Annotated in this window: 63 protein-coding genes and 1 pseudogene (2 of these 64 cut by a window edge); 17 read left to right on the top strand and 47 right to left on the bottom strand. The window is 42.7% G+C overall.

Annotation, left to right across the window (positions count from 1 at the left end; translation table 11 throughout):
* The 7 genes from MKX71_RS08200 to MKX71_RS08170 form a co-directional block, all read right to left on the bottom strand.
* A protein-coding gene (locus MKX71_RS08200; protein ID WP_339231945.1) for a stage V sporulation protein D crosses the window boundary here: on the bottom strand, positions 1–308 show its 5' end (the start). Its footprint begins 1,633 nt before the window's first position; 308 of the gene's 1,941 nt are visible here — the first part of the coding sequence; it begins with the start codon at positions 306–308; the stop codon falls past the left edge of the window.
* A 116-nt stretch (positions 309–424) separates the two neighbouring features.
* Complete coding sequence (pbpB, locus tag MKX71_RS08195; RefSeq protein WP_144482473.1) at positions 425–2,578, bottom strand: penicillin-binding protein 2B; 2,154 nt, start codon at positions 2,576–2,578, stop codon at positions 425–427.
* Positions 2,575–2,928, bottom strand: a complete 354-nt coding sequence (ftsL, locus tag MKX71_RS08190; RefSeq protein ID WP_003232200.1) for a cell division protein FtsL — start codon at positions 2,926–2,928, stop codon at positions 2,575–2,577. Before ftsL ends, pbpB begins: the two co-directional genes overlap by 4 nt.
* Positions 2,929–2,967: 39 nt before the next feature.
* On the bottom strand, positions 2,968–3,903 hold the full coding sequence (gene rsmH / locus MKX71_RS08185; protein WP_015715844.1) for a 16S rRNA (cytosine(1402)-N(4))-methyltransferase RsmH: 936 nt from the start codon (positions 3,901–3,903) through the stop codon (positions 2,968–2,970).
* Positions 3,904–3,972: 69 nt separating this feature from the next.
* A complete protein-coding gene (mraZ, locus tag MKX71_RS08180; RefSeq protein ID WP_003221402.1) occupies positions 3,973–4,404 on the bottom strand; it encodes a division/cell wall cluster transcriptional repressor MraZ in 432 nt (143 codons plus the stop codon).
* A 125-nt stretch (positions 4,405–4,529) separates the two neighbouring features.
* On the bottom strand, positions 4,530–6,149 hold the full coding sequence (gene bshC, locus MKX71_RS08175; protein WP_339231944.1) for a bacillithiol biosynthesis cysteine-adding enzyme BshC: 1,620 nt from the start codon (positions 6,147–6,149) through the stop codon (positions 4,530–4,532).
* A gap of 70 nt (positions 6,150–6,219) precedes the next feature.
* Positions 6,220–7,116 carry a 2-dehydropantoate 2-reductase gene (locus MKX71_RS08170; RefSeq protein WP_339231943.1) on the bottom strand — a complete coding sequence of 299 codons (897 nt, stop codon included), beginning with the start codon at positions 7,114–7,116 and terminating at the stop codon, positions 6,220–6,222.
* A gap of 159 nt (positions 7,117–7,275) precedes the next feature.
* On the opposite strand from MKX71_RS08170, the gene MKX71_RS08165 reads away from it, so the two are divergent.
* On the top strand, positions 7,276–7,758 hold the full coding sequence (locus tag MKX71_RS08165; protein WP_014476736.1) for an N-acetyltransferase: 483 nt from the start codon (positions 7,276–7,278) through the stop codon (positions 7,756–7,758).
* Between the two features lie 56 nt (positions 7,759–7,814).
* Here MKX71_RS08165 and gerR read toward each other — a convergent pair whose 3' ends face one another.
* From gerR to MKX71_RS08150, 3 genes are all read right to left on the bottom strand, one after another.
* Positions 7,815–8,396, bottom strand: coding sequence for a sporulation specific transcriptional regulator GerR (gene gerR, locus MKX71_RS08160; protein ID WP_339231942.1), 582 nt, complete (start codon positions 8,394–8,396; stop codon positions 7,815–7,817).
* Positions 8,397–8,541: 145 nt separating this feature from the next.
* Positions 8,542–8,721 carry a 50S ribosomal protein L32 gene (gene rpmF, locus MKX71_RS08155; protein ID WP_003154457.1) on the bottom strand — a complete coding sequence of 60 codons (180 nt, stop codon included), beginning with the start codon at positions 8,719–8,721 and terminating at the stop codon, positions 8,542–8,544.
* Between the two features lie 21 nt (positions 8,722–8,742).
* Positions 8,743–9,261 (bottom strand): DUF177 domain-containing protein, encoded by a 519-nt coding sequence (locus tag MKX71_RS08150; RefSeq protein WP_014479718.1) that lies wholly within the window; start codon positions 9,259–9,261, stop codon positions 8,743–8,745.
* 27 nt (positions 9,262–9,288) lie between these two features.
* Between MKX71_RS08150 and MKX71_RS08145 the strand changes: the two genes are divergently transcribed.
* The gene (locus MKX71_RS08145) at positions 9,289–9,474 is read left to right on the top strand and encodes a hypothetical protein (RefSeq protein WP_003232215.1); all 186 of its coding nucleotides are present in this window, start codon (positions 9,289–9,291) and stop codon (positions 9,472–9,474) included.
* Positions 9,471–10,718 carry a nucleotidyltransferase gene (locus MKX71_RS08140; RefSeq protein WP_339231941.1) on the top strand — a complete coding sequence of 416 codons (1,248 nt, stop codon included), beginning with the start codon at positions 9,471–9,473 and terminating at the stop codon, positions 10,716–10,718. The genes MKX71_RS08145 and MKX71_RS08140 overlap by 4 nt, the downstream gene beginning before the upstream one ends.
* Positions 10,719–10,734: 16 nt before the next feature.
* Here MKX71_RS08140 and ddcP read toward each other — a convergent pair whose 3' ends face one another.
* Positions 10,735–11,760 (bottom strand): protease DdcP, encoded by a 1,026-nt coding sequence (gene ddcP / locus MKX71_RS08135; RefSeq protein ID WP_003245451.1) that lies wholly within the window; start codon positions 11,758–11,760, stop codon positions 10,735–10,737.
* Between the two features lies 1 nt (position 11,761).
* Positions 11,762–12,544 (bottom strand): patatin family protein, encoded by a 783-nt coding sequence (locus MKX71_RS08130; protein ID WP_021479345.1) that lies wholly within the window; start codon positions 12,542–12,544, stop codon positions 11,762–11,764.
* Positions 12,545–12,724: 180 nt separating this feature from the next.
* On the opposite strand from MKX71_RS08130, the gene spoVV reads away from it, so the two are divergent.
* Positions 12,725–13,951 (top strand): dipicolinic acid transporter SpoVV, encoded by a 1,227-nt coding sequence (spoVV, locus tag MKX71_RS08125; RefSeq protein WP_029726517.1) that lies wholly within the window; start codon positions 12,725–12,727, stop codon positions 13,949–13,951.
* A 10-nt stretch (positions 13,952–13,961) separates the two neighbouring features.
* On the opposite strand, the gene coaD is transcribed toward spoVV, so the two are convergent.
* The 8 genes from coaD to MKX71_RS08085 form a co-directional block, all read right to left on the bottom strand.
* Positions 13,962–14,447: a pantetheine-phosphate adenylyltransferase gene (gene coaD / locus MKX71_RS08120; protein WP_003245283.1), complete on the bottom strand. Its 486-nt coding sequence runs from the start codon at positions 14,445–14,447 to the stop codon at positions 13,962–13,964.
* A gap of 4 nt (positions 14,448–14,451) precedes the next feature.
* Complete coding sequence (rsmD, locus tag MKX71_RS08115) at positions 14,452–15,006, bottom strand: 16S rRNA (guanine(966)-N(2))-methyltransferase RsmD (RefSeq protein WP_015483196.1); 555 nt, start codon at positions 15,004–15,006, stop codon at positions 14,452–14,454.
* A gap of 322 nt (positions 15,007–15,328) precedes the next feature.
* The gene (locus tag MKX71_RS08110) at positions 15,329–15,601 is read right to left on the bottom strand and encodes a YlbG family protein (protein ID WP_009967171.1); all 273 of its coding nucleotides are present in this window, start codon (positions 15,599–15,601) and stop codon (positions 15,329–15,331) included.
* 54 nt (positions 15,602–15,655) lie between these two features.
* On the bottom strand, positions 15,656–16,105 hold the full coding sequence (gene ricF / locus MKX71_RS08105) for a regulatory iron-sulfur-containing complex subunit RicF (RefSeq protein ID WP_003221370.1): 450 nt from the start codon (positions 16,103–16,105) through the stop codon (positions 15,656–15,658).
* Positions 16,106–16,220: 115 nt separating this feature from the next.
* Positions 16,221–16,460 (bottom strand): YlbE-like family protein, encoded by a 240-nt coding sequence (locus tag MKX71_RS08100; protein ID WP_003232231.1) that lies wholly within the window; start codon positions 16,458–16,460, stop codon positions 16,221–16,223.
* A 15-nt stretch (positions 16,461–16,475) separates the two neighbouring features.
* Positions 16,476–16,874 carry a YlbD family protein gene (locus MKX71_RS08095; RefSeq protein ID WP_003232233.1) on the bottom strand — a complete coding sequence of 133 codons (399 nt, stop codon included), beginning with the start codon at positions 16,872–16,874 and terminating at the stop codon, positions 16,476–16,478.
* Positions 16,875–17,105: 231 nt separating this feature from the next.
* The gene (locus MKX71_RS08090) at positions 17,106–18,146 is read right to left on the bottom strand and encodes a CAP domain-containing protein (protein ID WP_015483195.1); all 1,041 of its coding nucleotides are present in this window, start codon (positions 18,144–18,146) and stop codon (positions 17,106–17,108) included.
* A gap of 83 nt (positions 18,147–18,229) precedes the next feature.
* Positions 18,230–18,676, bottom strand: coding sequence for a CBS domain-containing protein (locus MKX71_RS08085; protein WP_003221362.1), 447 nt, complete (start codon positions 18,674–18,676; stop codon positions 18,230–18,232).
* Positions 18,677–18,815: 139 nt separating this feature from the next.
* Between MKX71_RS08085 and MKX71_RS08080 the strand changes: the two genes are divergently transcribed.
* Positions 18,816–19,178: a YugN family protein gene (locus tag MKX71_RS08080; protein ID WP_003232238.1), complete on the top strand. Its 363-nt coding sequence runs from the start codon at positions 18,816–18,818 to the stop codon at positions 19,176–19,178.
* Positions 19,179–19,209: 31 nt separating this feature from the next.
* On the opposite strand, the gene ctaG is transcribed toward MKX71_RS08080, so the two are convergent.
* The 6 genes from ctaG to cyoE form a co-directional block, all read right to left on the bottom strand.
* Complete coding sequence (gene ctaG / locus MKX71_RS08075; protein ID WP_033883825.1) at positions 19,210–20,103, bottom strand: cytochrome c oxidase assembly factor CtaG; 894 nt, start codon at positions 20,101–20,103, stop codon at positions 19,210–19,212.
* A gap of 26 nt (positions 20,104–20,129) precedes the next feature.
* The gene (gene ctaF / locus MKX71_RS08070) at positions 20,130–20,462 is read right to left on the bottom strand and encodes a cytochrome c oxidase subunit IVB (RefSeq protein WP_003232242.1); all 333 of its coding nucleotides are present in this window, start codon (positions 20,460–20,462) and stop codon (positions 20,130–20,132) included.
* Between the two features lie 2 nt (positions 20,463–20,464).
* A complete protein-coding gene (gene ctaE / locus MKX71_RS08065; RefSeq protein WP_003232244.1) occupies positions 20,465–21,088 on the bottom strand; it encodes a cytochrome c oxidase subunit III in 624 nt (207 codons plus the stop codon).
* Positions 21,088–22,956, bottom strand: a complete 1,869-nt coding sequence (gene ctaD, locus MKX71_RS08060; RefSeq protein ID WP_003232245.1) for a cytochrome c oxidase subunit I — start codon at positions 22,954–22,956, stop codon at positions 21,088–21,090. Before ctaD ends, ctaE begins: the two co-directional genes overlap by 1 nt.
* A 32-nt stretch (positions 22,957–22,988) precedes the next feature.
* Positions 22,989–24,059: a cytochrome c oxidase subunit II gene (coxB, locus tag MKX71_RS08055; protein ID WP_014663859.1), complete on the bottom strand. Its 1,071-nt coding sequence runs from the start codon at positions 24,057–24,059 to the stop codon at positions 22,989–22,991.
* 239 nt (positions 24,060–24,298) lie between these two features.
* Positions 24,299–25,216, bottom strand: coding sequence for a heme o synthase (gene cyoE, locus MKX71_RS08050; protein ID WP_003232250.1), 918 nt, complete (start codon positions 25,214–25,216; stop codon positions 24,299–24,301).
* A gap of 354 nt (positions 25,217–25,570) precedes the next feature.
* Between cyoE and ctaA the strand changes: the two genes are divergently transcribed.
* Positions 25,571–26,491, top strand: coding sequence for a heme A synthase CtaA (gene ctaA, locus MKX71_RS08045; protein WP_144482477.1), 921 nt, complete (start codon positions 25,571–25,573; stop codon positions 26,489–26,491).
* A 407-nt stretch (positions 26,492–26,898) separates the two neighbouring features.
* Here the strand turns inward: ctaA and pyc are convergent, their stop codons facing one another.
* The 4 genes from pyc to glsA all read right to left on the bottom strand — a co-directional run bounded on the left by pyc (position 26,899) and on the right by glsA (position 33,145).
* Positions 26,899–30,345 (bottom strand): pyruvate carboxylase, encoded by a 3,447-nt coding sequence (pyc, locus tag MKX71_RS08040; protein WP_029726522.1) that lies wholly within the window; start codon positions 30,343–30,345, stop codon positions 26,899–26,901.
* Between the two features lie 74 nt (positions 30,346–30,419).
* Positions 30,420–31,631: a cell division protein FtsW gene (gene ftsW, locus MKX71_RS08035; protein WP_015252159.1), complete on the bottom strand. Its 1,212-nt coding sequence runs from the start codon at positions 31,629–31,631 to the stop codon at positions 30,420–30,422.
* Positions 31,632–31,836: 205 nt separating this feature from the next.
* The gene (locus MKX71_RS08030; protein WP_003245286.1) at positions 31,837–32,118 is read right to left on the bottom strand and encodes a YlaN family protein; all 282 of its coding nucleotides are present in this window, start codon (positions 32,116–32,118) and stop codon (positions 31,837–31,839) included.
* 97 nt (positions 32,119–32,215) lie between these two features.
* Entirely contained in the window at positions 32,216–33,145 is a 930-nt protein-coding gene (glsA, locus tag MKX71_RS08025; protein WP_003232263.1) for a glutaminase A, read from the bottom strand.
* A 102-nt stretch (positions 33,146–33,247) separates the two neighbouring features.
* On the opposite strand from glsA, the gene MKX71_RS08020 reads away from it, so the two are divergent.
* Complete coding sequence (locus MKX71_RS08020; RefSeq protein WP_003245279.1) at positions 33,248–33,733, top strand: hypothetical protein; 486 nt, start codon at positions 33,248–33,250, stop codon at positions 33,731–33,733.
* 2 nt (positions 33,734–33,735) lie between these two features.
* Here MKX71_RS08020 and MKX71_RS08015 read toward each other — a convergent pair whose 3' ends face one another.
* Positions 33,736–35,064: a PhoH family protein gene (locus MKX71_RS08015; protein WP_003245272.1), complete on the bottom strand. Its 1,329-nt coding sequence runs from the start codon at positions 35,062–35,064 to the stop codon at positions 33,736–33,738.
* Positions 35,065–35,218: 154 nt separating this feature from the next.
* Here MKX71_RS08015 and MKX71_RS08010 point away from each other — a divergent pair, with 154 nt between their 5' ends.
* A complete protein-coding gene (locus MKX71_RS08010; protein ID WP_003232269.1) occupies positions 35,219–35,848 on the top strand; it encodes a YhcN/YlaJ family sporulation lipoprotein in 630 nt (209 codons plus the stop codon).
* Positions 35,849–35,930: 82 nt separating this feature from the next.
* A complete protein-coding gene (locus MKX71_RS08005) occupies positions 35,931–36,140 on the top strand; it encodes a YlaI family protein (RefSeq protein WP_003232271.1) in 210 nt (69 codons plus the stop codon).
* 55 nt (positions 36,141–36,195) lie between these two features.
* Here MKX71_RS08005 and MKX71_RS08000 read toward each other — a convergent pair whose 3' ends face one another.
* Both MKX71_RS08000 and typA read right to left on the bottom strand, forming a co-directional pair.
* Complete coding sequence (locus tag MKX71_RS08000; RefSeq protein WP_003232274.1) at positions 36,196–36,513, bottom strand: YlaH-like family protein; 318 nt, start codon at positions 36,511–36,513, stop codon at positions 36,196–36,198.
* A 56-nt stretch (positions 36,514–36,569) separates the two neighbouring features.
* A complete protein-coding gene (gene typA / locus MKX71_RS07995; RefSeq protein ID WP_003232278.1) occupies positions 36,570–38,408 on the bottom strand; it encodes a translational GTPase TypA in 1,839 nt (612 codons plus the stop codon).
* Between the two features lie 112 nt (positions 38,409–38,520).
* Between typA and MKX71_RS07990 the strand changes: the two genes are divergently transcribed.
* Both MKX71_RS07990 and MKX71_RS07985 read left to right on the top strand, forming a co-directional pair.
* On the top strand, positions 38,521–38,709 hold the full coding sequence (locus MKX71_RS07990) for a YlaF family protein (protein ID WP_003245500.1): 189 nt from the start codon (positions 38,521–38,523) through the stop codon (positions 38,707–38,709).
* Between the two features lie 272 nt (positions 38,710–38,981).
* Positions 38,982–39,593, top strand: coding sequence for a hypothetical protein (locus MKX71_RS07985; protein WP_003232282.1), 612 nt, complete (start codon positions 38,982–38,984; stop codon positions 39,591–39,593).
* Positions 39,594–39,632: 39 nt separating this feature from the next.
* On the opposite strand, the gene sigQ is transcribed toward MKX71_RS07985, so the two are convergent.
* The 4 genes and pseudogenes from sigQ to MKX71_RS07965 all read right to left on the bottom strand — a co-directional run bounded on the left by sigQ (position 39,633) and on the right by MKX71_RS07965 (position 42,642).
* Positions 39,633–39,926, bottom strand: coding sequence for an anti-SigP sigma factor SigQ (sigQ, locus tag MKX71_RS07980; RefSeq protein ID WP_003232283.1), 294 nt, complete (start codon positions 39,924–39,926; stop codon positions 39,633–39,635).
* Positions 39,923–40,443: pseudogene (gene ylaC / locus MKX71_RS07975) on the bottom strand (RNA polymerase sigma factor YlaC). Before ylaC ends, sigQ begins: the two are co-directional and overlap by 4 nt.
* Positions 40,443–40,712 carry a hypothetical protein gene (locus MKX71_RS07970; protein ID WP_339231940.1) on the bottom strand — a complete coding sequence of 90 codons (270 nt, stop codon included), beginning with the start codon at positions 40,710–40,712 and terminating at the stop codon, positions 40,443–40,445. The pseudogene ylaC and the gene MKX71_RS07970 overlap by 1 nt, the downstream one beginning before the upstream one ends.
* Complete coding sequence (locus tag MKX71_RS07965) at positions 40,702–42,642, bottom strand: hypothetical protein (protein WP_339231938.1); 1,941 nt, start codon at positions 42,640–42,642, stop codon at positions 40,702–40,704. The genes MKX71_RS07970 and MKX71_RS07965 overlap by 11 nt, the downstream gene beginning before the upstream one ends.
* Positions 42,643–42,926: 284 nt before the next feature.
* Here MKX71_RS07965 and nprE point away from each other — a divergent pair, with 284 nt between their 5' ends.
* Both nprE and MKX71_RS07955 read left to right on the top strand, forming a co-directional pair.
* Positions 42,927–44,492 (top strand): neutral metalloprotease NprE, encoded by a 1,566-nt coding sequence (nprE, locus tag MKX71_RS07960; protein WP_003245026.1) that lies wholly within the window; start codon positions 42,927–42,929, stop codon positions 44,490–44,492.
* A 353-nt stretch (positions 44,493–44,845) separates the two neighbouring features.
* Complete coding sequence (locus MKX71_RS07955; RefSeq protein ID WP_144482482.1) at positions 44,846–45,760, top strand: class I SAM-dependent methyltransferase; 915 nt, start codon at positions 44,846–44,848, stop codon at positions 45,758–45,760.
* A gap of 77 nt (positions 45,761–45,837) precedes the next feature.
* Here MKX71_RS07955 and MKX71_RS07950 read toward each other — a convergent pair whose 3' ends face one another.
* The 3 genes from MKX71_RS07950 to MKX71_RS07940 all read right to left on the bottom strand — a co-directional run bounded on the left by MKX71_RS07950 (position 45,838) and on the right by MKX71_RS07940 (position 47,417).
* A complete protein-coding gene (locus tag MKX71_RS07950; protein WP_128738609.1) occupies positions 45,838–46,266 on the bottom strand; it encodes a GNAT family N-acetyltransferase in 429 nt (142 codons plus the stop codon).
* Positions 46,267–46,291: 25 nt separating this feature from the next.
* Entirely contained in the window at positions 46,292–47,089 is a 798-nt protein-coding gene (gene suhB, locus MKX71_RS07945; protein WP_014476703.1) for an inositol-1-monophosphatase, read from the bottom strand.
* Positions 47,090–47,228: 139 nt separating this feature from the next.
* The gene (locus MKX71_RS07940; RefSeq protein WP_009967148.1) at positions 47,229–47,417 is read right to left on the bottom strand and encodes a hypothetical protein; all 189 of its coding nucleotides are present in this window, start codon (positions 47,415–47,417) and stop codon (positions 47,229–47,231) included.
* 239 nt (positions 47,418–47,656) lie between these two features.
* Between MKX71_RS07940 and MKX71_RS07935 the strand changes: the two genes are divergently transcribed.
* Entirely contained in the window at positions 47,657–48,295 is a 639-nt protein-coding gene (locus MKX71_RS07935; protein ID WP_015252167.1) for a YktB family protein, read from the top strand.
* 32 nt (positions 48,296–48,327) lie between these two features.
* Here MKX71_RS07935 and MKX71_RS07930 read toward each other — a convergent pair whose 3' ends face one another.
* Positions 48,328–48,594 carry a UPF0223 family protein gene (locus tag MKX71_RS07930; RefSeq protein ID WP_014476700.1) on the bottom strand — a complete coding sequence of 89 codons (267 nt, stop codon included), beginning with the start codon at positions 48,592–48,594 and terminating at the stop codon, positions 48,328–48,330.
* A gap of 184 nt (positions 48,595–48,778) precedes the next feature.
* Here MKX71_RS07930 and speA point away from each other — a divergent pair, with 184 nt between their 5' ends.
* A complete protein-coding gene (gene speA, locus MKX71_RS07925; protein WP_339231937.1) occupies positions 48,779–50,251 on the top strand; it encodes an arginine decarboxylase in 1,473 nt (490 codons plus the stop codon).
* Positions 50,252–50,290: 39 nt separating this feature from the next.
* Here the strand turns inward: speA and MKX71_RS07920 are convergent, their stop codons facing one another.
* Positions 50,291–50,410 carry a GapA-binding peptide SR1P gene (locus MKX71_RS07920; protein ID WP_003232305.1) on the bottom strand — a complete coding sequence of 40 codons (120 nt, stop codon included), beginning with the start codon at positions 50,408–50,410 and terminating at the stop codon, positions 50,291–50,293.
* Between the two features lie 418 nt (positions 50,411–50,828).
* Between MKX71_RS07920 and slp the strand changes: the two genes are divergently transcribed.
* Complete coding sequence (gene slp, locus MKX71_RS07915) at positions 50,829–51,203, top strand: peptidoglycan-associated lipoprotein Slp (protein ID WP_003245672.1); 375 nt, start codon at positions 50,829–50,831, stop codon at positions 51,201–51,203.
* 45 nt (positions 51,204–51,248) lie between these two features.
* On the opposite strand, the gene lpdA is transcribed toward slp, so the two are convergent.
* The 5 genes from lpdA to MKX71_RS07890 form a co-directional block, all read right to left on the bottom strand.
* The gene (gene lpdA / locus MKX71_RS07910; RefSeq protein ID WP_003232309.1) at positions 51,249–52,661 is read right to left on the bottom strand and encodes a dihydrolipoyl dehydrogenase; all 1,413 of its coding nucleotides are present in this window, start codon (positions 52,659–52,661) and stop codon (positions 51,249–51,251) included.
* A gap of 4 nt (positions 52,662–52,665) precedes the next feature.
* Entirely contained in the window at positions 52,666–53,994 is a 1,329-nt protein-coding gene (pdhC, locus tag MKX71_RS07905; RefSeq protein WP_003232311.1) for a pyruvate dehydrogenase complex dihydrolipoyllysine-residue acetyltransferase, read from the bottom strand.
* Between the two features lie 114 nt (positions 53,995–54,108).
* A complete protein-coding gene (pdhB, locus tag MKX71_RS07900) occupies positions 54,109–55,086 on the bottom strand; it encodes a pyruvate dehydrogenase complex E1 component subunit beta (RefSeq protein WP_014113660.1) in 978 nt (325 codons plus the stop codon).
* Positions 55,087–55,089: 3 nt separating this feature from the next.
* On the bottom strand, positions 55,090–56,205 hold the full coding sequence (gene pdhA, locus MKX71_RS07895; protein ID WP_003222294.1) for a pyruvate dehydrogenase (acetyl-transferring) E1 component subunit alpha: 1,116 nt from the start codon (positions 56,203–56,205) through the stop codon (positions 55,090–55,092).
* Positions 56,206–56,628: 423 nt separating this feature from the next.
* Positions 56,629–57,300, bottom strand: a complete 672-nt coding sequence (locus MKX71_RS07890) for a YkyA family protein (protein ID WP_247471616.1) — start codon at positions 57,298–57,300, stop codon at positions 56,629–56,631.
* 213 nt (positions 57,301–57,513) lie between these two features.
* Between MKX71_RS07890 and MKX71_RS07885 the strand changes: the two genes are divergently transcribed.
* On the top strand, positions 57,514–57,671 hold the 5' portion of the coding sequence (locus MKX71_RS07885) for a YjcZ family sporulation protein (RefSeq protein WP_003232317.1). Its footprint extends 1 nt past the window's final position; the window shows 158 of its 159 coding nt (coding positions 1–158); its start codon is at positions 57,514–57,516; its stop codon straddles the right edge of the window (only 2 of its three bases are visible, at positions 57,670–57,671).

Genomic DNA, 57,671 nt, shown 5'->3' with positions numbered 1-57,671 from the left:
GACATATTGAGCACCGCCGCAAGCTGCTTGCTCGTTTTCATTGGATTCTGAACTTGGCGCGGCACGACGAATACGGTCGGCGCACTTTTATTTGTTGCGAGCTTCACACCGTTCCGATCCAGAATCTCGCCTCTCTCCGGCTCAAACGGCAAGTTCCGGCTCCAGGAATCTTTCGCCAGCGAAGTCAGTTTTTCGCCCATCACAAACTGAACATACCCCAGCCTTGTATCAATGATCAGAAACACGATCACGCCAAAAAGCAAAACAAATAATAAACGTTTTCTAACCGTTACATTCGAGACGCGCAAGAGACCGTTCACTCCTTATTTAGGCTTGTTTCATTTTATGCCTGAAATTGGACAGGTAGAACGATGCTCCTCTGAAGGCATAAAAAAAGAAAGCCTGCATAACGCAGGCTTTCTTTTTAATCAGGATTTTTAAACTTAACCTTGATTACGGTTTTGTCTTTGATTTCTTTGTCTTTCTTAACACTTTGGCTGACAGCGTAGCCTTGTCCGCTTACTTCAATATGAATTCCCGCGAGCTCGCCGTACTGCAGAACCTCTCTTCTCGACCAGCCTGTCATATCAGGCATTTTGATTTTGCCGCCCGTTTTCAGGAAGACCTTTTGATTGGTGAGAACTTCCTCATCCGCTTTCGGATACTGTTCTTTTACAGCGACATCACTGCCGATGACAATTGGTGTGAGATTCTCCTCTTTTGCTTTCTTTTGAGCAGCAGCTACCGTTTGATCTGTTAAATCAGGCATTGTCTGCGCTTTTGTTTCTTCCTTATCTGAGTCAGATTTTTCAGTTGGTTCAATGTTCAGGTAGTGCAGGCTGTTTTTCATTGTTGGGTTGAAGATTTCAGATACTGGTTCTGAACTGCTTTGTCCTGCTTTTAGTTGCGGCTGCTGTACAGCAACATAAATTAAAAGCTCAGGATCATCTTTTGGAGCCATACCCATAAACGAAAAAATATAGTTATCTGTTCCGTCTAAATATCCGCCTTTACCGGCTATTTGTGCAGTACCTGTTTTCCCGGCAACATCAAAACCTTCGATTTTATAAGCTTGTCCTGTTCCGATCTTCGATGTAACGACTTCTCCCAATATATCCCGCACCTTTTTCGCTGTGCTTGCAGAAATTGGAGTTCCGGCTGATTCCGGCTTATTTTGATAGACGGTTTTATCTTTATCGGGATCAACGATATGGTCAATGACATAAGGTTTCATCATTTTGCCGTCATTTGCAATTGCCGTTGCGGCCTGAATCTGCTGAATTGGTGTGACCGCAGACGCTTGGCCATATGCAGTTGACGCCTTATCAAATTCATATTTAAAGTTGATTTTGCTGGAGACTTCTCCAGGCAAATCAATACCTGTTTTCTGGTAAAAATTGAATTTGTGCAAATATTGATTGAGGCGGTCATATCCCAGCTTTTCTTTCGCCAGTTTCGCAAAAGCGACATTCGACGACCTTAGGACGCCGTCATGATATGTTGTCGGACCCCAGCCTACACCGTTATTGTGATCCTTAACAGGTGCTCCGCCAACTTCAAATGTCCCTGATTTATATTTTTCGTTCGCATTAAACACGTTTTCCTGCATCGCAGCAGCGAGTGTAAAGATCTTCATCGTGGACCCGGGTTCATACGCATATGAAATCAAATCATTATAGTAGTTTGTCACATCGCGCTTGTTCGGATCAAAGCTTGGGCGCTGTCCCATGGCAAGGACTTTGCCCGTTTTCGGATCGACAACTGCGGCCATAATTTTTTTCGGATTATACTTTTGCGCCACTTTTGTCATGCTGTCTTCCAAAAAGGTTTGAATTTTCTGGTCAATGGTTAAATATACATTGTCACCATTTTTTGGCGCTGTAATTTTATTTTTGCTGTTCGGGAGCTCCCAGCCGGATTTGTCGCTTTCATATGTCACATATCCGTCCCGCTCCTTCAAATACTTATCCAGCACTTTTTCTAACCCCATCGCGCCGGAAATTTCATTTGTGTCTTGATCAACCTCGGCATAGCCGATTAAATTGGATGCGAAAATACCATTTGGATAGTAGCGTTTTGTATCCCGCAAAAATGAAATGCCCGGGAGTTTCAGCTTTTCAATTTTTTGCTTTTGTGAATACGTAATATCCCGGCCAGCTGAGCCAAACTCGACTTGTTTTGCATTCTCCTTATTTAAGATATCAAGGATGTCGGCCTTGTCCAAGTTTATCACTTTAGACAATGCTTCTGCCGTTTTTTCTTTGTTTACAACATGCTGAGGATGCTTGACATCAGTGGTCATTTTTTTATCGAGAATCGCAATCAGTTTATACGTCGCTGTGTCCTCTGCAATGACTTTTCCTTTTCGGTCTAAAATCGAGCCGCGGCTCGCTTCGATGGTCCGTTTCTTTTCATGCTGCTCTGTCGCTTTTGTCGCAAGCACTTCGCCATTCGCTTTTCCGGTTATTTGAATATATGCCATTCTCCCCAGGATGACAAAGAAAAAGAGAGCGAAACAAATACTTAGAATCGCTGCTCCTCTATTCATAAATTTATTCTTTTTTGGCATTTGAATCATTCCTGTATGTTTTTCACTTTTTTATCTTTTAAATTCAAGCCGTTCTTTTTCGCAATGTCCATAATGCGCTGCGGTTTGCTTAAATCAGCAACGCTTTTTTCGAGGTCACCAATTTGCTTATTTTCGGATGAAATTTGCTCCTCAAGCTTTTGCACCTCAATATTGGTTTGATATGCCGCATACGCCTTCGATACGATCAAAAGCGATACGCTGAGCACCGCCGCCGCAAAGAGGACAAGAAGCACTTTTTCTCCGAGAGTAATGGAAGCCCTTTTCTTGACAATCACTTTTTTCTCAGGACTGATCGCATGCCGCTGCTGTTTCTCTGGTTGGTAAGCTAAATTGCTCATAGGCTGATGACCTCCTTTTAATTTTGCGTTCGCGTTTCGTTATTTTCTTTTTTCAGCAATCCGAAGCTTGGCAGAACGAGCCCGGTTGTTCTCTTCAAGCTCTTCTTGAGATGCCGTAATCGGTTTTCGTGTGATGAGCTTCAGCTCCGGTTCAAACTCTTCCGGTATAACAGGAAGTCCCGGAGGAAGTTCCGGAAGCGACGACTTTTCTTTAAAAGTGGTTTTGCAAATTCTGTCTTCTAGCGAGTGGAAGGTAATGACTGATACCCTGCCCCCTGGCTTCAGAACCTCAATTGCCTGCTCCAAAGCTTCTTCAAACACCCTAAGTTCATCGTTTACGGCAATTCTGATTGCCTGAAACACGCGTTTAGCGGGATGTCCGCCGCTCCTTCTCGCTGGAGCGGGAATCGCGTCTTTTATTAGATCGACCAGTTGGCCCGTAGTTTGAATAGGAGACTTCATTCTTGCCTCCTCAATTTTTCTGGCGATCTGTTTACTGAACTTCTCTTCTCCGTATTTAAAGAAAATACGGACGAGATCCTCATAGCGCCACTCATTAACGACTTCTTTCGCCGTAAGCGTAGCCGACTGGTCCATCCTCATGTCCAACGGTGCGTCATGATGGTAACTGAATCCGCGCTCCGGTGTATCCAGCTGCGGAGAGGACACCCCTAAATCAAATAAAATACCGTCTACTTCTGTAATGCCTTGTTCATTCAAACATTCTTTTAAATACCTGAAATTGCTTTTAATCAGAATGAGCTGTCCTTTATAATCGGACAACACTTCTTTAGCATGCTGTAATGCCGTATCATCTTGGTCAAAAGCGATTAAACGCCCCTTCTCGGATAACTGCTGCAATAAGTATGTACTATGCCCAGCTCCGCCGAGTGTGCAGTCTACATATGTACCGTCTGGTTTAATATTAAGTCCGTCTACGGTTTCACGAAGAAGTACTGTCTTGTGTTGAAACATATTGTGTTGGTCCCACCTTTTATCAGGATGAATTGAAATTGTTTTTAGAGTGTTATACACGAAGAATCATTATATATCAAACCCAATCATGTTTTCAGCAATTTCAGCAAATGAATCTTCTTGCTCTTCTGTGTATTGTTCCCAAATTACTTTACTCCACAATTCAATTCGATTAGAAACCCCGATAACAACACATTCTTTTTCCAGTTTGGCGTAATTCAATAGAGATGATGCGATATTTACCCTGCCTTGCTTGTCCAGTTCGCATTCAGTCGCCCCTGAAAAGAAGAAACGGGTAAACGCGCGGGCATCTTTCTTTGTGAGAGGAAGAGCTTTTAGTTTTTCTTCAATTTGTTTCCATTCGTGCATAGGGTAGCCGAAGAGACATTGGTCAAGTCCTCTAGTCAGCACAAATTGCTCACCTAGGCCTTCTCTGAATTTAGCGGGTACGATCATGCGGCCTTTCGCATCGATGGTATGCTGATATTCACCCATAAACATGATCTCTTGCCCCACTTTCTCTCCTTAACTCACCACTATTCACCACTTCGCTCCACAACTTCATTTTACACTGTTTACCCATAAAAAAAAACCCTGAACTAGTCAGGGTTCTTTAAAACTTTATTTCAAAGTTTGACAACTTGATGTTGATTTTGAAAAGAAAATGGCAGATTCTTGAATGTCGTGAAGAATTTTGGACCGTACCTGTTCAAATAATACATGATATTCCAAATCCGTTCTTGCGGCGCAAGAAGCGGCTTAATGCTATTTTGAATTCTTTCATAATCCTTCAAGACGTAGCCTTCTTTTTCTTCAATTCGCTTCATCACCGTGCGCTCTAAGAATTGAAGCTGATCCTGTATAAAAGCGGCATTTTTCAGGAGTAAAGGTTCCAAGCTTTGATCAACCTTTAACGCCTCCTGCCGGACCGTTTTGTGAATCGCTTCAATTTGGCTTTTCGCCTGATCCATCACCGCCGTAAACTCTTCCGGAATCTGGCGCTCGAAGTATGTCTCTCTTTGATTCTCCGTTCCGCGCTCAATCGCGTCTTGTAATGAGATATTCCGTTCAACCAGTTTTTTCTCAATATGCCGCTCAAGTATCGTAATGTTCAGCCTTGGCATGACAGGAGGCATTTTGAAGCCCATCACCGCAAATGCCTGTTTGAGCTCGCCCCAATAATTGATTTCCCCAGGCCCTGCAATAAATGCTAAAGTCGGAATGAGAAATTCCTGCATTAACGGTCTCGTTACAACATTGTTGCTGAAACGCTCTGGATGTTCTTCCATATGTGTATGAAGTTCATCCCTCGTCCATCCTAGATCAAGCTCTTTGATGACAAATCGGCCGTTGTCTTTTTCAATTAGAAAACGCTCTTCTTCGTATTCATAAAACAGATTCGCCTGCTCTTTTCCGGACTCGATAATCGGTTTGTAGCCTGCTTGACGCATGAAGGCCTGCTGATCTGATACAGCCCGGGCGAGTTCATCATTTTCTCGAAGAATCTTTTGGAACATGGCCGTTTCCAGCTTTTTAATCCCCGGATCTCCAGAATTTAATAAAACTAAGCCCTCTTCTTGGAACAAATCCGCGATCAGCAGTTCAAAGAAGTCAGTAAACGTAACAGATTCCCTTAAACATCGTTTCACATTGTCGAGAAGTGTATTCGTATGGTCTGTTTCTTCAAAAGCGGCAAAAACATCATCTATCCACGCGGCACACTTTTCCTGATCAAGCGATGTACTCGCTGCTGATGATTTCTTCCAATAAGACTGAGGCAGCTTTTTTTTCACAGGCCCATTCTCTTCAGATGTGTGAACAAAATTAATCTCATCCAAATCGTGGTCTTCTCCAGCCACCCAGAAGATTGGTATGATAGGCACTTGCAGTTCCTTTTCTTGTTGCTTTGCCAAAACAATGATTGAAATGATTTTATGTATGGTGTAAAGCGGTCCTGTTAAAAGTCCTGCCTGCTGTCCGCCGACTACAGCGGCACTTGACGGGTCCTTCAGCTTCTCAATAGCAGACTGCATCGCACTTGAACCGAATTTATTATGGTAAGAGGTTAAGTACGCCGCCAATTCCTCTCTTGCGAAAAACCGGGAAGATAAGTCTTCCAGTCTTTCGCGCCACATGTCCTTATGATGAATACTGTAATCAAAAAAAGAAGACATTTCTTCTTTGCCATCTATATAGTGCTGTACAAACACATTCTGATTTTTGATGGAAAGTTCAGTTAGCTGCATCTTCTAGAACTTCCTTTCTCCAATAAATAGTTAGTGATCCGAAATGAGTATAGCATGTTACCGAAAAAGCTCAAAAGACTTTGTTTGCATTTCGCTCCAATGCTTTGATGCTGCCATATAAAAACTCTAGGTGGACTGCATCAAGACCTTGAAGACTTGCTTCCTTCAATAAGTACCCGATAATGGCGTCAGCTTCCGTCTGCCGGCCTCCAATGACGTCAACCAGCATTGATGAACGATTCTCTTTCGTTTGCCAACAAACGGCCTGAACCCGCTCCCAAGCCTTTTCTTCATTTTCAAGTTTTAAAATGCGGCATGCCTCCTGAAATACCAGCTTCATAAAAGCCAGATAAGCTGGCGTTGTCAGCAGTTCTCCATTTTTCACCTGCAATAACGCAGTTAAAGGATTAATACACGCATTTACAATCAGCTTGCCCGTCAGCAGACGGTACCAATCCGTCTCATAATAAATCGGAAAATCCGAATGGTTATGCTGAAACATGATGTTCAGCCGGTCTGGTTCAGCATCGTCGAACGCGCTCCATTTTATCGCACCTTGGCCTGTATGATCAACAGCTGTATCCGATTTTCTTACAGCTCCGTGCTCAACGATTCCAACATAAATGGAATGGCCAACGTGCCAGTCTTTTAGGTCGTGGATATGCCCCATGCCGTTTTGCAAAAATAATATATTCGTCTTCCCGATCCGTTCAAGCGTCGAAAAAACAGATTGAAGCTGATGCTGCTTCACTGTCACGACAAGCAGGTCAAAGTCCGAATTGATACTCGTGTCCGCACTGCAATCAGCCCTGAATTCCTCCCCGTCTTTATAAAGCCGGATTCCTTCAGACTGAATGGCCGCAGCCTGTTCTTGCCGCCTCGTCACAACAGTCACGTCGTGATAAAGTGACAAATAATAGGCGCATAAAAGACCGACGGAGCCTCCTCCGATAATTCCAATTTTCATGATGTCACACCCAATTTAGCATTTACGTATTATCATAGCAGAAGTAAGAAGAAATTACTTCTCAAAGATCCCATGTGCTTAAAATTAAAGTTTAAATATTTGGATTTTTTAAATAAAGCGTTTACAATATATGTAGAAACAACAAAGGGGGAGATTTGTTTGACAAAGGTAGAACGTCTGCTTATCAACTATAAAACGCTGGAAGAATTCAAGAAATTCAAAGAATACGGCATTCAGGAGCTTTCTATGCTTGAAGAACTTCAGGATAATATTATTGAAAATGACAGCACTTCGCCTTTTTACGGGATTTATTTTGGCGATAAACTTGTAGCACGAATGAGTCTGTATCAAGTTAACGGCAAATCGAATCCCTATTTTGACAACCGCCAGGATTATTTGGAGCTGTGGAAGCTTGAGGTTCTTCCGGGCTACCAGAACAGGGGATACGGGAGAGCCTTGGTTGAATTTGCAAAATCATTCAAAATGCCGATCCGGACAAATCCGCGAATGAAATCAGCGGAATTTTGGAACAAAATGAACTTTAAAACTGTTAAGTATGATATGGCGCGGGACAAAGGGGAAAACCCGCTCATCTGGCATCCTGATATGGATCATGAAATGACACCGGGAGAGTCTGCATAGAAATAAAAACAACCGGCCTATTCTTACTATAGGGCCGGTTCATTTCAGGCGTTTCTTTACGTTTCTTGAGCCGCTTTTTTCATTCTTCCGTCTTCCTTCGAAACAACCATTTTTCTGGCCCGATCCATGATATCGATCAGTGCCTTGTAATCCTCTTCTGTCATCTCTAGCTGATTCCGCAATGTCTGATTTTCACTCCGCAAATCCTCAAGCTCTTTTTGCAGCGATTGGATTTGCTCCTTCAATTTTTCCCTTTCAAGCTGAAATTCTTGTGCAGACGGTGCTTCTTTGAATTGTTCGAGAAATTGAATGACATCCTGAATGGACAAATCTCGTTTTCCTTCTGACGATGCCGAGGCAGTCTGCTTCATGGAATTCGGCATATTGACCGAATGAACGCCGATTTGCTTTCTCAGTTCTTTCCTTTGCTTTTTTGCAAGCTCTATACCTGACTGGTATTGTTTTCTCACATACGAGTTCCACCTGAAACCACAGGCTGCCGTGGTTCTGGTCAGCGCCCTCCCAACCTCCTCAAAGGCTGAAAGCTGTGTTCCTCCCTCTCGAATATGACGAAGCACCACTTCTGCCAGCAGCAAATCCTCATCCTGAGTCCAAGCATCTTGTCTTGTAATGGTCAAATTCAATCTCCCTCCATGTCAGCTTATTTATCTCATACATATGCCGGTAATAGATTAGATAGACTATTTGCACTCACAAATTTTCCGCAAGCTGACAGGAAGAGAAAAAGAAAAAGCGCAGGGCTTTCACCCCGCGCTTTTCTTATTAGTTACTTTTTACATTTATGTCTTTGCCGTTGTATGATCCGCATGCTTTGCATACACGGTGAGACAACTTCATCTCTCCGCATGACGGACATTCTGTCATACCAGGTACATTAAGTTTGAAATGTGTACGGCGCAATCTTTTCTTCATTTTAGAAGTTCTTCTAAAAGGTACAGCCATTATTCCCACCTCCTTAAAGAGTTAAGATTCATCATCTTGTTTTAAGAGCTTTTCAAGGGCTGCAAGTCTCGGATCAACTTGATTCTTCTTGTCTTCTTCCGAAATGACTTGCCAATCCTTTCCTTCTTGAGGAGCAGCTCCTTTTTCTTGTTCAGATTCACAAAAGATTTGCATAGGGATTTCTAAAAGAATTTCTTCTTTCACGATCGGAGTTAAGTCGATAGTATCGTCCTCAACAATATGAACGTCATCATCTTCTATATCATCCGTGTGATGAAATATAAACAGTTCTTTTGTTGAAATTTCAAATGGATACGGGACATCAACGAGTGTTCTTGAGCATGGCAAAATCATTTCGCCTGAAATTGTAAAATCAAACGAAACCTGTTTGGATTTGATATCCGCTCTGCCCTTCACCCGGACGGGAGAAATGCGGCGAATGTCAGAATTCAGCTTTGTCAGCTCATTTAACTCAACTGTTTCATCAAACTCAAAACTTTGTTTTGGCATTTGATGCAGCTGATAAATCGTCCATTTCATTTGTATCACCTCAGGAAAGCAACAAACATGATTATAGCTTTTAAGATTGTTTTTGTCAATATTTTTTCTTTACAGCATAATGCTGCCATTGAAGTATCGTTGACAGCGGAATATGCTATGCATACACTTAAAACAAAAATAAGGCGTAAGAGTTTTCATTTGCAAATGTACCATACGTTTTTAAACATAGCAAGAAAGGCGGAAAAAATATGAAAGCTGTCGGATTGGTGGTTGAATATAATCCCTTTCATAACGGTCACCTTTATCATGCCCAAACAGCAAAGCTGCAAACCGGATGTGACACGGCTGTCGCGGTCATGAGCGGACATTTTTTACAGCGCGGGGAACCCGCTGTTGTATCAAAATGGGCCCGAACAAAAATGGCGCTGCAAAGCGGAGTTGATCTTGTCATTGAGCTGCCTTATCTTTATGCCGTGCAAAAAGCAGACATTTTTGCACGCGGCAGTGTTTCCATCCTGAACGAACTTGAATGTGAGGCGCTGTTTTTCGGGAGTGAAAATGGGGATATCAAGCCTTTTTTAGAAACAGCACAGCTTATTGATGAGCATAAACATATATTGAATGACCGAATTAAAGAAGAACTTAAAAAGGGGGCCAGTTACCCAGCAGCGGCGGCTAGCGCCTTCAGCTCCATTTTGCATACTGAAAGTGCACTTGACTTGTCAAAACCAAATAACATTTTGGGATACCAGTATGTGAACTCGATTCTAACCGGGGGATATCCTATGAAACCTTATACTACGGCACGGATCTCTTCGGACTATCATGATGCCGATCTCCCTGAAGGCGAAAACCACATCGCAAGCGCCACAAGCATCAGAAAAGCGATGACTGGCCAGAATCTCGAAGCCTGCCTTCGTTTTCTCCCTGCTGCATCTGCACGTGAATTAGCAGCTTACCGCAAATCTTTCGGATTGTGGCATACACCTGAAAGCTACTTTTCTTACTTAAAATACAGCCTTTCAACTGTAACGGCACAGGAATTACAGCAAATATACGAGGTAGAGGAAGGTTTAGAGCACAGAATTATTCGTTCGATCAGAAAATCCAGCTCCTATCAGGAATTTATGGAACTGCTGAAAACAAAACGCTATACGTGGACAAGGCTCCAGCGGATGAATACACACATTTTAACCAGAACAAAAAAACAGGATATGCAAAAGCTGCTTGACAACGATAAGGCGCCGTATATCAGGCTTCTCGGCATGACGAAAAAAGGACAGGCTTATTTATCCGAAAAGAAAAAAGCACTGTCTGTTCCGCTTGTCAGCAAACTGTCCTCTTTCTCCCATCCAGCTCTCGATCTGGACGTAAAAGCAAGCAGGATTTACAGCCTGCCGATAGAAGAGCCGCTGAGAACTGAGTTTGACCTGCAGGAATACGGACATGCACCGATTCGATATGACGAAGATGAACAACACTTTTTAAATGTATAGAAAAAGCACCTGAGAATCAGGTGCTTTTCGCTTTCAGCTTATTCAAATAATCAATCGCATCCTGCATGGTATCAACAGGCACAATCTTCATATTTGAATCAATATCTTTTGCTGTTTTTACTGCGTTCTTATAATCGGAATTGCTGGCGCCGTTTTGATTTGGCGCGAAGAAAATGTCTTTTCCGGCTTTGTCTGCGGCGACGACTTTTTGATCAATGCCGCCGATCGGGCCTACTTTTCCGTCAACATCAATCGTACCTGTTCCCGCAATATCATAGCCTTTTGTTTCGTCTGGTTTTGTCAGCTGATTATAAATTTCAAGAGACATCATTAACCCTGCTGACGGGCCGCCAATATTTTCGATTTCAAAATCAATATCAGGCTCTACCTTCACGTTTCTGTCTGTATAAAGCGAAACTCCGATTCCTGCCCGATCCGGCTCATCAGGAAATTGTTTTAACGTAAGAGTGACACGCTTTTCTTTTTCTTCTCTTTCGATCTTTAACGTGACTTTATCTCCGGCTTTTTTGCTGCTGATATAATCAATCAGCTTTTCAGCAGACTGATAGTTTTTGCCGTCTGCGCTGATGATTTTATCACCGACTTCTATTTTCCCTTTTGCCGGCATGTTTTCTACAACAGAGCTTGCGTATATGCCGTTAAAGGAATAGCTGACTTTTTTTCCTGCCTTTTGATAGGCGGCTATAACCGCATTTTCTTGCGAGCTTTTCATCATTTGGAGCTGTCTTTTCATATACTCCTTATCTGACTCGCCTTCCTCCTTAATGCTCTCATCAGGAACAATTTCATAATAAGGGTGCATCTTTGCCCACACATATGTAAACGGATTAGCCGGTCCCACTTTAACAGTCATTAAGGACAGGCTTCCTTTTTCCGGGTAGCCTCCCTCCACTTTTATCAATGAAGCAAGCTCTGTCGCTTCTCCCGGTTTTGTAATATAGTATGGAAGTTTTATAAATGATAAAACGGCGATCAGTATGAGGATGACGAGCATCCAGCTAAAATGTTTTTTACGTAGCAAATTATGAGCCCTCCCAATTCTCTATTTCTTTTCTTATCTTGCTGATCATTCGGTTTGTCGCCTCTTCGCCTGCCGATATCATTTCTTCAATATTGGCAAACGAGCTTGAGCTGTATGTTTCAAGGGAAGGGCGAATCATGATATCTGCGGCAATTGTTTGATGCCGCACTAATTCATTTTGCAGTATATCCATACTTTGCATAATCACATCAAAAATATGCACTGCTGTTTCAGTTTTTCGAACCCTGGAAACATCCGAAGCGATAATAATATCAGCTCCCATGTCTTTTACAACAGAAACCGGAATTCGATCGACGACCGCGCCGTCTACAAGAAGGCGTCCATCCAGCCGCTGCGGAATAAAGATACCCGGGATACTGATGCTGGCCCTCACTGCATCTGACACTGATCCTTTTCGGAACACAACCTTTTCTCCCGTCTGTAAATCACACGCAACAATGCCCAGCGGGATTTGGAGCTCTTCAATCGGTTTTCCGAATGTATAAGCATGCACAAGCTGTCTGACGCGGTCACCTTTTAAAAAACCGAGCTTCGGCACCGTATAATCAGCATAAAGCCTTCGTTTAAAGGCTTTGGCTACTTTTTTCATCGTTGCCACGTCATGTCCGGCGGCATAAAAACTGCCCACCAAAGCGCCCATGCTGCTTCCTGCAATCATATCCACTTCAATTTGGTGCTTATGTAAACTGGAAAGCACACCGAGATGAGCAAGCCCTCTGGCCCCTCCCGATCCTAACGCTAACCCGATTTTAGGTTTGGCCAAAGCGTTAACCTCCTGCCTGAATTCCCTGTATACCGAATTCTATGGTCTAAACTGAACCCCTATGCTCGTATATTAGTACAAAGAATCAAGAGGACAGGTACTGCTTGGCCGTTTTACATCATACATTATTTTATCATGATATACATGTCATTGGGCATTTTTAGCATCGGGGAGGTAAGAATGAACTTGTCGAAGATTAATACACTTTTGATTGCCTCATTTTTTATTTTTTTAACAGCGACTGTCATCTCACATCCACAGGCCTCATTCGAAGCCTCTAAAACCGGGCTGTCTATGTGGTGGGAGGTTGTGTTTCCGTCATTGCTGCCATTTTTTATTCTGTCCGAACTCTTAATCGGCTTTGGCATTGTGCGGTTTGTCGGTGTTTTGCTTGAGCCTTTTATGCGGCCGATCTTTCGCGTGCCGGGTGTCGGCGGCTTCGTTCTTGCTATGGGAATGGCATCAGGAAACCCAGCGGGCGCAAAACTCACTGCCCGTCTGCGGCAGGAAAATCAGATTTCAAGAGTAGAGGCAGAACGGCTCGCGTCGTTTACCAATTCTTCAAACCCGCTCTTTATTTTCGGCGCTGTTGCCGTCGGTTTCTTTCAAAACGCATCACTAGGCATTTTATTAGCTTCTGCACACTATTTGGGGAATCTTGCCGTCGGTTTAACAATGCGCTCCTATGGCCGCAAGGAAGAGCAGCATCTCAGAAGAAAGAAAACGATACCTTTCCCTTCAGTCAAAGATGCTTTACACGCTCTTCATACCGCCAGACTTGCAGAAAAACGGCCCTTAGGTAAAATTTTAGGCGACGCCGTGACGTCTTCTGTTCAAACGCTTCTTATGGTAGGCGGCTTTATTATTTTATTTTCTGTCTTCAATCGGCTGTTGTCAGTGGTCCAGCTGACTGATGTTTTGTCTGTTTTCACAAAAGGAGCACTGACTTTGTTTCAGCTTCCGACTCAATTGGACATTCCGCTTTTATCAGGGATGTTTGAAATTACATTAGGCAGCAAGCTTGTCAGCGAGACAGATGTTTCTCTTCTGCAAAAAGCCATTATCGTCAGCTTTATTCTTGGGTTTAGCGGCTTTTCCGTACAAGCTCAGGTGGCAGGTATTTTATCGGAAACCGACATTAGATTTAAACCATTCTTTATCGCACGTTTGCTGCAGGGCGTTTATGCCGCTGTCTTCGTCATGCTTTTATGGAAACCTCTTTACACGGCATGGCATGATCCATATCAGTATGTATTTAAATCTCTTAACAGCAGTGACATGCCAACTGCCTTTATAAATGGCTGGAATCTGCTTGTGCAGATCGGACCTGCTGTCACACTATGCGCGCTGTTTACGTACATTATCATTTTTTCTTACAGACTGACAAACGGAACAAAAAAAGGATGAGTCAAAACCCTCATCCTTGTCTGAATTTTTGCTGAAGCGCCAGCTCTACTTCCGGCGGTACAAACTCTGATACCGAGCCGTTGTATCTCGCCACTTCTTTTACGATGCTTGAACTTAGAAACGAATATTGATTGTTTGTCATCATAAAAAATGTCTCGATGGATTCATCAAGCACACGGTTTACTGACGTCCCCTGCATCTCGTATTCAAAATCAGATACAGCTCTCAAGCCTCTTAAAATCGCTTTCGCATTTTTTCTTTTTGCATAATCAATTAACAGGCCTTGCGATGTTTCAACTGTTATGTTCGGAATGTCTTTTGTCACTTCTCTCAGAAGCTCACACCGTTCTTCCACACTGAACAAAGGCTTTTTTGAAGAATTATTCAGCACACATACATACACTTGTTCAAAAATATGCGCCCCGCGTTTGATGATGTCCAGATGCCCGTAGGTCACAGGATCAAAACTGCCGGGACAGACAGCTATACTCGCCACCTCACTACCCCCTCTTTTTATAAATCGCCACACCTGTTAACCCATAGGTTTCTTTTCTTGTCATCACAAGATCTCCTACGGTTTCGGGAAGCTCGACCTCTCTGTCATGCTCAGCGACGATAAAGCCGTCTTCTTCCAGCATTTGATATTCGTCAATCAGCGTTAAAAGTGCTTTCAGCTTTTGTTCCTTATACGGCGGATCGAGAAAAATTCCGCGAAAGCCGGTTTCTCTTTTAGCAGCAGCGTGCAAAGCACGTTCCGCATCATTGCGGTATACCTGTGCATGTTTTGTAAGCTCCAGCGTTTTCAAATTAGATTTTACTGTTTGAATCGCTTTAAAATCACGGTCAACGAATATACAATGCTCAAACCCGCGTGAAAGCGCTTCGATTCCAAGACCTCCGCTCCCTGCGAATAAGTCAAGTCCCCTGCCCCCGTCAAAATAAGGGCCGATCATATTGAAAATGGATTCCTTCACTTTGTCGGTTGTCGGTCTTGTTGATGTTCCGGGTACAGCCTTTAGTGAACGGCCTTTTTTTGATCCAGAAATTACTCTCATGTTCCACACCACTTTTTCTAAAAGCTATTTTGTTTCTTTATTCGGCCGGACGCCGCTATGTACATAGAAAAAAATCAATCCTATCTTAACATAAAGCATTCTTCCAAACAATGAACGCTAATCTTGATAAACAGGTGTATAGGCAGCATGATCCTTGTCCATACTATAAGCAACAGCATCTAGAGGATGTTGTTGCCAACCGCGGAGAAGACTTACGTTTCCCCATAAGTTCTTCCTCCGGTTTCTCCTCTCCCTTTGCCTTCTCCTTAACATATTAAGGAATAGAAGGACCCCGCAGATGCCTGCGGGGATTTTTTTATAGCTATATGCCGATTTTATAATCGTATTCTTTTGCCTTATCAAGCTTTGACTCGAATTCCAATTTTAAAAACGGTTTATAAGAAGGCTCCACTTTTTTCACAAATGAGTAAGACGCAATCTTGTCCATTGTTTTTTCAATTTGGTCCATATCACAGTACAGTACGACATATTTTAATCGTTTTGATACATAGTGCACATTCCCGAACTTCCTCAGCATTTTGCTCTGCTTTAGGGAGTGCAGATACACAACCATGCCCTGGCGCCTATTCTCCAATACAATCACCTGCCTGTTTTCTCTTATATGTAAAAGACGAGACGGCCAGTCTCGTCAGGACACTTTACATCCGCAGCTTCCGCCTGAACCGCAGCCGCCTCCGCATGAAGACAAACCGTCAAAATAAGGGTTCCCAGTCGGAACTTTCACATGCTCCGAAACAGCTGTCCCAATCTCGACGCTGACCTCATCAAGAATGGACTGGAGCTCATTTTCAGCTCTCTTGAAGTCAGCCACCTTGTCGTTCAGGTCCAGCTCACGTTTGATCTCCCTCATTTTCCGGGATATTTCTCTATAGTCAGGATGATATTTGCCAAAACGCTGTACATCCTCATACTGCTCTTTTATTTTGATAAAAGAACGAATAATCCGACCTGCCTCTTCATCTTCCTGGAGACGCTTGTAACAATTGCGGTAGTTCTCAGCCGTCTCCGACTGCAGAATCATCTCGGCAAGCTGCTGAGCTTCACTTTGAAGCCGCACGGATTCCATCGTCGCATACATAACATGCACCTCCAGTTGTTAGTTTACCATGAAACCAGCCAATTGGAAAATGCTTAACCGCAGCCGTATACAAAACCTTATGTCCGCATGAAAAAAGACCCTTTTTCGGGGCCTTTTAATCTTTTGTCCGCATCGCTTGAAACATTTGCATCATCATTTGCGCCATTTGAATCCCGTTCGTAAACTGATTCACCCGATGCGGAATGGTTTTTTCATAAAAATTCATCATTTCAAGCTGAAAGGAGGACAGATCATCCGGTTTTCTTGAAAGCCTGCGGTACCATATCGGCTGTTCTCTGATGAATCGTTTCCGTTCTTCGTTTGCTAAAATATATTCCTGAACCTCTTTGCGCATATGAGCTCCCCTTTTTTAATCCTTTCGAAAAGAAAAAGGATGCTGTCCAGAGCCTGGCTGAGAATGCTTCTGTCCGCTTCCGGAAAATGTATTAAGAAGGCTTTGCAACGATGAGATCGACTGGCTCATTTTATTGATTTGTTCGTTCATTTGATTGACATCCATCTTTTTCACCGCTGTCACCATTTTCGAGACAAAATCATTTTTTTGCGGTGTTTCAGGCACAGCTTCAGAAGCTTCTTCCGGTTCCCGATACGGATCCCAAATCGGGTCGCTCTCCCCGAAGAGGACCCAATTTTCATATACGTCCTGCCAGCTTCTTTGTTCTTTGCGCACTTCTTTTATCAGCTTGGGATGCTTTTTGACGAATTGTTTAAAGTCATTGATTGAATGATTGGCATGTTGATTCGCCACAATCCTCACCCCCTCCGAAAATCGTTACCTACTACAATGTATCGTTTTGTCGGGCATTGTGTTCGCCTATATTCATTCCCAAATGAATTTTTAGCGATATCCCTATACACTGGTGAAAAAGCCTGACTGAAGGGATGGGAAACGGCCTTATCTGTAAGCTATCAGCACATTCATTCAGACCAGCTTGTATGGAAATAGAAAAAGCCGGGAACCATTCGTCCGCGGCTTTCATTACCATCGCTTAATAAAATTTTGGGTGTAATATTTCCGGTCTACTCCGACACCAAGATGCGTATAATCTGAATTCAGAAGCGCTTTTCGATGGCCTTCGCTATTCAGCCAGCCTTCTACAGCAGCCGGACCGTCCACATAATTGTATGCGATATTTTCTCCAGCTTGCTGAAAGTCAACATGCCCTTCTTCTAAGCGGTCTTTCAGCGAGCCGTATTTTTTAGAGACATGGGAGAAATAATTATTTTCCTTCATATCCTCACTATGCCCAAATGCCACTTCCGCCGTTGGCTGATCCCACTCAAGCTTCGCAAGTCCATGTTTAACGCGTATGACATTCGTCAAATCAAGGATTTGCTTTTCGCTCGTTGTTTGGATCTTTTTCCATTTCTCATCTGAAACGGCTTTCGGTTTAATTAATTCCCCGCGGTACACTACCTCATAAGGTCTTTGCTTTACAAAGGTCTGCGCATCAAACGCCCTGATGCTGGATAGCTTCCCTTCAAATTTGTCCATATACAGCTGGACATACATCTTTCCTACCTTTACAGTCGGTCTTGTATTGATATCTTCTTCAGAAAATTCAAACCGATAGGAATTTCCTTTATACTCTACATTCACAAATGGTGCCACCTGGGTGGTCTTGAATACTTCGCCAGTTGATTCTCCAATTTTGAAAGGCTTGGCGTTAATATCATTACCCGCCGCGAATAATGTGACCACTTTATTGTTTAATACCCCGATTTGGATATATTGATCCTTACCTTGATTGTATACCCACCAATCGTAATCATAAGCCGAAGGGTCAATACGTTCAGGTTCCCCAAGCTTTTTCGTTACTTCATCGGCGGGCTTGCCCATGAAGGACAATAACCCTGAAGTCGGCATATGTATTCGTTTGCCGCTTTGCGCTTCCTCATTCGACACCTGAGGCTCGCTGTCATTTGATTTCTTTTCAGGAACAGATCCATATTGAATAAACAGAACGTAAGTTCCGCAGATAATCAAAAGGATAACCATTGCTCTCAATATATTTTTCAATCTATCACCCCCGTGGCGATTCACAATCTTTTGCTTACATCCCATTACAATACAGCCTATTTAACATGTCAAAGATTTATGTGTTAATGAAAAAAGCCTTCTTCTCTATTATCACCTTCGGAAATATCCGATAAGGCGCTGCCGGCACGTTCATTCGTTTGCTCAGATAAAGAAAGATCACCAAGCGTGACAATTCCAGTCAGTTTTTTATTTTTTGTAACTGGTATCCTTCTGAGCTGATGCGATGCCATCAAATGAAGAACCTCATCGACTGAAGCATCTTCCTCCACACTGACAGGTTTTTCGGTCATCGCGTCAGTGATTTTTTGCGAGTTCGGTTTTTTGATGGCGATTCCTCTTAATACGAGATCGCGGTCGGTTACGATGCCGACCAATGTTTCCCCGTCCTCATCAACTACCGGAATCGCTCCTACATTTGCGTCCTTCATCTTTACTGCAGCTTCATATACATTATCTAATACCGTGCAATATTGCAAGTCGGCTGTCATCAGATCTTTTATTTTTGTCATCCGTTTAACCTCCTTTAGTCTAGTGCTATTGTCGTCAAAATTTAATTTTTGCATACTTTCAAAAGAAGAAGATTCATTGAAAGTTTAACGCTTTCATACTATGATTGTCAGGAAAGGTAATTTTTATAAGGAGGGGTCAGTGTTGAAGTTTACTGAAAGCGGACTTGAAGGGGTTAAGGCTGAGCTCAGCTGGCTAGACGACTTAATGGAAAGCAAAGGTCTCATTAGAGCGGGTCAATGGGATTACGAGAGAGTCACCTATGACAAGAAGTTTTCGACGATTGAGGGTACGTTTTACCTGCGGATACAAGGTATTGCGGCAGAAGGCGATGTCGGAAGCGGGCGCGCCGTGATTCAATTAATGTCCCCTCTCCTAGGAAAGCATTACTACCCTCATGGAGTAGAATATGGAGAAACGGAAGAGTTTCCCGTACAGGTTGTGACAAAAAGCAAGGCACTGATTCAGGACATAGCCAACATGTTAAAAACAGTTCAAATGTAACGAAAAGGTACAGCATATTTTGCTGTACCTTTTATGATATCGTCTGCTGAATATACGGCGGCTCCTCCTGCCCGTCCTTTTCCCTTTCTTTCTTCACCCATTGGAAAAAAATAATGGCCAAAAAAGTACCGTACACAATTTCCTGAATGATTTTCATCATGACTGCTCCGAGCTGCTGATCCTCTAACAAAGGCAGTGTATTCAGCATCTCTGGCCCTGTTAATGGGACCTGCCCCATCATATCCGCTGGCACACAAAGCCTCATTGCCTCAGCCCATAAAGCCGGATCTGTATAGGTGGCGTATAACGGTGCACCGCTGAACATGATCAAGGCGCAAGCAGGTGTGAGCAGCATACCGTCCGCCATAATATAACCCAGCTTCATCAAACCGCTGAGCTGCCGTAGACGCTCAACCTTATGAACAAGCGGCCACCACATGAAGAACGCAAGCACAAAGATAAGCCAAGTGATTAATGTATGGTAAAACGGATCCGTTTTGACAGTATCAAATATAAGCGGTACATGATATAAAGAAAAAATGCCGTTAAACAAAAGCAAAGCAATTAAAGGCGTCGTAAAAAAGGAAAAAACCGGTTTGATTGAAGGCCTGAAAATGATTTTTTCCCAGAGCCATGCAGGAATCCCCGCGATCAAAAGCGGCGGGACAACCAAATACAGGACGGCCATCTGCACCATATGCGCACTGAACATAATATGTCCGAGCAGATCAACCGGGCTTCCCTCGGCTGCATATAAAAACAGCATCGCCGACAGAAAGCACACCATCTCTTTACCAGTTATTCGATTCGGCTTTGAAGACATTCGCCTGTAAAAATAGAGATAAAGCGCCGTAATGCCTAACAGGATACAAAAAAGATAAGGGCTCCACATCGCGCGAAACCCAAATATCTCCAACTGATTCATTTCTTCACCTCCGGCGGCTGTTCAAATTACCACCATATAATTGTCACAAACGCAAGCACAGTGATAAACGCGACAAACACCCCTGAATACAAAAACAGTGCCGGCGCCTCATGCCCTTTCTGATTCATATGCATGAAATAATACAGCTGAAAAATGACTTGAATTGCAGCTAGCAAAATAATGAAAGGAATCGTAAACCAGCTGCCGACACCGTCCGTGGCCACAGTCAGAAATGCAACAATCGTAAGACCGATCATTAAACCAAAAGACAGGACTTGATATTTCATCTCCCGGGCATGCTTTTTTTTCTTAAATTCAAGGTCGCTATTGATATGCCCTCTGCTTTTTTTATCGACCATGTTTATCCCACCATCCCCATTAAATATACAACGGTAAAGATGAAGACCCACACGACATCAATAAAGTGCCAATAAAGGCTGGCAACGTAAAACTTAGGCGCCGTATACAGATTCAGCCCTCTCTTGGCATTGCGGATCATAAGCGTGCTGATCCACATAAGCCCAAATGCCACGTGGGCGCCGTGTGTACCGACAAGCGTGTAAAACGCAGAACCAAGGGCAGAGCTTGTGATGGTAAAGCCAAATTCATGGGTGTAATGCTTGAACTCATAGATTTCCAGTCCTAAAAAGCCCGCCCCCAATAAAATCGTAATTCCCAGCCAAAGCTGCATCTTGCCGAAGGAAAAGTTCTTCATGTGGTACATCGCGTACACACTCGTTAAACTGCTCGTTAATAGAAGCATTGTGGCAATGAATACAAGTGTCACATCGAACATTTCCGTCGTAGGCGGATCACCGGCATTTGAATTCCGAAGCGCAAGAAACGTGGCGAAGAGAGACGCAAACAGAACAGTCTCTCCGCCAAGAAAAAGCCAAAAGCCTAAAAATTTATTTTTCCCTTCCAGGGTTACTTTTTCAGGAGAAGCTGGAAAGGTTTCTGCGGTGAATTTTTCTTGAACTTGCATTATGCCTTCACCCCTTTATCATCGTTCGGCAGTTCCTCTTTATGAATATGATAGCCGTGATCATCAATTACTGAACGAAGCAGCATCGTAATAAATGTGATGCCGAGCCCGATAAAGATCACCGGCAGGCCCCAAGCGTAATCACTTCTGTACAGCAGCCCGAACGCTGCGACAAAAAGGCCGAAGGAAATGATGAGCGGCAGGATTGAGCCGTTTGGCATATGAATATCATCAACCGGTTCCGCCGGCGTCATTGATTTGTGCCCTGCCTGCTTCTCGATCCAAAGCGGATCAAGTCCTCTGACAAAAGGAAGCTGTTTAAAGTTATACTCCGGCGGCGGTGAAGAAACGGTCCATTCCAGCGTACGTCCGTCATGCCATGGATCAGCACCTACATATTCACCTTTTACCGATGTCCATATGACATTGACCAGCAGAAGAATAACAGCTGCCGCCATAAAAAACGCCCCGATTGTACTGATCAAGTTGCCGGTTTCCAGACCCTGTCCTGGCAAAAACGTATAAACCCGGCGCGGCATCCCCATTAAGCCGACAAAATGCTGAATGAAAAACGTGAGGTGAAAGCCGATAAAAAACAATACAAATGAAATTTTCCCCATCGTTTCATGCAGAATTTTACCGAACATTTTCGGCCACCAGAAATGAACACCGGCTAAAAGGCCGAATACAACGCCGCCAATAATGACGTAGTGGAAGTGCGCAACCACAAAATACGTATCATGGAACTGATAATCAGCCGCAGCAGCTGCCAGCATGACTCCCGTCACACCGCCGAGCACAAAGGATGGAATAAATGAGACAGCATACAGCATAGCGGTTGTATACTTCACATTTCCTCCCCAAATCGTCAACAGCCAGTTAAAAATCTTAATCCCGGTCGGAATCGCGATAGCCATTGTTGCAACCGCAAAAATCGCATTTGCAATCGGGCCGAGACCAGTCGTGAACATGTGGTGCACCCAAACCATAAAGCCCAGAAAGCCAATGAGCACGATTGCAAAAACCATTGAAGAATAGCCAAACAAACGCTTTCTGGCGAACACAGGGATGACCTCAGAAAAAATACCGAATGCAGGCAAAATTAGGATATAAACTTCCGGGTGGCCGAAGATCCAAAATAAATGTTCCCAAATGACCGTATTTCCGCCAAGCTCCGGATTAAAGAAATTGGTTCCGAACAGCCGATCCAGCATCATGAGAGCCAATCCAACCGTAAGCGGCGGAAACGCGAACAAAATCAATGCCGAGGCCACAAATGTCGTCCATGTAAACAAAGGCAGCCTCATATACGTCATGCCCGGAGCCCTCATGTTGATAATCGTGGCCAAAAAGTTAATCCCGGCTATCAGCGTCCCGAGCCCCGATATTTGGAGTCCGAGGACGAAAAAGTCTATGCCGTGCCCTTTAGAATGAAGCGAAAGTGAGGCATATGACGTCCAGCCCGCATCTGGCGCTCCGCCCAAAAACCAGCTTAGATTTAAGAAAATGCCCCCGAAAAAGAAGAGCCAAAAACCAAGCGCGTTTAAAAATGGAAACGAAACGTCCCGAGCCCCGATCTGCAAAGGCACAACCGCATTCATCAAGGCAAATAAGAGCGGCATCGCAGCCAGAAAGATCATCGTCGTTCCGTGCATAGTCATTACTTCATTGTACGCTTGAGCACTGAGAAACGCATTTTCCGGCTTTGCAAGCTGAATCCTGATAAACATCGCTTCAATTCCCCCGACAAGAAAGAAGAATCCCCCTGCCACTAAATAAAGAATCGCGATTTTTTTATGGTCCACCGTCGTCAAATAATCCCAAAGCATAGATCCGCGCGTCCGCTTTTCTGTAAGCGCATTCAACATATGTGACCTCCCCCAATATCTCCCTTTCTTCCCTACTTGCTTTCCGCTTTTAAGCCTTTTAAGTATTCATAAAGCGCATCTGTTTCGCTGTCTGAGAGCTTTGGATATGTGCCTGTCATTTTGTTCCCCGGCTTTATGCTGTCAGGGTCCTTCAGCCAAGCCTTCACATTTTCTTTGTTGGCCTCTTTCACCCCTGCCACTTTTGTCCTTTCACCAAAGGTCGCCAAGTTGGGTGCCGTTCTAGCGGCTTCTGCACGCTTATCATTCGGCTCTACCGCATGGCAGCTCAGGCAGTTTTTCTCTTTAAACAGTTCTTCACCCTGCTTAGCCAAATCGCTCTCTGCTGTAGATTTATAGTTTTTCATTTCTTTTGTCCAGCCCTGAAATTCCTTTGCAGACATTGTCTTCACCTTAAAATCCATCAGCGCATGTGAAGGGCCGCAAAGCTCTGCACACTTCCCAAAAAACATATCTCCTGCCTCTTTGCTTCGTTTTGAATCAAATGTCAGGAAGAACTTATTTTCATTATCCGTATTCGTATCAAGTTTTCCTCCAACTGAAGGAATCCAGAAGGAATGTTTTACATCAGAGGCTTTTAAATTAAAATATACACGCTGATCTGTCGGTACAATCAGCTCCTGGCTTGTGATAATGCCGTAATCAGGGTACTCAAACTCCCACCAGTATAAATTTGCCCTAACATTGACTACAAGAGCATCCTCAGCTTTGCGGCCTTTTTTATCCATTGGTGATGTGTCCGCTAGCTCCAGCGTATATAATACAACAGGAATCACAAGAATAATGAGCAGCAAAATCGGGATCACGGTCCATGTGATTTCTAAAAATTTATTCCCCTCTACCTGTTTCGGTATCGTGTTCTCACCGACCCGTGATCTTCTGAATCTCACAATCACATAAAAGAAGATAACAGATACTACTGCAACAACAACCACCATAATCAATGTGCTGAGCACTGTCAGGTCATACTGTTTATCAGCCACCTCGCCAGCAGGCTTGAGCGTGGATAAAAAAGGTTTTCCACATCCGCTTAATAGAAGCGGCACTAAGGCTAATAATAAAATAAGACGCCAATGCTTTACCATTTCACCCAACCCCTTTTCTGGTCAATACAAAGGCGGAAAGCGGATCGAAATCTATCGCCATCCAACCTATCACCAATAAAGCACTTACATTTCCTCTTCTCTTAAATTATGAGTTTTTTTACTCAAAATGCCATCTATGTATAAAAGTAAAGCCGCCTGATTAAACAAGAGGTCAAGGCGGCATTTACTAGTTGTCATCGTTTATTTTGAAGCGATAAAACAAGCATCATATCTATTTTTTAGAAAAGCGTCAAGACAACCATGGCAACGAAATAGATTGTCATGTAGTTAAGCGAGTAAACGAACATCTGCGTTGCCCACTTCATGATATTCTTGGAGCGGAATCCCATTAAGCCAAGAATCAGCCAGCCGATATTTAACAGCAAGCCGAGAATGACAATCGGAAGACCCAGGCTACCAAGGAAAAACGGAAGCGGCATCAGGCACGCAACCCACACAATAATTTGTCTTTTTGTCACTTCAAATCCGTATACGACAGGAAGCATCGGAATATTTGCAGCTCTGTAATCCTCAGTTTTCTTAATAGCCAATGCTAAGAAGTGAGGAATCTGCCAAATAAATAAAATCATGAATAACACCCATGCTACGACACCGATATTCCCTTCCACTGCCGTCCATCCAATAAGCGGCGGCACTGCACCGGAAACGCTTCCTACTACTGTGTTAATCGTATAGCGGCGTTTCGTCCACATTGTGTACAATACAACATACGTAAAGACTCCGATAAAACCGATAACAGCAGCCATGACAGTTGTCATCAGCAGCATGATCAATCCTAAAGCAACCAGCAAAATTCCAGACCATAACGCCTGACTCGGCTGAATTTTACCCGTAACCGTCGGTCTTACTTTCGTACGCTCCATAAGATGGTCAATGTCCCGGTCATACCAGTTATTGATCGCGCAGGAGCCCGCAATAATCAGTGAAGACCCGATTAACGTAAGAAGAACGGTGTTTATATTGCCTAAAAAACTCAAACCGGAAATATGCAGTGCAAGCCACATTCCAGTGAAAGTCGTGATGAGGTTAGAATTGACGATCCCTATTTTAATAAGGGACAGAAAATCTTTCCATGCCGTTGTTTCTTCAATTTGTCCGTCTATAGCTGTATCATTTAAGATTCTGGAGTTAGCCATAACGTAAACCTCCCTTACAAACCTAACGCAGGAGAATAAAATAACCTGCAACTCTATCATACAAGATAACATCTTGTAAAAAAACATCCTATTAAATATTAAACGACAAACAGGAATTTATTTGTGAACTTTTTATGAATTTTACCAAAGATGAAGGCAATCTCCAAATCGGCATTGCGTTTACCTTATTTCTATCAGACCCGGCATGAATAATCAAGTGTACATTTTCCAGAAGCCGTCATTCTATTATATTTTTGTGAACAAAAGGCTCTGGGAATTGCCACAAAACACATATTCGCTTACACTTGGAACGTATATAAAATTGCAGCAGTATGTTGAGAAGGTGAATATTGTATGAATAAAGCATTAAAAGCTCTCGGTGTTCTGACGACATTTGTCATGCTAATTGTTTTAATCGGGGGTGCCCTCGTTACAAAAACAGGTTCCGGCCAAGGATGCGGCAGACAGTGGCCGCTGTGTCACGGCCGTTTTTTCCCTGAACTGAATCCGGCTTCAATTATTGAATGGAGCCACCGATTCGCAAGCGGAATCTCTATTGTCCTTGTGTTAAGCCTTGCGTTTTGGTCATGGAGAAAAATCACGCCGATTTTTCGTGAAACAACGTTTCTCGCGATCATGTCAATTATCTTTTTATTTCTTCAGGCATTGCTTGGCGCATTGGCTGTCGTATTCGGTTCGAACGCGCTGATTATGGCGCTTCACTTCGGCATCTCATTAATTTCTTTTGCTTCAGTGCTTATTTTAACATTGCTCATATTTGAAGCTGATAAATCAGTCAGAACACTGGTTAAGCCGCTTCAAATCGGCAAAAAGATGCAATTTCACATGATAGGAATTTTAATATATTCCTATATCGTTGTGTATACAGGCGCATATGTAAGACACACTGAATCAAGTCTGGCATGTCCTGATGTGCCGCTGTGCAGCCCGCTGAACAATGGGCTTCCGACCCAATTCCATGAATGGGTGCAAATGGGCCACAGAGCAGCAGCCTTACTGTTATTTGTATGGATTATTGTTGCCGCTGTTCATGCTATTACTTCCTATAAAGATCAAAAACAAATCTTTTGGGGTTGGATCTCATGTCTTATTTTTATTACATTACAGGCACTGTCCGGTATTATGATCGTATACACTGAACTCGCTCTGGGTTTTGCACTTGCCCACTCGTTCTTTATTGCCTGTCTGTTTGGCGTTCTATGCTACTTCTTATTATTGATTGCTCGTTTCCGTTATGAATCCAGGCAATCATAAGGACTCAAGACCAAAGCCTTAGACGGCTTTGGTCTTTTTCATGTCTTGTTTTGGTGCTTTATTGTTTCAATGGCCAGCCTTCACTGAACTTGATGATCAGTGAGCGGCTCACTTCGGTCTGTCCCCTTTCTCATCGTGATTATAGAAATTTCATATGCATCTATAGTCCGCGAACATAAGTATTAAAGCCTTTTGGCCATTGGAAAATCAGATAGTGCTTAAAGAAATATGCATGGACTACTACAAAGCATCTAAAAAATTGGTGGTATACCTCTTTTTATTTTGGGCTTGTGACAGTACTCTATAATCTCTGAAGTCCCCTTATATCTCTTCTAACCATCTGTTTCACTCCACATTTTCTATAAAAAAACAAGAGTGTATATCATTGATATACACTCTTGTTTTTTTTATGCTTTTTCAATTTCGAGAAGCAGATCTCCCGTTTGGATCGGCTCACCATTTTTCACATGAACCTGCTTGATTGTTCCTGAGAAAGGCGCCTGAACCGTTGTTTCCATTTTCATCGCTTCATTAATCATCAAATGATCACCTTTATTGACTTTTGTGCCTGCTTCAGCCAATACCTTAATAACTGTTCCAGGCATAGAAGCTGCGATGTGGCTTGGATTTGTCCGGTCTGCTTTCAGCCTTTCCTGAACGGAAGACTTAATGCTTTCATCTTTAATGACTACTTCACGCGGCTGCCCGTTGAGTTCGAAATAAACGACGCGGGTGGCATCAGGCTGAGGCTCACCGATTGAAATCAGCTTAACGATCAGCGTTTTGCCGCGCTCAATTTCAACTTCTATCTCTTCACCTAATGTCATACCGTAGAAGAATGTCGGTGTATCTAATACCGAGATGTCTCCATAGCTTTCTGTCGTTTTCACATAATCAGTGAAGACTTTAGGATAAAGGGCATACGCCACAGCATCCTGATCTGAAATTTCCAAGTTATGCTGCTCTTTAAATTCCTGTTTGATCGCTTCAAATGACACCGGCTCAAGCAGTTCGCCCGGTCTGACTGTAATCGGCTCCTGTCCTTTTAAGATCAGCTTTTGCAGTTTTTCCGGGAATCCGCCATGAGGCTGGCCGATATTTCCTTTGAAAAGCTCCACGACAGAATCAGGGAAATCTAAAGATTCACCTTTTTCGTAAACGTCTTTTTCAGTCAGATTGTTTTGCACCATGTAAAGTGCCATATCTCCGACAACTTTTGAGGAAGGCGTTACCTTGACGATGTCACCGAACATATCGTTCACGCGTCTGTACATTTCCTTGACTTCGTTCCAGCGGTCGCCAAGGCCTACTCCCTTGGCTTGCTGCTGCAGGTTGCTGTATTGGCCCCCTGGCATTTCGTGTTCATAAATTTCAGTATGCGGAGACTTCATTCCGCTTTCAAATTCACTATAATATTTACGCACCGACTCCCAATATTGGGACAGCAATTCAACGCCTTGGACATTCATTTCCGGACGGCGGTCGTTGCCTTCCATCGCATGATAAAATCCGCTCGCGCTAGGCTGTGACGTTAATCCCGCCATTGAGCTGACCGCCACGTCTATGATATCAACGCCGGCTTCAACAGCTTTCGCATACATATAAATACCGTTTCCGCTCGTATCATGCGTATGAAGGTGAACCGGAATGTCGATCGTTTCTTTCAACGCAGAAACGAGCTCATATGCAGCCTGCGGTTTTAACAGCCCTGCCATATCTTTAATCCCGAGAATATGGGCTCCGGCCGCCTCAAGCTCCTTCGCCATCGATGTATAATATGCAAGGTCGTACTTCGTCCGGTTCTTGTCAAGGATATCTCCCGTATAACAAATCGCAGCTTCTGCCACTTTGCCGGTATCCCTAACAGCATCAATGGCTAACGTCATCCCTTTTACCCAGTTTAAGCTGTCGAAAATACGAAACACATCAATACCGGATTGAGCTGATTGCTTCACAAATTCTTTAATCACATTGTCCGGATAATTCGTATAGCCGACCGCATTTGATGAGCGAAGCAACATCTGGAATAAGGTATTCGGCACTTCTTTGCGAAGATCTTCCAAACGCTTCCACGGATCTTCTTTCAGGAATCGGTAGGCTACATCGAAGGTCGCGCCTCCCCACATTTCCATACTGAATAGTTCAGGCCATAACGCAGCCGTCGGATTTGCGATTTTTTTCAAATCATGCGATCTGATTCTAGTTGCCAATAACGATTGGTGGGCATCTCTGAATGTCGTATCAGTTAAAAGGACAGATTTCTGCTCCTTAACCCAATTTGCAAGCCCTTCTGCACCTTTTTCATCAAGAATTTGCTTTGTTCCTCTGGCAGGCTGCTGATCAACGTCTACCTTTACGCTTAACGGTTTGTCAAACGCCGGTTTTTCTTTTTTCCCGATTCCAGGGAAGCCGTTCACTGTCACATTGCCGATGTAAGTGAGCATTTTCGTTCCGCGGTCTTTTTGTTTAGGGAATTTAAATAATTCAGGCGTTGTATCAATGAAAGACGTATCATATTGCCCTGTCAGGAACTTCTCATGTTTTGCAACGTTCTCAAGGAACGGAATGTTCGTTTTTATGCCTCTGATTCTAAACTCCTGAAGGTTTCGTACCATTTTGGCAGCTGCCTGTTCAAACGTTAAAGCCCAAGTTGAAAGCTTAACGAGAAGTGAATCATAGTATGGTGTGATCACGGCGCCCTGGAAGCTGTTTCCGGTATCAAGACGGACACCAAAACCGCCGCCTGAGCGGTAAGCCATGATTTTTCCTGTATCAGGCATGAAGTCATTTTGCGGATCCTCAGTCGTAACCCGTGACTGAATGGCATAGCCGATTGTAAAAATGTCCTTTTGCTCAGGAATATTTACTTTTTTGCTGTGAAGGCTATGCCCTTGGGCAACAAGGATCTGAGTTTGAACAATATCGACACCAGTAATCATTTCTGTTATCGTGTGTTCAACTTGTACGCGAGGATTTACTTCAATAAAGTAGAACTCGTTGTTTGCAACAAGGAATTCGACCGTCCCCGCATTTATATAGTTTACATTTTTAGCAAGCGCAACTGCCGCCTCACAAATTTGATCCCTTAATTCAGGTGACAGCGAGACACTCGGCGCCACTTCAATGACCTTTTGATGGCGTCTTTGAACGGAACAATCCCTCTCAAAAAGATGGACGACATTTCCCTGCTTGTCTCCAATGACCTGAACCTCAATATGTTTCGGATTCTCAATTAATTTTTCTACATAAACTTCATCATTGCCAAAGGCTGCTTTCGCCTCTGATTTAGCACGCTCATATGCTTCTTTGACTTCACTTTCAGATCTGACAATCCGCATACCGCGGCCGCCTCCGCCAAGCGAGGCTTTAATGATGATCGGATAACCGTTAGCTTGTCCAAATTGTTCGACGGCTTCAAGCGTTTCGGCAGGACCGTCGCTTCCCGGAATCACGGGGATTCCCGCTTTTTCTGCCTGCTCACGCGCTTTTACCTTGTCACCAAACATATCGAGATGCTCGGATTTTGGCCCTATGAATACGATGCCTTCTTCTTCACATCGTCTCGCAAAATGAATATTTTCAGATAAGAAACCGTATCCCGGATGAATTGCATCGACTTTGTTTCTTTTCGCAATATCAATGATACCTTCAATATCCAGGTAAGCATCAATCGGTTTTTTCCCTTCACCGACCAAGTATGCTTCATCCGCTTTGTACCGATGGTAGGAACCGGAATCTTCTTTTGAATAGACCGCAACTGTACGAATATTCAACTCGGTACACGCCCGGAATATTCGGATTGCAATTTCTCCCCTGTTTGCTACTAATACTTTTTGTATCGATTGCTGAGACAAACTTTTCTCCCCCTTACCCGAATGGAATATAATCTATCATAGCGGAATATCCTTCCCCTGTACACACTTGTTTTTTACTGATAAACAGTTTTTTTGAGCTGTTTCTTTTTCATTCCCTTCGGAGCCAAGGGCTCTTTCTTTTTCTTATTCTCTGAATATTTCACAAACATGCTGATATTCGCTAATATCCCCATACTCCCCAGCAGCAGCACCAAAGAAGAGCCCCCGTAACTGATAAATGGCAGCGTAACCCCTGTAATCGGAATTAATCCGCTGACACCGCCAAGGTTAATAAACGACTGGATGGCAATCATGCTTGAAATGCCGATCGCCAGAAGACTTCCAAACGGGTCCTCGCATTTTCTGGCAATATAAAAACCTTTTATGACGACAAAACCCAATAAGAAAATCACAAACAATACCCCAAAAATGCCGAGCTCTTCAGCAATGACAGCCATAATAAAGTCAGTGTGTGATTCAGGCAGATATCCGTATTTTTGGATACTTTCACCGAGCCCCAGGCCGAAAATGCCGCCTGAGCTGATCGCATAATAAGAATTGATCACTTGCAAACCTGATGAATTTGCATACTTAAATGGGTCTTCAAGACTCTCAAAACGCGCTAAACGGCCTTCAGTTAAAATTTTGTCCTGATTCAAATAGATAATCGGGCTGACTAAAATGAAAACAATTCCGCCGAGCAAAAGCAGCCTCACCAGCGTCTTTCCGCTGAAGCCGGAGCACAATATCATGCACGTCGCAATCAGCCCTATAATCATGGCTGTACCGAAATCAGGCTGCATGGCAATTAACCCGCAAATCACAAGCGTCATGACTACGGGAGGAGCCACACCTGTTAATAGATGGTCAATATAGCTTTGTTTTTTGGCATATACGGCTGCAAGGTATAAAATCACGACCAGTTTCACAAACTCCCCCGGCTGAATACTCATTCCGCCGATTTTAAACCAGCTTTGCGCGTTTCCGGCAACATGTCCGAATACAAACAGTGAGATAAGCGCAAGAACAGATACAAGCAGTATCCCCTTCTGAAACCTTTGATGGGCCAGTGCTTTATAAGGAAACAACGCCATGAGAATAAATAGAGCGCCACCCGCAATTAAAGCAAACAGCTGCCGCATGAAGAAAAAATTACTGCTTACTCCATACCGGGAGACAGCCGTAATCATGCTTGAGCTGTATACCATCACTAAACCGAATCCGCATAATAAAACGATTGCGAATATCAGTGAGTAATCATAAGATTTTAGCATTTTTTTTAACATAACATCCTCTTCCCTGCTTCTAACTTCCATTATCTATGGTTTTTATGTATTTATCTTTTTTATTTTACTACAATTTATCAAACGAGACGAAGAATCTCTATACGATTCGGAAGGAATGTGTAAAAAAAGACCGTCTTTTATGAGATGAGAGAAAAATAGCGGTTATAAAAAAACCCAAACTGTTAATAAGTTTGAGTTTTATCATTTATTTAGCTGTAAACGCGTCATGTAAAGCAGACAATTCGCGTTCCAATGTGTATAAAAGGTCTTTACCGTCTTTTTCATCAACCAATCCCAGGCGGACAGCAAAATCGATTTCCCTCGAAAGCCCGAACATTTGAGTATCTAAAACCTCTTCATATAGAGGACATTGAGGCATCGTTAAGTTATCCATTTGTACTCGGATCAGCTTCAAAATCTTCTCAGCGTCCACTTTTAAGAGTTCAAAAGCTTTTTGCCGATGGTCAACTATCATCTCTGAAGCCAAAAGTATCCCTCCGTTCCCCAGGCGAGTACCTAATTCTTCTATTTATCATAAAGGGTATCAACAGAAAATGCAAGAGGATTTAAGCATATGACATAAATTAAAAAATACTCAGCCTGTACATCTCAGACATTATTTCCAAAAGCTTTACACCTGCAATGCTGTTCCCTTTTTCGTCTAATGCGGGGCCGAATATGCCGATCCCGAAATCGTAAGGCGAAATGCCCATAATCCCGCCGGATACGCCGCTTTTCGCAGGAATTCCGACCTTAATTGCGAATTCCCCGCTTGCATTATACATTCCGCACGTCACCATAAATGTTTTGCAAATTCTAGCGACGTCTTTTGAGATGACTTGCTCCCCAGTCTCTGGATGTCTGCCGTTCAATGCAAATACAGATCCGATTTTCGCTAAATCCAAGCTGTTCATCTCAATCGCGCATTGCTTCGTGTATAAATCCATTACTGCCTCTACATCATCTTCAAAAATGCCGTACTGCTTCATATAATAACACATCGCCCGATTAATCATTGAAGTGCTGTATTCAGATTCAGCCACTTCCCGGCAGTATGTAATCTCTTGGTTGTTTGTCAGCCTTCTGATAAAAGAAAGCAAATAATCAAGTCTCTCTTTCACCGTTCTTCCTCTTATCAGACTTGTCACTACCAATGCCCCGGCATTAATCATAGGGTTTAACGGCTTGCTCGGATTCACCGTTTCGAGCTTGATAATTGAGTTAAACGGATCACCGGTCGGCTCCTGTCCAACATAACTGAAGACCTTATCTTTGCCGTATTCCATTAACACCAAAGCAAGGGAAAGGACTTTCGATATACTTTGAAGCGTAAATGTTTTTTCTACGTCACCTGCTGACAGACAAACATTATTGGAATAATAAATCGCCACTGACAGGTCGTGTTTATCAGCTTTTGCCAAGGCGGGAATATAGCTGGCTACCTCCCCCTTGTCCGTTACTTTTTTCGCCTTTTTCACTAAGGCTTCAAGCTCATCATTATGCCGGCATACCATGCAAACACCCTCGTTCCCTCAGCATTTCAATACACATAATTTGTACACAAAGTGACAATTCATGCGAAAACTTTTATAATTTTGAGAGAAGGGGGTCATATCATGAGCGTTATCCAAGTAAAAGGCAATGTTACATATCCAATTACCATTGATCCAAGCGTATGGATTTTTGATGATCGCAAATTTTCGTTTGACCGCAAAGGGGACAGTCAAGACACATATTTACAATCAGCCGGGGATGAATCCGACCTTGATCCGGAACGCGTCATCAGAGAGGGGCGAATCGCGCCGCCTACATTAAAGACGGAAAAGCAATATGAGAAGCAAAAACTGATGAACGGCAGTTTCGCAATGAGACTTGGGACTGTCCTGAAAAATGCTGAGCCGAACAGCTCTGCGACACAATGTGTATTTGTCACAAGTTCGGGAAAGGCCGCCGTTTCTCTGGAAACCGCTCTGAACAGTATTGTCCATTTCAGTGAGGCAGGCAAGCCGATTCAAGAAGGCGGCCCCGTGCATATTTACTTTGAAGACCCGGTTCATCACAAACAGCCGATTACCGACGTAAAAGAGATCGAAATCATTTAATGTTACAGCAAATCAGCTGCGAGCTGGGCGAGACCTGATCTCTCACCTTTTAACAGCTTCACGCTGCCTGAGATGGGTTGTCCTTTAAACCGCTCAACCACATAGGCTAAACCATTGTTCAGACTGTCTAAATATGGGTGATCAATTTGTTCAGGGTCACCCATTAAGACAATTTTACTGCCCTCACCGACTCTCGTCAGCAACGTTTTCACCTCATGCCTGGTCAAATTTTGCGCTTCATCAATGATAATAAATTGATCTGGAATGCTTCTCCCTCTGATATAAGTCAGCGCCTCTACCTGAATTGAGCCAATTCCCGCCAAAATAGCATCAAGCTCCCCTGGTTTTTTCGCATTAAACAGAAACTCTAAGTTGTCAAAAATCGGCTGCATCCAAGGCTTTAGCTTTTCCTCTTTTTCGCCTGGCAAATACCCGATGTCCTTGCCAACAGGAACAATCGGCCTTGCGACGACCAGCTTTTTATATATTCCCAAGTCTTCTGTCTGTAATAGCCCTGCCGCCAAAGCTAAGAGCGTTTTGCCGGTTCCCGCTTTGCCGATCAGGGTGACAAGCGGAATATCTTCCCGCAGCAAAAGCTCTAATGCCATTGTCTGCTGTACATTTTTCGGCCTGATTCCCCATATATGTTCATCATCAAATACGAGTCTTTTTAATACCGTTCCGGTTTTGTCTGCAATTCCGACTGCCGAGGAGGACCCTCCTAGCTCATCCTTCATTAAAGCAAACTGATTCGGATAAAACGCATGCTGTTTCACATCGTTTACTGAAATTTGATTTTTTCCGTAAAAAGAGCTGAACAGCTGCTGGCTGATATATAAATCTTTATAGCCGCTGTACATTTCATCATTGTCCACAACCCGGTCATTCAAGAAATCTTCAGCAAGCAGTCCGATTGCGTCGGCTTTAACCCTGACCAGTACATCCTTACTGACGAGGATAACCGGCCTGCCATTTTCCTTGGTTTCTTCCTCGAGGCTTAAGTTTTTCGCAACGGCTAATATGCGATTATCGTTCGTCTTTTCAATAAAGATCTCTTGCAGCTGGTGAAACGAACGATGATTCAGTTCAATTCTCAGTGTGCCGCCGGTGTCAAGCGGTACATGCTCATGCAGCCTGCCCTTTTGTCTTAGCGCATCGATTAGCTTAGATACGTGCCTTGCATTCCTCCCAACTTCGTCCATATACCTTTTTTTTGAATCAACCTCTTCTAAAACGACAGCAGGGATGACAACCTCATTTTCTTCAAAAGAAAATATCGCGTTAGGATCCTGTAATAACACATTCGTATCTAACACATAAATTTTACTCAAGTCTCAGCCTCCTGATATAAGGGTCAAAGTTCTTCCTGCTTCTCTTTTGATGAAAAAGGTGAATGCCTGCTAAAATATATGTTTTTGTGCATAAAGATAGAAGGTTAATTCAACAATAAAATTAATGAAAGCATTTTAAGGAGGGAACCCGCAAGTGCGAATTCTTTTCATTATCATACAGCTGACACTTATCCTGTCCGCTTGTGCCTATCAACAAGGAAAACAGGGTCAGAATGTTGAAAAAGAATCAACAAGACAGCAGGAGACTAAACCGATTCACGTAAAGGACACAACTCAAGAAACAAAAGACAATGGAACAAGAACCGATATTGCCAAGCATCTTGTCAGCGTTGCTGAAAAAAACCCCGACGTCAAGGATGCAACAGCCGTTGTGCTGGGAGGCTATGCTGTTGTTGGGATTGATGTCGATGATACTTTGGACAGAAGCAAAGTGGAAACCATTAAATATTCTGTAGCTCAGGCGCTAAAGAATGATCGATATGGCGCAAACGCAGTGGTCATTGCTGATCCCGATACGGTCAGCCGCCTTCGTGAAATGAGCAGAGAAATCAGCGAGGGCCATCCGGTAACAGGCATACTGGATGAATTAGCTGCAATTGTCGGCCGAGTGCTTCCCGAAGTGCCTAACGACGTGATTGACAATGAAGACGAACCGCAAACAAAGCAGCAAAATGACCAATTAAATAGAAAACAGCAGCAGGAAATGGAGAAGGAGCAAAACGATCAATCTGATCATCATATGAAAAAGAACAACAATGACTAAGCTATAGCCTTGCGCTTTAGCTTTTTCTTATTTTGGACAGCTTCTGATCCGTGCTATAATACATGTTAGTGAAAGAGGTGATATGATGAGGGTCAAATGTTCTATTTGCGATAAAATTGAAACAATTGATGATGATACCCTGATCGCGAAACGGCTTCGAAACCGCCCGATCCATACATATATGTGCCAGGAATGCCACGATCGGATTGCCAAAAAAACAGAGGAACGGCTGAAAACGGGAAAATTTACTTTTCACCCGGGACAGCAGAAAAAAGAAAAAGTCAAAAAATAAAGCGGCCGCTTAACCATACAGAACACAAAAAAGACTCAGCTTTCAGCTGAGTCTTTTATGATTTTGCAGACTGTCCTTTTTTCGACTGATACAGCCGGATTTTGTAAATGATTAAAATCAGCGCAGCGACGACCAATCCTTCTGCCACGGGCAAAAACACCCCTAAAAAAGTCAAAACAGTGCAGCCCAAAGCCAAAAATACATACACCACTGCAGATTTTAATACAGGAAGCCGTTTAGCAAATCCAAGCTTAAATACAATAACGGCCAACACAAAAATCGTGCCGTACAGCAGCCACATGCCTGCCGCAGGCTGCCGGTCTACTTGATATAGAGCGGCGAAGAACGACAGACGTTCGCTTACGTCATTCAAAAAGATTCCCTCCCCTGTAAACGTACGGGTTCTATCTTTTCAAATTCTGCACGAGATTAAGACAATCCTGCTGTTTTTTTCTTTTTAGCTGCTTTTTCACGTTCGTTCTTATTGAGGATCTTCTTTCTTAAACGGATGGATTCAGGTGTTACTTCACAATATTCATCTTCGTTTAAGTACTCTAGAGACTCCTCAAGAGACATGATGCGCGCTTTTTTAATTGTAGTTGTCTGATCCTTTGTCGCGGAACGGACGTTTGTTTGCTGTTTCATTTTGCTGACGTTAACAACAAGGTCATTGTCACGGTTATGCTCTCCAACGATCATTCCTTCGTATACTTCAGTACCCGGCTCAACGAAGATGACACCGCGGTCTTCAATTCCTTGAATACCGTATGATGTTGCTTTTCCGTTTTCCATTGACACAAGTACACCTTGACGGCGTCCGCCGACTTGGCCTGCCTGCATCGGCTGGTAGCTGTCAAACGTATGGTTCAAAATACCGAATCCGCGTGTTAATGATAGGAATTCTGTAGAGTAACCGATCAATCCGCGGGAAGGAACTGTAAAGATGAGACGGACTTGGCCGTTTCCGTTGTTGATCATATCAACCATTTCGCCTTTGCGGGCACCCATTGATTCCATGACAGAGCCAGTATGCTCTTCAGGAACATCAATTTGCACACGTTCAACAGGCTCACAGCGTACGCCGTCGATTTCTTTGATAATAACTTCAGGTTTTGACACTTGAAGCTCATAGCCCTCACGGCGCATATTTTCAATTAAAATTGACAAGTGCAGCTCACCGCGTCCTGAAACAACCCAAGCATCAGGAGAAGCTGTTGGCTCAACACGCAAGCTCACATCCGTCTGAAGCTGTGATTGAAGACGCTCTTCGATTTTGCGGGCCGTTACATATTTGCCTTCACGGCCTGCAAACGGACTGTTATTCACGACAAATGTCATTTGAAGTGTCGGCTCATCAATGCGAAGGACCGGAAGCGGATCTTGATGGTCTACAGGACATACCGTTTCACCAACGTTGATATCTTCCATCCCGGAAACCGCAACGAGGTCTCCCGCTTTTGCTTCTTCAATTTCCACACGCTTTAAGCCTTGGAAACCAAAAATCTTTGTAACACGGAATGACTTTGCCGTTCCGTCAAGCTTCATAAGAGAAACCTGCTGTCCGACTTTCATTGTGCCGCGGAATACGCGTCCGATTCCGATACGGCCTACATAGTCGTTATAGTCAAGAAGGGCAACTTGGAATTGAAGCGGCTCCTCTGCATTATCAACAGGTGCCGGAACATGCTTAATAATGGTTTCATATAAAGCTTCCATGTTTTCATCCTGTTGTTTCGGATCAAGACTCGCTGTTCCATTAATCGCGGAAGCATATACCACTGGGAACTCGAGCTGCTCTTCATTAGCATCAAGCTCAATGAACAGATCCAGAACTTCATCGATAACTTCCTCTGGACGAGCAAAGTCACGGTCAATTTTGTTTACAACAACTACAGGGTTCAGGTTTTGCTCAAGAGCTTTTTTCAGAACAAAACGAGTTTGAGGCATACAGCCTTCATATGCGTCAACGACAAGCACTACGCCGTCAACCATTTTCATAATCCGTTCTACTTCTCCCCCAAAGTCTGCGTGTCCAGGGGTGTCCAAAATATTGATACGTGTATCTTTATAGTTAATCGCAGTATTTTTCGCCAATATTGTAATGCCGCGTTCGCGTTCAAGATCATTAGAGTCCATTGCGCGTTCAGCAACCTGTTCGTTGGCACGGAACGTACCAGCCTGATGTAAAAGCTGATCGACTAGAGTCGTTTTCCCATGGTCAACGTGGGCAATAATCGCGATGTTGCGAAGATCATTTCGAAGTTTCACTTTTTCATCTCCTAAAAAAATTAGATAACTTTCATATTATATCACACATCCTCTTTAAAAGCGTCACGTTTTTCTGTAAACTTAATATAAGACGTAAAAGGGGATGGAATTTATGAAAAAAATGAATTGGCTTTTACTATTATTTGCATTTGCAGCGGTTTTCAGCATTATGCTGATCGGCGTCTTTATCGCTGAAAAAAGCCCTGCAGGCATTATCGCCAGCATTGTACTTGTTTGCGCTGTCATGGGCGGCGGATTTACATTAAAAAAGAAAATGCGCGAACAAGGCTTGCTTGATTAAAAGCATTGCCCCGCCGGCGACATTGTAATCAAAAAACACCGCAAAGAAAGCGGTGTTTTTCATTTCTTTAAGCCTTATCTCCCCTGTTTCTTAGTCAGGAAGATGCAAAACAGCCTTCATACATAGACAATCGTTCTAACGATCACACGTGCAGCCTTCAAAAAGTAGTGCGGCAACGATACACATAAAATACCATAGCGCCTATTCCTTCACCGGAAACTACTCCCTATAATGGAATTTGTAGCACAATTCATAAAAGGGAGAGAAGAAACATGAAGAAAACATTTGTAAAAAAAGCTATGTTAACGACTGCCGCAATGACCTCAGCTGCTCTATTAACGTTCGGTCCTGATGCAGCCAGCGCAAAAACACCGGTTGATAACACTGCTGTTCAACTCCAGCATCAGGCGAGCACTAACGAAGATCTCAATACATTCATTGATATATTAAATCAATGTATTTACGAACAAGACGGTGTATATTATTTTGACAGCGAAAAAGCTGTCGAGTTAGGAATGACAAAAGAAGAGGCTCAGGTAATTGCTACACTCTGGGAATCGACATCAGAATTTTTCAGCATTGTTTCACAATGTGTGTATCTCGAGGATGGAAATTACAAATTTGATACAGAAAAAGCAGTTGAACTTGGCTTCACAGAAAAAGAAGCACTTGCACTTGAACAATTTTTCTCCGCTGTTTCTCTCAAGATTCACATTCTTCAAGCAGCCATTGTGCTACAAGATGATGTGTACAGCTATGATAAAGACGCAGCGCTACAAGCAGGTGCAACGCCACTGCAAGCTGACGTTTATGAAAAACTCTTCAGTGCCCTGTCACAAGAACAGCTTGCCGCTATTTACGATATGATTCATCCCCAGGCTTAATGTAAAAAAGCGCTTGCCGGAATCGGACAAGCGCTTTTTTTATATCAGCAGTTTGATGATCAGCATCATGGCAACCGCCGCTCCAAACCAGCAGGCAGCTTTCATGATCAGTAATCCATAGTACCTCTGTTTAAAACGCAGTTCTTCTTCCGGCAGATAAGCCTCCTCAACGGCCTGTTCGCTTTCCAATTCAAATGGCTCAGCCATCGTGTCATACATGTCTCTGCAGCTGCTGCACATTTTTAAATGCTCTTCTATAACGTGTTCCGTTTCTCTTTTACAATCACCTTCAAGATACAGAGGAAGCAGGTCTCTTACTAGAAAGCAGGTCATATCCGCTCCTCCTCTCTACTTTTCGTCATGTTTTTCTTTAGCTCTAATCTAACCCGGTGCAATGTGGTTTTCACCTTAGAAAGACTCCATCCCAATATCTCAGCGATTTCTTCATAAGAAAGCTCTTGGAATTCTCTTAAAATCAAAACGGATTGATGCTGATCTTTTAACTTCAGGAGCTCCTGCCGCAGTGTTTCGCTTTTCACCGTCCGTGACAGATACTGTTCAGGCTGGTCATAAGTTGTTTGCGTTAACCCTTCATTTTTGCTGATTTCAGTAAATTGGTATTGACATCCCTTCGGTACCAATTGATAAAGGTATGATGCGCAATGGTGTAGAGCCATGTTCTGATGGAAGAATGCCCCCTAAACGAAGCCAGACCGTTAAGAGCTTTTACAAACGTGTCCTGCGCTAAGTCCTTGGCTGTTTCAAGATGATGAGTCCTTCTGAATAAATAATTTAAAATTTCTTGATAATACTGCCGATACAAGTCCTCAATGGAATCCCTATGCTTCATTAAAAGTAAAACCACACCGTCATCCAAATGGCCAATAAAATGAAACAGATATACATGGAAGACAGGTATACTTTCATATATCTGATTTGGCTTTCTTCTTCAGCACCGGGACTTCTCTTTAAACAAGTTTTACTCTTTAAGTCTTCCGAATTCTTTTGAAATAGGGATTCATGCTGTTTCATCCATTCCATTGATTCATCCTCTAGCTCTCCTTCTTTATACAGGTCGTATAAGTCTACAAAAACAGACTCTTTTTCTTTATGATTCATAAAGACTTTTCACCTCTTGTGTTTCTCCACCCACTACATAGGCATCATGGCGATTTGAACCAAACGGCTGAATAATGATCAGCCATGCATAATGCCGTTCATCCCCTCTTTGAACGATAATCGGACGCATACGCTTTTTGTAAATAACATCCTGATATAGAGAAGCTACCTTTTCGTAAGCCAATGTTCCATTACGATACGTATAAGGGAATGACTGATCAGGTGTATCGCTGTATACATAAACGTTTAGCTGACCTTGATCTTCAAAAAACTCATATGTTTTAGAAGAATCAGTATACATCACCATGTCACCCTGACTGCTTTTTTTCTTCTTTTCTGATCCACGAGCATCGAAGATCGATAATATCTGATGCTGCATCCGGCTGTTAGCCATTGAGATATTCTTTTTCATCGGAAGCGAAAGACTATGTAAACAACCTGATTCGCCCTCAAATTCCAAAACAATTCCACCTTTTGTTTCCACTCTCACCATGCTTCCGAGCAGGCTATTGCTTTCAATATCAGTGATCTGATAAGGCTGTTTTGAGATGTTCAGCGCTGTAAACATTTGTTCCACTTTGTCTTGAATGTCTTGTTCCGTTATATGAACATGCAGAAGAGAGTCAAGCTGGTAAATCGATGGATCTTCACTAAAACCCATTAAGGTTTCCTTTTCCCAATAAAATACCGCGCCATCATCAGCATGATCTTTTTTATGAAGCTGGTTTTTCAGGTATATACGTACGACTGTCTGGCCGTCCTCATTTGATACCTTTGTTTCGATATGATCCTTATGTAACACACGTCCGTGTCGCTCAAGGAAAGCGATGGACTTCCGCTTGTACTCCTGATTCGTTAGCTTTTTCCCATGTGCTTTTTGTAAGTATTCATAATTACGAATCAGCTGCGATACTTCATCTACCTCAGCTTTGTAACCTTTGCTTTCAAATGAGTAGAAATAATGCACATCCATGTTTGTATCATGCAAATAAAGTGTTTCATCCGTAGGAAAAAATGACTTTAGTATCTGTTCCGCTTTTTCTGATGAAATGTGCTCCCCGACAAAATTGAATGAATCATGGACATTTGCTGGCTTTGATACAGCGAAAGCAGCCGTTCCTATGTTATATATCGGATTTAACAGCAGGACAAAAAACACCATGACAGCCATCGTCACCCACTTATTCACACGCACATAAACCTTTCCTGACTTTTGGAACAGATGATAGCTCATCAAAAATCCCGCCATTGCCAAATAAATCGTATATGGCATTACTGCACCATAATCTTTTGAGATTTGATTGGGATATGGCGCAAGCAGCAAGACAAGCAGTCCGATAATCAGCGTATAAAATAAGCCTAGTAAGATCTTATCCGTTCTCCAATACAGCTTGAAAAACACTACATTCAACGCAATGGGAAGAGTGATGATGAAAAACAGAAACACGAATGCAATCGGCTCCATCCCATCCGGGTATTCCTTCCAATACGAAAAGAAACTAAAAATCATTTGTACGATCGGCAAACTGACAACGGCAAGGTCGAACGTATAAAACTTACCCTTTCCGCCATGATCACGCGGCATCAGCATATAGTGAAAAGCCGTCAGCAGCACATATCCGTATAACAAAAAATGCAGCAGCGGCAGCAGTTCTTTTCCGTCCTCTCTTAAGTAAGCGCTGGTGAAGTTTGTTGATTGCACCTGGTGAATAAGTTCAACAGACACTCCCGCCAGCAGCACAATCCGCAATATAACACCCGCCAAGAACATTGTGCGCTGCCGGTTTATTTTGGGATGATGCACCAAAAGATATAAGCCCGCCAGAACAACAATTGACCATTGAATCAGCAGGGTGCTTTGTCTGCTTAATATAAAATAACGTTCGAAATGCAATACATAATGACTGAATAACTCCAACACGAACAACAATCCTTTACTTCTTATTAAGGCCTCATTCGGTTAGACAGCGGACTTTTCAAAAAGTTTCAAGATGAAACAAAAATATCTCATCTTCCCCTTGATATGTAAAAAACATAACTCTTGAATGAACCACCACATGACACTTGACTCATCTTGATATTATTCAACAAAAACAAACACAGGACAATACTATCAATTTTGTCTAGTTATGTTAGTTTTTGTTGAGTATTCCAGAATGCTAGTTTAATATAACAATATAAAGTTTTCAGTATTTTCAAAAAGGGGGATTTATTGTGGGTTTAGGTAAGAAATTGTCTGTTGCTGTCGCTGCTTCGTTTATGAGTTTATCAATCAGCCTGCCAGGTGTTCAGGCTGCTGAAGGTCATCAGCTTAAAGAGAATCAAACAAATTTCCTCTCCAAAAACGCGATTGCGCAATCAGAACTCTCTGCACCAAATGACAAGGCTGTCAAGCAGTTTTTGAAAAAGAACAGCAACATTTTTAAAGGTGACCCTTCCAAAAGGCTGAAGCTTGTTGAAAGCACGACTGATGCCCTTGGATACAAGCACTTTCGATATGCGCCTGTCGTTAACGGAGTGCCAATTAAAGATTCGCAAGTGATCGTTCACGTCGATAAATCCGATAATGTCTATGCGGTCAATGGTGAATTACACAATCAATCTGCTGCAAAAACAGATAACAGCCAAAAAGTCTCTTCTGAAAAAGCGCTGGCACTCGCTTTCAAAGCTATCGGCAAATCACCAGACGCTGTTTCTAACGGAGCGGCCAAAAACAGCAATAAAGCCGAATTAAAAGCGATAGAAACAAAAGACGGCAGCTATCGTCTTGCTTACGACGTGACGATTCGCTATGTCGAGCCTGAACCTGCAAACTGGGAAGTCTTAGTTGACGCCGAAACAGGCAGCATTTTAAAACAGCAAAATAAAGTAGAACATGCCGCCGCCACTGGAAGCGGAACAACGCTAAAGGGCGCAACTGTTCCTTTGAACATCTCTTATGAAGGCGGAAAATATGTTCTAAGAGATCTTTCAAAACCAACAGGCACCCAAATCATCACATATGATTTGCAAAACAGACAAAGCCGCCTTCCGGGCACGCTTGTCTCAAGCACAACGAAAACATTTACATCTTCATCACAGCGGGCAGCCGTTGACGCACACTATAACCTCGGTAAAGTGTACGATTATTTTTATTCAAACTTTAAACGAAACAGCTATGATAACAAAGGCAGTAAAATCGTTTCTTCCGTTCACTACGGCACTCAATACAATAACGCTGCATGGACAGGAGACCAGATGATTTACGGTGATGGCGACGGTTCATTCTTCTCTCCGCTTTCCGGCTCATTAGATGTGACAGCGCATGAAATGACACATGGCGTCACCCAAGAAACAGCCAACTTGATTTATGAAAATCAGCCAGGTGCATTAAACGAGTCTTTCTCTGACGTATTCGGGTATTTTAACGATACAGAAGACTGGGACATCGGTGAAGACATTACGGTCAGCCAGCCTGCTCTTCGCAGCCTGTCCAACCCTACAAAATACAACCAGCCTGACAATTACGCCAATTACCGAAACCTTCCAAACACAGATGAAGGCGATTATGGCGGTGTACACACAAACAGCGGAATTCCAAACAAAGCCGCTTACAACACCATCACAAAACTTGGTGTATCTAAATCACAGCAAATCTATTACCGTGCGTTAACAACGTACCTCACGCCTTCTTCCACGTTCAAAGATGCAAAGGCAGCTCTCATTCAGTCTGCCCGTGACCTCTACGGCTCAACTGATGCCGCTAAAGTTGAAGCAGCCTGGAATGCTGTTGGATTGTAATATTAGAAAAAGCCTGAGATTTCTCAGGCTTTTTTTTCGTTATATATCTTGATTACTCTCTTCAGCAGCAATGACGAAAAGATGCTGCCATGAGACAGAAACGGCTTCTGATTTGCAAAAAGAGGGATGCAGCCGCAAGTGCGCATTTTATAAAAGCTAATGATTCAGTCCACATAATTGATAGACGAATTCTGCTACAGGTCACGTGGCTATGTGAAGGATCGCGCGTCCAGTTAAGAGCAAAAACATTGACAAAAAAATTTATTTGTGCTAAAATTTACTATTAATATATTTGTATGTATAATAAGATTCTCCTGGCCAGGGGAATCTTATTTTTTGTGGAGGATCATTTCATGAGGAAAAATGAGTCCAGCTTAACGTCTCTAATTTCAGCTTTTGCCCGTGCATATCACAGCCGATATGACACACCTCTTATTTTTGATGATTTTATCGCAAAAGATCTCATTAACGAAAAAGAGTTTATCGACATCAGTAAAAATATGATTCAAGGAATATCGTTTTTCAACAAAGAGATCGCCGAACGTCTTCAAAATGATCCTGAAAAAATATTAAAATGGGTTGCACAAATCCAGCTGTCTCCCACGCCCCTAGCACGTGCTTCTTATTGTGAAAAAGTCTTGCACAACGAAATAATCCTGGGGACAAAACAGTATGTCATTCTTGGAGCGGGGCTGGATACTTTCTGCTTTCGGCATCCAGAATTAGAAAACAGCTTACAGGTTTTCGAGGTTGACCATCCGGCTACACAGCAATTCAAAAAAAATAAGCTGAAGGATGCAAATCTGACAATTCCGGGTCATCTTCATTTTGTTCCTATGGATTTCACCAAAACGTTTTCGTATGATCCTCTCTTAGATGAAGGATTTAAGAACACAAAAACATTCTTCAGCCTTCTCGGAGTGTCTTATTATGTAACACGGGAAGAAAATGCAAGCTTGATCAGCAATTTATTTTCTTATGTCCCGCCTGGAAGCTCTATTGTTTTTGATTATGCGGACGAAACACTTTTTACAGCAAAAGGGACGTCAAATCGAGTTGAAGCTATGGTGAAGATGGCTGCCGCAAGCGGGGAACCGATGAAATCATGTTTCACTTATCAAGAGATTGAACATCTGTTAGAGTCATCTGGTTTACTGATCTATGAACATCTATCACCAGACGACATTAATGACCTTTTGTTTAGTAATCGAAAAGACAATTTGTCAGCGTTTGAAACGATTCATTATATTCATGCGGTAAAAAAATAATTTTCAAATTATCAGAAGCCTCTCAATGTTTGAGAGGCTTTTTATTGAACCCGCATGCAGCAAATAAGCTGTCGTTATCATACGGCAGCTTCTGCTAAAGGCTTCACCAAGATCATAAATGATTTGCCTTTCTCATCTTTTTCCGTTTTCAGCTGTTCAAAGCCGCATTGGCTTAAAAACAGTATCCATTCACTGCGCTCAATGGGAACTCCCGCAAACATCGCTTTGTGTTTCGCTCTAAGCAATTTGCTGATCTGTTCAATGATCATCTTCGCATGTCCCTTTTTTTCTTCAGCCGGGTCAATCAGGACCGTTCCGAGCCACGGCTTACCGTTTGAAGGAGACCACTCGAGATGGTAGCTGACGGCAACAGGCAGACCGTCTTTTTCCCATACAAGCCATGAACCGTTGTACATGGAGTAGGAAATGATATAGTCTTCTGCATCTTTATCTCCAAACTCCTCCTCTTTCCATACAGGATGAGCCTCCGCGAGCTTTTCTAACAAGCTGAGATCATCCTGCTCAAATGGCCTACTTCCCAGCATGAAGATACTCTTCAAATATCGTTTTATGTATAGATGGATTTCCGGCTAGCACACTGTGGTTTTCTAAAAAGGTAAACGGCTCTCCTTCAATGGTCGTATAGATGCCTCCTACTTCATTTAACAGCACACAGCCGGCTGCGTAGTCCCATGGCGCAAGCCGCATCGTGATGTAAGCATCTATTCTTCCTGCCGCGACATTTGCCAGCTCTAAAGCGGCAGAACCGTAGGAGCGTGTGCCTCTTACTCTTTTCACAAGTGGCGCTAACACACTTTGATCAATTCTTCTGTTTTCCGTTACCCATGTTGCATTAATGGCAAGTATCGCTTCTTCAATGACGGTTTCTTTTAATGGAGCCAGCTTCGTTTCATTCATATAAGCTCCTCTGCCGCTAAATGCGTGATACAACTCATCGTGCACCACATCATAAATTAAACCGATTTTCCCTTCACCGTTTTCAAAAATCCCAATGGAAATCGCAAAATTTCTTTGCTGGTGCACAAAATTCATCGTCCCATCAATCGGATCAATAATCCATACGACTCCCTCAAGTGAGTGGATTTTGTCTCCTTGCCCCTCTTCACCGAGTATCCGATGTCCCGGAAATGTTTCTTGAATTCGATCAATGAAAAACTTTTCGGTTTCTTTGTCAATATTGGTGACTAAATCATTCGGATTTGATTTCGTTTCAATTGTCAGGCTTTCATGCATGGATTGTTTAATTCTCGCGCCTGCTTCTCTTATCCACTTCTTTGCAATCTCATCAATTTCCGTCCAATTTGTCATTCGTTCGTACCTCTCTTCTATGTAGACCTTTTATTTTATAGGATACTGATAACGGCAATGAAAAAGCAAGGAAAATGAAAAATATCCCTTCTCACGTAAAAACGAACCATTCATGCGGTTCGTTTTCACTATCGCTTTTTTACCCGTTAAGACGAATCCATTCTTTTCTAAGTCGCTCAAGTTTGTTTTTGCTTTGTTCAATCTGCTCTTCATTTTCTTTCTGCATTGCTTCATATAGGGTTGCCAATTCATAATCAACCTCTAGTCTCCAGACAGCAACACGATTGTTTTTCTCTTCCTTAAATCCCTCTTTTACAACTTGCCTCATTGTCTTTCGCCCCTTCCAGAGATCATTTGTTTGTAAAAAAGCATCCCATTTTGCCATTCAACAATGATTACTTCTTATATCGTATGATTGTTCTATTTACGCGCAACATGATTCTGAAAATTGTGTGTTTACCTACTCGTTTATTACCACATTTCTCCTTACTTCAAACGCGCTCAATCTTTTTGAAGCTCGTATGAACTGTGATAAAATATGTATACTTAGCATGAAGGAGGAAAATCATGACACAAATGCGTTTCACTGAAGAAGACTTTAACACATTTACAATAGAAGGCTTAGACGCGCGCATGGAAGTATTAAAAGAGACGGTCCGTCCGAAGCTTACAGCTCTAGGCGAACATTTTGCCCCAACTTTATCAGCTTTAACCGGAGATGAAATGTTTCCGCATGTGGCGAAGCACGCAAGAAGATCCGTCAATCCCCCGGCTGACAGCTGGGTGGCGTTCGCAAACAGCAAAAGAGGCTATAAAAAACTGCCGCATTTCCAAATTGGTTTATGGGAAAGTCACGTCTTTGTGTGGTTCGCGATTATTTATGAATCCCCTATCAAAGAAGAATACGGCAAATTGCTTGAAGTGAACCAAGAAACCATTACGAAAAATATCCCTGACAGCTTCGTTTGGTCTGCAGATCACACAAAACCGGGCGTACATAAACAGTCTGAAATGGACAAGGAACAACTGAAGACACTGTTTGAGCGTTTGCAGACTGTAAAGAAAGCTGAGCTGTTATGCGGCATCCAGCTCCAAAAAGAAGAAGTGCTGAATATGAATAACCAGGAATTCCTTCAGCGTATCGACGATGCCTTTAAGCAGCTTGCTTTTCTGTACCGTCTCACCCAAAAAGTATCACAAGCATAAAAAAGAGCCGGGATATCCCCCGGCTCTTTTTCTTACATCTTAATCTTCGCGTGATCAGATTCTCTCGCCTGTTTGACCGTGCGATAAGGAGAATATGTACTTTGTTCCTCAAACTCGCCGCATATCTTTTTTTCTTCGGCCTTCCCCGGTACAATTTCCTTGAAACGGCGGTAAGCTTTAAGCAGTTCTTCACGATCCGCCCCTTTTTCATATGCAAGCTCAACCTGCTGGAAAAATGCAATCACATCCACTGCTTCTTCGGTTGTCCAATCTTCATTCATCGGATATTGATACTCCATTTTCTTCACTCCTTATAGATTTACTTCCCTTAAGAGAAAGCATCTTCATTTGATCATAAATTGTTCTTTACATTCTTTCAAGTTCATAATATAATTCATTTGTTTTACGTCTAAAAAACGGTTGAGAAACTGATTTTAATACACACTATTATGCATAGGTATGATTACAAAGGTGGGAAAACAATTGTCGCAACATGAAACACCCTTATACACAGGACTGAAAAAGCATGCAAGCAGACAGCCTGTTCAATTCCACATTCCCGGCCATAAAAAAGGGGCAGGAATGGACCCAGAATTCAGACAATTTATCGGTGAAAACGCGTTAAGCATAGATTTGATTAATATTGAACCATTAGACGATCTGCACGCGCCAAAAGGCATTATTAAACAAGCACAAGATCTGGCTGCTGAAGCATTTGGAGCGGATCATACATTTTTTTCTGTTCAAGGAACAAGCGGCGCCATTATGACAATGGTAATGGCTGTTTGCGGACCTGGCGATAAAATTATTATTCCAAGAAATGTTCATAAATCAATTATGACAGCTATTGTATTTTCCGGAGCGATTCCAATTTTTATTCATCCTGAAATTGACAATGAATTGGGCATCTCCCACGGCATTACACTTGAATCTGCTAAACGGGCGCTTACCGAACATCCGGATGCAAAAGGGCTTCTCGTCATCAACCCGACATATTTTGGTGTTGCAGCCGACTTAAAAAGCATCGTAGAACTCGCTCATTCGTTTGATGTGCCAGTGCTTGTGGATGAAGCACACGGCGTTCACATTCATTTTCACGATGAATTGCCGCTTTCAGCTATGCAGGCAGGAGCAGACATAGCAGCGACAAGTGTCCACAAACTGGGCGGATCACTGACACAAAGCTCTATTTTAAACATGAGAGAAGGCCTTGTATCTAAAGACAGAGTGCAATCCATCCTGAGCATGCTGACAACTACGTCAACTTCTTACTTGCTTCTCGCTTCTTTGGATGTTGCCAGAAAACGCCTTGCAACAGAAGGCCACCAGCTTGCTGAGGAAACACTAAAGCTTGCCAATCAGACGAGAGATCGCCTCAACCAGATTGAAGGCATTTATTGTGTCGGTTCTGAGATTCTTGGTTCGAAAGCAGCTTACAGCTATGATCCGACAAAATTGATTATCTCTGTGAAAAGTCTTGGCCTGACAGGACATGACGTGGAAAAATGGCTTCGTGAATCCTTTAATATTGAGGTGGAGCTTTCTGATCTGTACAATATTTTGTGTATTTTCACTCCTGGTGACAGCCAAAATGATGCAGACCGGCTTGTAGAGGCTTTAACTGAGATCGCACAGCAAATGTCAGAACAAGATGTAACACATCAGAAAACTGAGGTTCTGCTTCCAGAAATACCTTTATTGGCAATGACTCCGCGTGATGCTTTTTATGCAAATACGGAAGTCATCCCATTAAAAGAAGCATCCGGACGGATTATTGCTGAATTTGTCATGGTATATCCGCCTGGTATTCCAATCTTCATTCCAGGAGAAATTATTACAGAAGAAAACATCAGCTACATTTTTAAAAACCTTGACGCAGGCCTCCCTGTTCAAGGACCTGAGGACTCGACTTTACATATGATCCGGGTCATCAAAGAACAAAAAGCAATTCAATAAAAAATAAAAAGCATGCGGCTTAAAGCCGCATGCTTTTTTTTACTCTTCATCAACAGGACATTGACATTGTCCGCAGCATGTTCCGTATAATGTTGTCACTTTCTCATCTTCAAAGTAATGAATGGCTTCGTTGCAATCTTGGCAAACAATCGTACCCATCTCTTATTCCCCATTTCTTTGAAATTTGAAAACGCTTAATTTCTTTTGTTGTTATTATATTAATATGTCACATTTAAAATGTCAACAATAAACTGTATAACACATTTAATTTTAGATCATCATATAGACCGTGCTTTTCCATTTTCCCTCATACAATATCTTCTTCATACAGAAGCTTTACTCGATATATATGCCACAGCACATAATGTAATTTCACGTTTTCTTGAACTTTCATCCAAGAATGCAGCAAAAAATTCAATATACCCCAGGTTGCTATTTTAAACGATTGATATAATATGTAATCTCACTTTAAAAACGGTTTCAATTATATAACAATTAGGTAACAAGAAGCAGATTAAGCCGCCTCTCGTGATAAACTAAAGCTAGTTAACTACTGTTTATACAGAGGAGAAGATAGATGCGATATCGCGCGGTATTCCCCATGCTGATAATAGTATTTGCTTTATCGGGCTGTACGCTTTCCACCATCAATCCGATGAAAAAAAGCCGGATTGACAACATTCATCATACACAAATCCTGTTTTTTTCTGATGAGAACCAAATAGACCAGGAAGCGCCTTATTACGATGCACTGCTTGATTTAGAAAAAGATTATCCCGAGCAAATAGATAAAATGAAGGTCTATGATAAAAAAGAAGGCTGGGAAGATGAGATTGAAACTGTCCCTACCCTTATGGTTGTTGATCAGCGCCATGTCGTGGTGAAAATCGAGGGATGTGTGAAAAAGAAAGAAGACATCATTAAACCATTACAGCATGTGCTGTCAAAATAAAAAAAACAGCCCCGCTTTGAGCGAGGGCTGTTTTTGATATGAAAATTATTTTACGATGTGAATTGGACTTCCGATTGCCACTTCAGCAGCTTCCATTGTGATTTCGCCCAATGTTGGGTGAGCGTGAATTGTCATCGCGATATCTTCAGCAGTCATGCCGCCTTCAATCGCTAAGCTTAATTCAGAAATCATATCAGAAGCACTTGCTCCGGCGATTTGCGCACCGATCACAAGACCGTCCTCTTTACGAGTGATCAGCTTCATGAAGCCGTCTGTTTCGTTAAGAGAAAGAGCGCGGCCGTTTGCTGCAAATGGGAATTTAGCAGCAACAATGTCAAGACCTTCTTCTTTCGCCTGTGCTTCAGTGTAACCAACTGATGCAAGTTCAGGCTCAGAGAAAACAACCGCAGGAATACCAAGGTAATCGATTTCTGCAGGCTCTCCAGCGATAGCTTCTGCTGCGATTTTACCTTCGTAAGATGCTTTATGAGCAAGCGGCGGTCCTTCGATGATATCACCGATTGCATAAATGTTAGGTACGTTTGTGCGGCACTGTTTGTCAGTTTTCACGATACCGCGGTCCGTCATTTCGATACCGACTTGCTCAAGACCAAGCTCATCAGTGTTTGGACGGCGTCCTACTGTAATCAATACGTAATCAGCATCAACAGTTTTTTCTTCGCCTTTTACTTCGAAAGTAACTGTTACGCCGTCTGGTCTTTCTTCAACGCCTTTAGCCATCGCGTTTGTATGGATTTCAACGTTGCCTTTTTTCTTCAGTCTGCGTGTAACGAGAGAACTCATTTGTTTTTCGAAGCCAGGAAGAATTTCATCTCCGCCTTCTAGAATAACAAGTTCAGTACCGAAGTTAGCATACGCAGTTCCAAGTTCAGTTCCGATGTATCCGCCGCCGATAACAACGAGCTTTTTAGGAATTTCTTTAAGAGCCAAAGCGCCAGTTGAATTCAGGACACGCTCACTATATTTGAAGTTTGGCAATTCGATAGGACGAGATCCAGTAGCAATGATTGCGTTTTTGAACGTGTATGTTTGAGCAGAGTTCTCATCCATCACACGAACTGAATTGCTGTCTACAAAGTAAGCTTCACCTTTTACAACATCTACTTTGTTGCCTTTAAGAAGACCTGCTACACCGCCAGTAAGCTTGTTGACAACAGAAGCTTTCCATTCTTGAACTTTTGTGAAATCAACTGTTACATTCTCAGCAGTGATTCCCATGTCATCAGAATGTTTTGCATTCTCATAACGGTGACCTGCATTGATCAGCGCTTTTGAAGGGATACAACCAACGTTCAGACAAACGCCTCCAAGAGTTGCTTTTTCAACGACTGTTACTTTTTGTCCAAGCTGTGCAGCGCGGATGGCAGCTACATAGCCGCCAGGTCCCGCACCAATTACAAGAGTATCTGTTTCAATAGGGAAATCTCCTACTACCATAACATTACGCCTCCATTAAAATTAATTGTGGATCGTTCAGTAAACGCTTGATGTGATTTAATGCATTTTGCGCAGTTGCTCCGTCGATCATACGGTGGTCGAAGCTGAGAGAAAGAGCTAAGACTGGAGCTGCTACGATTTCGCCATCACGAACAATCGCTTTTTCTGCAATGCGTCCGATACCAAGAATCGCAACTTCTGGATGGTTGATAACCGGAGTGAACCATTGTCCGCCGGCAGAACCGATGTTTGTAATTGTGCAAGATGCGCCTTTCATTTCAGCTGGAGCAAGCTTGCCTTCACGAGCTTTTGTTGCAAGGCCATTGATTTCATCAGAAATTTCAAAGACAGATTTACGATCTGCATTTTTCACAACCGGTACAAGCAAGCCTTTTTCAGTGTCAGCAGCGATACCGATGTTGAAGTAATGTTTTTGGATGACTTCATCTGTTTTATCGTCAATTGACGTGTTTAAAACAGGGAATTTTTTCAGTGCAGATGTAAGAGCTTTTACAACGTAAGGCAAGTAAGTCAGCTTGATTCCTTGATCAGCAGCAACCTGTTTGAACTGTTTACGATGTGCAACAAGGTTTGTTACGTCCACTTCGTCCATTAACGTTACGTGAGGAGCAGTGTGTTTAGAGTTAACCATCGCTTTTGCAATTGCTTTACGGATACCGCTCATTTTTTCGCGTGTTTCTGGGAATTCGCCCTCTGGAGCTGGTGCAGCAGCCGGTTTAGCAGCTGTTTCTTGTGGTGCAGCTGTTTCTTGCGGTGCAGCTTCTTGCGCTCCTCCGTTTACAAAGCTGTCGATATCTTCTTTTACAACACGTCCGTTGTTGCCTGAACCAGTAACCTTACGGATGTCTACGCCTTTTTCACGAGCATATTTACGTACGGAAGGCATAGCGATCACGCGTTTGTTCGGGTCAACTTCAGCTTGATCCTGCTGTCCTGCGCCAGTAGCTTTTGCAGGCTCTTGAGCTTGCTCTTCTTTCGCAACGTCTTGTCCAGCTTCTGCAGTTGACTGAACTTGTGCTTCAGTTTTCGCATCGTCAGACTCGTCGCTGCCTTTAAATTGAAGATCTTCGTAACCAGGTGCATCAAACGTAATAATCGTTTGTCCAACAGTTGCAACCGTTCCCTCTTCAACTTTTAATTCTAATACTTTTCCTTTAACAGGTGAAGGAATTTCTACTACTGCTTTATCATTTTGGACTTCAGCCAGTACATCATCTTCGTCTACCTCGTCGTTAGGCTTGACAAACCATTTTACGATTTCGCCTTCGTGGATACCTTCCCCGATATCTGGAAGTTTAAATTCAAATGCCACAGTTCTCGACCTCCTAGTTTGATTAAGCAATTTTAAAGTTTACATCGTAAGCATTGAAAACAGATATATAATAGAGGGAAAACGTTCATCTTCCCTCTCGATTATGCAGTTTGATTAAAATTCAAGCACTTTTCTTGCTGTTTCAAGAACGTCTTTATGGTTTGGAAGCCATACGCTCTCCGCTTGAGAGAAAGGAAATACTGTATCTGGCGCTGCAACGCGAAGTACAGGTGCTTCCAAGCTCAGGATCGCACGATCATTAATTTCTGCTACTACGTTTGCAGCAATACCGGCTTGTTTTTGTGCCTCTTGAACGACAATCGCGCGTCCTGTTTTTTCTACAGAAGCGATAATTGTATCGATATCAAGTGGGCTTACTGTACGAAGGTCGACAACTTCAGCAGAAATGCCGTCTTTTTCAAGCTCCTCAGCAGCTTTTAACGATTCATGAACCATTGCGCCGTAAGTAATGATTGAAAGATCAGTACCTTCACGTTTCACGTCAGCTTTTCCAAGCTCAATTGTGTATTCTTCTTCAGGAACTTCCTGACGGAAAGAACGGTAAAGCTTCATATGCTCTAAGAAGACAACAGGATCATTGTCTCTGATCGCAGAAATTAAAAGTCCTTTGGCATCGTAAGGAGTTGATGGAATCACAACTTTGATACCAGGCTGTTGTGCAACAAGACCTTCCAAGCTGTCAGCGTGAAGTTCAGGAGTATGAACACCGCCGCCGAATGGAGAACGAATTGTTACAGGTGAAGTCCAGCGTCCGCCAGAACGGTAGCGCATACGAGCCATTTGGCCAGAAACTGAATCCATTACTTCATAAACAAATCCGAAGAATTGGATTTCCATTACCGGACGGAAGCCGTTTAAGCCTAAACCAAGGGCAAGACCGCCGATACCAGATTCAGCAAGTGGCGTGTCAAACACACGGTCTTCACCGAATTCTTTTTGCAATCCTTCTGTCGCACGGAATACGCCGCCGTTTACACCAACGTCTTCTCCGAAAACTAAGACATTTTCGTCATTTTTCAGTTCTGTGCGTAACGCATCCGTGATTGCTTGAATCATTGTCATTTGCGCCATGGCTTACTTCGACTCCTTCTGTGTATAAATTTCAAATTGCTCCTCAAGGTTGTGAGGCATTTTTTCGTACATGATTTTCATTAAATCAGTTACTTTTTGCTTCGGTTCAGCATCAGCTTTTTTGATCGCTTGCTTAATTTCTTCTTTCGCATCCTCAATCACTTTTGCTTCTTCTTCTTCAGACCATAAGCCTTTGTTTTCAAGGAACGCACGGAAACGTACAAGCGGATCTTTTTGTTCCCACTCATTTTCGATTTCTTTTGTACGATATTTAGTAGGATCGTCACCAGCCATTGTGTGCGGGCCATAACGGAATGTAAGTGTTTCAATTAGTGTTGGACCTTCGCCGTTGATTGCGCGCTCGCGTGCTTCAGCAGTTGCTGCGTATACAGCAAGCGGATCCATTCCGTCTACTTGTACGCCGACAATACCGGCAGCTACAGCTTTTTGTGCAATTGTTTCAGCTGCAGATTGTTTTTCAACAGGAGTTGAAATCGCGTAACGGTTGTTTTGCACCACGAATATTGCAGGTGCTTTATAAGCTCCGGCAAAGTTAATTCCTTCGTAGAAGTCCCCTTGAGAAGCTCCGCCGTCACCAGTGTAAGTGATTGCGACAGCTTTCTTACCGCGTTTTTTAAGACCTAGCGCAACACCGGCCGTTTGAATGTATTGAGCACCGATAATGATTTGTGGAGAAAGGGCATTCACATCATCAGGCATTTGGTTTCCTCTGAAATGTCCGCGAGAGAAAAGAAACGCTTGATATAATGGAAGGCCGTGCCAAATTAACTGAGGCACATCACGGTATCCAGGAAGAACAAAGTCTTCTTTTTCAAGCGCGAAATGCGTTGCAATCTGAGAAGCTTCTTGACCCGCAGTAGGAGCGTAAAATCCGAGACGTCCTTGACGGTTTAATGAGATAGAGCGTTGGTCAAGCACACGCGTAAATACCATGCGGCGCATTAGCTCTTTTAATTGATCATCAGTTAAATCAGGCATCGCCGCTTCATTCACGACTTCTCCCTTTTCATTTAAAATTTGGAACGTTTCGAACTGCTTTTTAATGGCATCAAATTGCTTCTTACTGTCAACGATAGCTTTTTTCGTTTTTGCAGCCATACTAAGTCACCTCTTCCTTTCTTTTAAACAGTCATTAGACGTGCATTCCTTTTATACATACAAACTTAGGGTACCCTAAAGTATCAGCAGTAAGTCGTATTATATTTTAGCCGATCCCCAGTTTGCCAAAACCTTTTATGTAGGATAGTTACACTCTGCTTTGAACTGTATTATTTCGAAGTTGTAAAAAACTAATACAACACCGCTTAACATGGATTAGTTTACACCAAATAAAGAAGAACCGTCAATCGTTTTCATCGCTGATTTTCAATAAATGTATTCGCTTTACATTTTCATCAAAAAAACAGATGCCAACCGCACCCAAAACTGTACTAGTATACCTTACTATGCTGTACTACAATAGAAATGAAAATTTTGAACGAAATCCGAATCGCATTTCATTCAAAAAAAGAGCTGATCGAGTCAGCTCTTTTTCACACGATAGCCTGCAGCATCATATAAATCTTCCCGGGCTTTATTATATTTTTCGGTTTGTTCATTAAATTCTCCGCTATATTTAAGGATCTTTTCATAAGAAGCATTGACTTTATCGATCTGCTGATCCAGATCATCTCTTGTCAAATCTTTGTCTTTCAGCTGCATATACAGTTTTTTATTAAGCTCAAGCGCTTTTTTATACTCTTTATACATAGTGCCATATGATGTATATCTTTTCTCCATATGGTTTGCTGCGGCATCGGCCTTTTCTTTTATGTCTTTTTCCTTAATATGTTCCGCTGACGTTTTTGCTTCCTCAAATTCTGTTTCCGATTTTTTCATGCTGTCATTTTCAAGCTTTAGGTGTTCTTCGAGCTTGCTGACATTTTCAAGCGCCTTATTAGATAAAGCAACAATTTTTTTATAATCATCCATATTGAGCTTCATAACACTATCGTAAAGCTGATTTTCTTTGGCCTCTAATTCTTTGAGTGTGTTTTGTTCTTCTTGAAACGGCTTTTCCGATTCCGCGGCTTTTTCTAATGAATGATGAAGTGAATCAACCGGGTCCTGTCCCATGCATCCTGTTAATATCAGTGCCATAGCACAAAAAGCTCCGATCTTGATTCCAGGCCGCCGTTTTATAGCGTCTTTCACGTTAAATCCCCCAATCTTGACAATTTCTACTATAGAATCCATGGGGACATTTGGCAATAGCCGTGCTGTATAAATGCAATACTGAAATTAAATCAAAAAAGTGAAAAATCAGGACAGATGACCATACAACTTTTTTGTTTTTACATAGGTTATATTAGACGCTATGCCTACTTATAAAGGCTCTGGCGTAATTAAAAGAGGAGGTTATGTAATATGTATGGATATGGTTACGGCGGAGGCTGCTGCAGTTATGGTGGTTACGGATATGGTGGCTGCGGATATGGCTACGGCCGCACCTTTGCGCTAATCGTTGTTTTATTCATTCTGTTAATCATTGTCGGAGCTGCTTATTTAGGCGGAGGCTGTTGCTA

It is taken from the genome of Bacillus sp. FSL M8-0071 (genome assembly GCF_037975455.1).
Lineage (GTDB): Bacteria > Bacillota > Bacilli > Bacillales > Bacillaceae > Bacillus > Bacillus subtilis.
This window is presented reverse-complemented; position numbering and strand designations above follow the sequence as displayed.

Coding starts and splice junctions, on each gene's coding strand:
- pbpB (WP_144482473.1), bottom strand. CDS start 2,578: ATGATTCAAATGCCAAAAAAGAATAAATTTATGAATAGAGGAGCAGCG.
- ftsL (WP_003232200.1), bottom strand. CDS start 2,928: ATGAGCAATTTAGCTTACCAACCAGAGAAACAGCAGCGGCATGCGATC.
- rsmH (WP_015715844.1), bottom strand. CDS start 3,903: ATGTTTCAACACAAGACAGTACTTCTTCGTGAAACCGTAGACGGACTT.
- mraZ (WP_003221402.1), bottom strand. CDS start 4,404: ATGTTTATGGGTGAATATCAGCATACCATCGATGCGAAAGGCCGCATG.
- bshC (WP_339231944.1), bottom strand. CDS start 6,149: ATGCAGCTAACTGAACTTTCCATCAAAAATCAGAATGTGTTTGTACAG.
- MKX71_RS08170 (WP_339231943.1), bottom strand. CDS start 7,116: ATGAAAATTGGAATTATCGGAGGAGGCTCCGTCGGTCTTTTATGCGCC.
- rpmF (WP_003154457.1), bottom strand. CDS start 8,721: ATGGCTGTACCTTTTAGAAGAACTTCTAAAATGAAGAAAAGATTGCGC.
- MKX71_RS08150 (WP_014479718.1), bottom strand. CDS start 9,261: ATGAAATGGACGATTTATCAGCTGCATCAAATGCCAAAACAAAGTTTT.
- MKX71_RS08145 (WP_003232215.1), top strand. CDS start 9,289: ATGATTATAGCTTTTAAGATTGTTTTTGTCAATATTTTTTCTTTACAG.
- MKX71_RS08140 (WP_339231941.1), top strand. CDS start 9,471: ATGAAAGCTGTCGGATTGGTGGTTGAATATAATCCCTTTCATAACGGT.
- spoVV (WP_029726517.1), top strand. CDS start 12,725: ATGAACTTGTCGAAGATTAATACACTTTTGATTGCCTCATTTTTTATT.
- rsmD (WP_015483196.1), bottom strand. CDS start 15,006: ATGAGAGTAATTTCTGGATCAAAAAAAGGCCGTTCACTAAAGGCTGTA.
- ricF (WP_003221370.1), bottom strand. CDS start 16,105: ATGTATGCGACGATGGAATCCGTGCGGCTTCAAAGTGAAGCTCAGCAG.
- MKX71_RS08100 (WP_003232231.1), bottom strand. CDS start 16,460: ATGCGCAAAGAGGTTCAGGAATATATTTTAGCAAACGAAGAACGGAAA.
- MKX71_RS08085 (WP_003221362.1), bottom strand. CDS start 18,676: ATGACAAAAATAAAAGATCTGATGACAGCCGACTTGCAATATTGCACG.
- ctaG (WP_033883825.1), bottom strand. CDS start 20,103: ATGAATCAGTTGGAGATATTTGGGTTTCGCGCGATGTGGAGCCCTTAT.
- ctaF (WP_003232242.1), bottom strand. CDS start 20,462: ATGGTCGATAAAAAAAGCAGAGGGCATATCAATAGCGACCTTGAATTT.
- ctaE (WP_003232244.1), bottom strand. CDS start 21,088: ATGCAAGTTCAAGAAAAATTCACCGCAGAAACCTTTCCAGCTTCTCCT.
- ctaD (WP_003232245.1), bottom strand. CDS start 22,956: ATGTTGAATGCGCTTACAGAAAAGCGGACGCGCGGATCTATGCTTTGG.
- coxB (WP_014663859.1), bottom strand. CDS start 24,059: ATGGTAAAGCATTGGCGTCTTATTTTATTATTAGCCTTAGTGCCGCTT.
- cyoE (WP_003232250.1), bottom strand. CDS start 25,216: ATGGCTAACTCCAGAATCTTAAATGATACAGCTATAGACGGACAAATT.
- ctaA (WP_144482477.1), top strand. CDS start 25,571: ATGAATAAAGCATTAAAAGCTCTCGGTGTTCTGACGACATTTGTCATG.
- ftsW (WP_015252159.1), bottom strand. CDS start 31,631: ATGTTAAAAAAAATGCTAAAATCTTATGATTACTCACTGATATTCGCA.
- glsA (WP_003232263.1), bottom strand. CDS start 33,145: ATGGTATGCCGGCATAATGATGAGCTTGAAGCCTTAGTGAAAAAGGCG.
- MKX71_RS08020 (WP_003245279.1), top strand. CDS start 33,248: ATGAGCGTTATCCAAGTAAAAGGCAATGTTACATATCCAATTACCATT.
- MKX71_RS08005 (WP_003232271.1), top strand. CDS start 35,931: ATGATGAGGGTCAAATGTTCTATTTGCGATAAAATTGAAACAATTGAT.
- MKX71_RS07990 (WP_003245500.1), top strand. CDS start 38,521: ATGAAAAAAATGAATTGGCTTTTACTATTATTTGCATTTGCAGCGGTT.
- MKX71_RS07985 (WP_003232282.1), top strand. CDS start 38,982: ATGAAGAAAACATTTGTAAAAAAAGCTATGTTAACGACTGCCGCAATG.
- sigQ (WP_003232283.1), bottom strand. CDS start 39,926: ATGACCTGCTTTCTAGTAAGAGACCTGCTTCCTCTGTATCTTGAAGGT.
- MKX71_RS07970 (WP_339231940.1), bottom strand. CDS start 40,712: ATGAATCATAAAGAAAAAGAGTCTGTTTTTGTAGACTTATACGACCTG.
- MKX71_RS07955 (WP_144482482.1), top strand. CDS start 44,846: ATGAGGAAAAATGAGTCCAGCTTAACGTCTCTAATTTCAGCTTTTGCC.
- suhB (WP_014476703.1), bottom strand. CDS start 47,089: ATGACAAATTGGACGGAAATTGATGAGATTGCAAAGAAGTGGATAAGA.
- MKX71_RS07940 (WP_009967148.1), bottom strand. CDS start 47,417: ATGAGGCAAGTTGTAAAAGAGGGATTTAAGGAAGAGAAAAACAATCGT.
- MKX71_RS07935 (WP_015252167.1), top strand. CDS start 47,657: ATGACACAAATGCGTTTCACTGAAGAAGACTTTAACACATTTACAATA.
- MKX71_RS07930 (WP_014476700.1), bottom strand. CDS start 48,594: ATGGAGTATCAATATCCGATGAATGAAGATTGGACAACCGAAGAAGCA.
- MKX71_RS07920 (WP_003232305.1), bottom strand. CDS start 50,410: ATGGGTACGATTGTTTGCCAAGATTGCAACGAAGCCATTCATTACTTT.
- slp (WP_003245672.1), top strand. CDS start 50,829: ATGCGATATCGCGCGGTATTCCCCATGCTGATAATAGTATTTGCTTTA.
- lpdA (WP_003232309.1), bottom strand. CDS start 52,661: ATGGTAGTAGGAGATTTCCCTATTGAAACAGATACTCTTGTAATTGGT.
- pdhB (WP_014113660.1), bottom strand. CDS start 55,086: ATGGCGCAAATGACAATGATTCAAGCAATCACGGATGCGTTACGCACA.
- pdhA (WP_003222294.1), bottom strand. CDS start 56,205: ATGGCTGCAAAAACGAAAAAAGCTATCGTTGACAGTAAGAAGCAATTT.